A 55,862-nucleotide genomic window follows, 5' to 3' on the forward strand; every position below is an offset into this window, starting at 1 on the left:
GCGCGACGGGGCGGGGTTGTGCTTGGGGGCGCGCGCACCGAACCGGGGGTAGCCGCGGTTGGGGGGGAGGGGGTCGTGGGCGCGCGGCTGGTTGGTGGGGGGGCGGCGCCCCACCTCGGCCAGCGACTCCTCGGAGATCTCCACGAGGGCGCCGCGCCGGGCGACGGCGACCACATCGCCGATGGAGAGGGCGCCGACTCCGAGAACAACAGTTTCGCTCATGTGACCCATTGCATACCCGCCGCCGCGGCACGGACAGCACCTGGCGCGGCTTAGTGTCTCGGATCTGAGACACTGCACGGTATGGCGAACGCCCCCGCGGCGGCCTCGGCCGTCGCCCTGTTGCAGCTGTTGGCCCGGCACGCCGAACCGATGCCGGCCGCCGCGATCGCACGTCAGCTGGGGCTGCCCCGGTCCTCGACCTACCACCTGCTGGCGGTGCTGTCCGATGCCGGCTTCGTGACCCACTTGTCCGACGACCGGCGGTGGGGTCTGGGCGTCGCGGCGTTCGAGTTGGGCACGGCATACGTGCGGCAGGCGCCGCTGCAACGGATCGCCCGGCCGGTGCTCGCCCGGCTCGTCGAGGGCACCACGCACAACGCCCACCTGGCCGTGTTGCACGGCCGCGATGTCTTCTACGTGATCGAGGAGCGCGCCCCGCGACGACCGTCCCTGGTCACCGATGTCGGCGTGCGGCTGCCGGCCGCGGTGACCGCGTCCGGGCTGGCCATGCTGGCTGCGCTGCCCGGCCCGCAGGTGCGTGCGCTCTACCCCGACCGTGGCTCGTTCGTGCAACGCAACGGCCTCGGCCCGACCTCGCTGACGGCGCGGAACTCGGAGCTGGCGCAAGTTCGCCGGCGCGGGTATGCCGTCGAGACCGGCTCCGTGTCAGTGGGTTTCGCGTCAGTGGCGGTTGCCGCACTGGACCACAACGGGGGTCCTGCCGCTGGGATCGCGGTGACTTACCCCGCGGAGGACCCACCCGCCGCCGGCCCGCTGGTCGCGGCCGTGCGGTCGGCCGCCGCCGATCTCAGCCGACGGCTCGGGCACCGCCCACCCCCGCAACCGCGCGCCGCCGAGTGACGGTCTGGTGGCTCGGATGTGGGGTGTTCATGCGGCGGCTCGATCACGGAGCAGCCGGAGCGTCCCACGGGCCGCGCGGGGGCCGGCGCGGGGGGCGCCCCGGGTGGCGGCGCGCGGCCCGGACACCCCCCCCCACAACCCCGGCGCCGGCACCCGCGACCCGGCGTCGTCCGCGACGAGCAGGCCGCCGCCGGGCTCGCGCAGCCGCAGTGGCGTCAGATGCCCGAGGGAGGCCCGGAAGCCGGTCGCCCACAGGATCACGTCGACGTCCTCGTGGCTTCCGTCGGTGAAGTCGACGCCGCGCTCGGTCAGTCGGGCGATCGGCCCGCGGCTCACGAGCGTCCCGCGGGCGATGCCGGCGTCATACTCGGGCCGGCGCAGCAACCCGGTGTGGGAGACCACCGAACCGGCCGGCAGACCGGCCCGCGTCTTGCTCGCGACGCGTCGTTCCACCTCGGCGCCCCAGCGCGGCCCGACGGTCCGGTCGACCCACTGCGGCGGGCGCCGGGTGGACCAGACCGTGGAGACGTCATACCGCTCGAGCAGCAGGAGGAACTGCACGGCCGAGGCGCCGCCGCCGACGACCAGCACCCGCCGGCCGCGGAAGTCCTCCGGTGCCCGGAAGTCCCTCGTGGTCAGCTGCGCGCCGGCGAAGTGACCCGGGTAGCGCGGCACATACGGCCGGTCCCACGTGCCGGTGGCGCTGATCACCGCATCGGCGAGATAGTCCCGACGCCGGCCGTCGTGCGCCGCATGCACCAGCAGCGGACCGTGGCCCGAGTCCTCGACCGCCGTCACCCGCCACGGCCGTTGCACCTGCAGTGCCTCGTGCCGCTCGTACGCGCCGTAATACCGCCTGACCACCTCGCGGGCGGGCTCGGCCGGGTCCGGCTCGCCCAGCGGGAAGTCCGGCAGGTCGTGTATGCCGTGGGCGTCGCCCAGCGTCAGGGCGTCCCACCGGTGGCTCCAGGCGCCGCCGGGTGTGGGGTTGGCGTCGAGCACCTCGAAGTCGGCGCGGGGTTCGAGTCCACCCCTACGAAGGAAGTGTGCCGCCGACAGGCCGGCCTGTCCGGCGCCGACGACCACGACGTCACGTCGCAGGACCGGCACAGTGCAGGGCGTCATACACATTCGAACGGCCCGCGGACAGACAGCATTCCGTGCCCACAGTGGTCGTGACGATCCTGCGAACCGGCGACTGACCCACCCACCGGTCATCGGCCGGTGCAGAACCGACCGAGTGGGTATGTGCCCCAGGTGCCGGCGACCGCGACGCCGTGGTCGCCGCGCCTGACCAGGCACGACACCGGATCGGAGAGACAGATGACTGACCGTCCAAGCACCGGCTCCACCACCGGGTGGGGCGCCCACGCACCCAGCGACCGCGACACCCTGTCGGTGGGCAGCAACGGTCCCCTGCTGCTGCACGACGTGCACTTCCTGGAGCAGATGGCGCACTTCAACCGGGAGAAGGTGCCCGAGCGCCAGCCGCACGCCAAGGGAGCGGGCGCCTTCGGTGTGCTGGAGGTGACCGAGGACGTCTCGGCGTTCACCAAGGCCGCCGTCTTCGCCAAGGGCGCACGCACCGACATGCTGATCCGGTTCTCGACCGTCGCCGGTGAGATGGGCAGCCCCGACACCTGGCGGGACGTGCGCGGCTTCTCGATGAAGTTCTACACCTCGGAGGGCAACTACGACATCGTCGGCAACAACACCCCGGTGTTCTTCCTGCGCGACCCGATGAAGTTCCCGCACTTCATCCGCAGCCAGAAGCGGCTGCCCGACTCCGGGCTGCGCGACAACAACATGCAGTGGGACTTCTGGACGCTCAACCCGCAGTCCGCTCACCAGGTCACCTATGTGATGGGGCAGCGCGGACTGCCGCGCACCTGGCGGCACATGAACGGCTACGGGTCGCACACGTTCATGTGGATCAACGCCGGCGGGGAGAAGTTCTGGGTGAAGTACCACTTCCACACCGACCAGGGCATGGAGTTCTTCAGTAACGACGAGGCCGCCGCCGTCGCCGGTTCGGACGCCGATTTCCATCGGCGCGACCTGTTCGAGGCGATCGCACGCGGTGACCACCCGAGCTGGCGCGTCTCGGTGCAGGTCATGCCGTATGCCGAGGCGGCCGACTACCGGTTCAACCCGTTCGATCTGACCAAGATCTGGTCCCACGCCGACTATCCGCTGATCCCGGTCGGTCGCTTCACACTGAACCGCAATCCGGACAACTTCTTCGGCCAGATCGAGCAGGCCGCGTTCTCGCCCGGCAACCTGGTGCCCGGCATCGGGCTCTCCCCCGACAAGATGCTGCTCGGCCGGGCGTTCGCCTACAACGACGCCCAGCGCAATCGGATCGGCACCAACTTTCACCAGCTGCCGGTCAACCGGCCGCGGACCGAGGTGGACAGTTACCTGTTCGACGGCCAGATGAACTACGACCAGCAGAGCAACGCCGCGGTCTACGCGCCGAACAGCACGGGACACGCTTGGTCGGACACGACCGGCCCCGCGGAGGACGGCTGGGAGACCGACACCGAGATGGTCCGCTCGGCATACCGGCTGCACGCCGAGGACGACGATTTCGGGCAGCCGGGCACGCTGGTGCGCGAGGTGATGGACGATGCCCAGCGCGAGGCGCTGGTCGAGCAGGTCAGTGGCTCGTTGCTCGGCGGGCTGACCGATGAGGTGCTGGATCGGGCGCTGGACTACTGGGCCGGCATCGACGGCGACGTCGGCAAGCGCATCGCCGCGAAGGTCCGCGGCGGCGACGGCGACGCGCCCGTCGAGGGCATGGGCGAGGGCTGAGTGGTCCCGTCGCCGGTCGTCGACCGCGCCGCGTACCGTCGGAACCATGCGTGCGATCACCCTGCCGAGCTTCGGCGACGAGTCCGTGCTGACCCTCTCCGACATACCCGCGCCCACGATCAGTGACGACGAGGTGCTCGTCGACGTGGCCGCTGCCGGCGTGAACAGAGCGGACCTGATGCAACGCCAGGGGCATTACCCGCCGCCCAAGGGTGAGTCCGAGATCCCTGGCCTCGAGGTCAGCGGCACGATCAGCGCCGTCGGCTCCGCGGTCACCGGCTGGTCGGTCGGCGACCGGGTCTGTGCCCTCCTGGCCGGCGGCGGGTATGCCGAGCAGGTCTCCGTGCCGGTCGGGCAGCTGCTGCCCGTCCCGGCGGACCTGGCCCTGGTCGAGGCGGCGGCATTGCCGGAGGTCGTGTGCACGGTGTGGTCCAACGTGTTCATGACCGCGCGCCTGCAACCGGGCGAGCTGTTGCTCGCGCACGGCGGCTCCAGCGGCATCGGGACGATGGCCATCCAGCTGGCCAAGGCGTTCGGCTCCCGGGTCGCGGTCACCGCGGGCTCGGCGCAGAAGCTGCAGCGCTGCGCTGAACTGGGCGCGGACATCCTGATCAACTACCGGGAACAGGACTTCGTCGAGCTCATGTCGGCCGAGGGCGGCGCCGACGTCATCCTCGACGTGGTCGGCGCGAAGTACCTCGCGCGCAACATCGAGGCGCTGGCGCCGGACGGCCGCCTGGACATCATCGGCATGCAGGGCGGCCGCACGGGCGAGCTCGATATCGCCGCCCTGCTGGCCAAGCGCGGATCGGTCATCGCCACCGGTCTGCGTGCGCGCGACCGTGCGGACAAGGCGCGGGTGGTCGCGAGCGTTCGCGAGCACGTCTGGCCCCTGATCGACAGCGGCGCCGTGCGCCCGGTCGTGCAGGAGACCATGCCGCTGGAGCGGGCCGCCGACGCACACCGGGCGCTCGCCGAGTCGCAACACATCGGCAAGCTGCTGCTCACCGCATGATCAGCCACGCAACGACCAGCCGAACCGGCCGCATTTGACAGGATGGACGGTATGACGCCTGACGAGCACAACCAGGACAGCCCGGAGGACCAGCAGCGGATCGTCGTCGTGACGCAGGACGGCATGGGTGTCGCAACGCCACCCAGTGGTGACGAGGCCGATGACGAGCAGACCGCATCGCCCGCGGAGGAGAACCCCGCGGATCTGGTCGAGCAGCCGGCGAAGGTCATGCGCATCGGCTCGATGATCAAGCAGTTGCTCGAAGAGGTCCGCAACGCGCCGTTGGACGAGGCGGGCAGGCGACGCCTGGCCGACATACATCACCGCTCCATCGGTGAGTTGAAGGAAGGCCTGGCGCCGGAGCTGGTCGAGGAGTTGGAGCGCATCGCGCTGCCCTTCACCGACGACGCGCCGAGCGACGCGGAACTGCGGATCGCCCAGGCGCAGCTGGTCGGCTGGCTCGAGGGGCTCTTCCACGGCATACAGACCGCGATCGTGGCGCAACAGATGGCGGCCCAAGCCCAGCTGCAGGCGATGCGGCGCGGCCTACCGCCCGGTCAGGGCACGCACCCGGGCCCCGCCGATGGACCGACGGGGCCAACGGGGCAGTACCTCTGAGCAGCTCCCCGCCGGCGGCACGTGCGCGGTGGGCGCACACGCCGGCCGGGCGGTCGTGGCTGACCGGTGCCGCCGTCTTCGTCGTGGTGCGCGCCATCGGCGCCGGGTGGCTGCAGTATGTCGGCAACCGCAACGGCAAATCCCTGCACGACATGCTCGCGGCCTGGGACGGGCAATGGATGCTGGCGCTCGCACACCACGGCTACAACGACCTGCCAGCGAACCTCACCGACGCTCACGGTGAGCAGACCGCCGACACCGCCTACGCCTTCTTTCCCGGCTACCCGATGTTCGTCCGGGCCGTCGACGCGTTTCCGGGCATCAGCACGTATGCCGCGGCCATCCTGACCAGCCTGGTCGCCGGAGCGGCCGCGACGGTGGCGGCATACCGGATCGGCCGATGGTGCGCACTGCGCCGGTGGCCCGCCGACGAGGCGCGCGGTGACCGGGCCGGGCAGATCATGGCGGTGCTCTTCGCCTCGACCCCGATGAGTGTCGTGCTCACGATGGCCTACACCGAGGCGATCTACTGCGCCTTCGCCGGCTGGGCGCTGTGGATGATCCTCGAAAAGCGTTGGCTGACAGCGGGACTGCTCACCGTGTGCGCGGGTCTGACGCGCACCACCGCGGTCGCGTTGATCGCGGTCCTGGTGATCGCCGCATTCGCGCACCGACGGGACGGCTGGCGGCCGTGGGTGGGCGCGGCGCTCGCACCCCTGGGCTGGCTGGGCTGGATGGTGTTCGTCGGCATCCGTGCCGGCTCACCGATGGGGTGGTTCCGGATCCAGAGCAACGGCTGGGGCACCCGGTTCGACGCCGGCGCTGCCACCGTGCGCTATCTGGTCGACACGTTGTCCACCAACCAGACGGCGGGCGACGTGGTCACGGCGTGGGTGATCGTGGCGACCGCGGTATTGATCGCCCTCGCCTTCGTCACCCGATTGCCTTGGCAGATCAGCGTTTACGGCACGCTGGCCGCAGCCACCGTGCTGCTGTCGACCGGGCTGATGAACTCCCGCGTCCGGCTGCTGCTGCCGGCCTTCGTGGTGCTCGTCCCGATCGCGCTGGCGCTCGCGCAACGGTCCCGCACCACCCAGATCACGGTCGGCGTCGCGACGACCCTGACCAGCGCGTGGTTCGGGGCATACATGCTCGGGATCTATCCCTACGCCATCTGAGCCGCCCTCACACGCGACGGGCGAGGTGCAGCGTGACGTCGGCGTGCACATCGACCGCGTCCGGCAACACGTCGCCAATGGCGGCGAAGGCGGCCGCCCGGTCCTCCTCGCTCAGCACGAGGTATGCCGACACGGTCGACAGGTAGCCGATCCAGTCGGCCCTGGCGAAGGTCAATCGTTGTTCCAGGACGGTCTCGCGCAGGTCAACGAACCGGGCATCACCCACGAGCTCCGTTGCCGGCCAATGCATTCCGTCCGTCGAGGTGTCGACCGGCTTACCCGTGCCGGCTCCGAGTTCCAGGGCTGACCGGATCGGACGCGCGGCATACTCCCGGACGAGGTGCACGATCTCGTCCGGGTACTCCGGTCGGTGCTTCTCGTATGCCGCGGCCGCCCGGCCGAAACTCCGCGACCGTTCCTTCGTCATACCGATGACTGTTCCAGCAGTCCCTCCCCTCGGCGCGCAGCCCCCCGGTGTGGCCGTCAGGTCGGACGGGGGGGGCGTGCCTCCGGCAGCGGCGATTCGTCCTGGTGCGGGTATTCCTCGTCGGGGTCGGCGTCGACCGGCATCGACTGCTCGATCAGATCCGCCTCGTCGGCGTCGGCAGGCGGGTGGTCGCCGGCCCGAGAAGCGCTCCGACGTGCGCGCAGATGCGTGCAGATGGCCCGCATCCGACGTTCCAGGCGCGCGGTTTCGGGGCTCGGGTGGTAGCGGGCCGCGGCGCGTGCGTTGTTGAGGCGGTCCTCGATCCGTGTGAGTTCGGCGACCAGCTCCCGGATCGTCAGCGAGCGCAGGTCCGCTCCGCCGAGCTGACCTTCGCTCGTGGGCGTATTGATGGGTGTGGACATGAGAGCACCTTGCTGCGGAGAACGGCGGTGGCCGGGCGAACTCGGACGACATGAACGAGAGGATGAGATGCGGGCCGTGACGCCCGTGCCGAGTCGCGCCCGGCCACCTGAACTACCCAAGGATCACTGTGTCGTCTCTACTCATTCGCCTCCTTCCGTCGCGGTCCGGGACTGCTCCGACGTGCTCGTCACCAGCTTCTGGCCACTGTCCTGGCCGTGCGCGACACGGATCTGCCGTGGCTTGGCACGCTCGTGCAACGGGATGGTCAGATTGAGCACACCGTTGTCGTAGCTGGCGGCGATCCGTTCGGTGTCGATGTCGTCGCCGAGGGTGATCTGGCGCCGGTAGACACCGGCGAAACGTTCGCTGGTCAGCCATCGCACGTCGTTCTCGGGCGGCGGCGTCCGATGCGCGGTCAGCGTGAGCACCCCTCGGTCGACATTGACGTCGATGCTGCCGGGGTCCATGCCGGGCAGGTCGGCGTGCAGCACGTAGTTCTCGTCCACGCGGTACAGGTCGATCGGCATGAACTGCGGGGACCGGGCCGAGCCGGCACGCATGCCCAGCAGATTGCGGGCGAGAGCATCGAAGTCAGAGAACGAGTCAGAGCGCATAGCAACCTCCCACAAGATCCAAGGTTGCCTACCGATCACCCGGAGGCAACCGACCACGAATTCCTACAGAGCAGAAATTAGCACTCTCTGCCCGAGAGTGCCAGATCAACGAGGGCACTTTTTTCGGGTCGTTTCGGCGTCCTGAACCGACCGGTCGGTCGGCCGGTCAGCCGAGCAGCGAGCCGAGCCGGGGCTCGCCGTGGGCCGCCCGCACGGCGTGCAGCACCCGTTCGGTCGACCGGTCGATGTCGGTCCAGTCGTCCAGCGCCAGCCATTCGTACGACGTAGCCTCGCTGCCCACGTCGACCGCCGGTTCGCTGTCGCACCGCACCCGGAAGAGGACGTCGATGTGCCGCAGCGTCGTCTCGAACGTGGTCGCGACGACGTCACCGGGGTCGATCCGCAGGCCCGTCTCCTCCATCACTTCACGCGTGACGCTCTGGGCCGGGTGTTCGCCCTTCTCCACCAGCCCACCGGGCAGGCTCAGGCCGCGCCGATGACTCTGCCGCAGGGCGAGCAGCCGGCCGTCATACTCGATGAGTGCCACCGCACCGACGGTGAAGGTCGGCGACACAAGCCGCACGAACGGCCAGGACAGCGTCGCCGGCGTCAGGCGGAAGATCCGTAGTGCCAGCCGCCGCAGCGGCCCGACCTCTGTCGACGGCATCAGCCGACCTGCGCGGCAGCGGCGCGGCCCGCCGAGCGACCGGAGAAGATGCACCCGCCGAGGAAGGTGCCCTCCAGCGAGTTGTAGCCGTGCACGCCGCCGCCGCCGAAGCCGGCCGCCTCGCCGGCGGCGAAGAGGCCCTCGATCGGTTCACCGGTGGGACCCAGCACCCGGGACTGCAGGTCGGTCTGCAAGCCTCCCAACGATTTCCGGGTCAGCACGTGCAACTTGACCCCGATCAGTGGACCTGCAGCCGGATCGAGGATCCGGTGCGGTTTGGCGACCCGGATCAGCCGGTCGCCGCGATAGCGCCGCGCGCCGTGTATGGCGGTCAACTGCGCATCCTTGGTGAACGGGTTCGCGACCTCCCGGTCACGCTCGACGATCTGTCGCTGCACCGTCGCAGCATCCAGCAGCGGCTCCGGTGTCAGCGCGTTCATCCGATCGACGAGCGTCGAGATGTCGTCCGCGACAACGAAATCCGTGCCGTTGCGCTTGAACGCCTCGACCGGTCCGGGTGCACCCTTGCGCACTCGGGACGCGAGCAACTTGAGGTCCTTGTTCGTAATGTCGGGGTTCTGCTCGGAGCCGGACAGCGCGAACTCCTTCTCGATGATCTTCTGCGTCACCACGAACCACGAGTGATCGTATGGCGCCAGCTCGGGCCGGGTCCGCAGGTAGCGCAGGGTGCCCAGCGTGTCGAAACCGGGCAGGTACGGGTGCGGCAGTCGCCGCCCCAACGCGTCGAACCACATCGGCGAGGGCCCGGGCAGGATGCGGATCGCGTGCTGCGGCCACACCGGAGCCCAGTTGCGGATGCCCTCGACGTAGTGCCACATCCGATCCCGGTTCACCGTGCGTGCGCCGGCCCGCTCCGCGATGTCGATCATCCGGCCGTCGACGTACGCGGGCACGCCGGTGATCATCTCCCGCGGGGCAGTGCCCAGCCGCTGCGGCCACCAGTTGCGCACCATCTCGTGGTTGCCGCCGATGCCGCCGCTGCTGACGATCACCGCCTGGGCGGTCAGCTCGAAGTCACCGACCTCATCGCGGGACGACTGCTCACCGCGAGCGGCGTTGTCATCTGCGAGGATCCGGCCACGCACCCCGGTGATCGCGGAGCCGGTGCGGACCAGTTCGTCGACCCGGTGACGATGCAGGAAGCGCACCTGACCGGTCTCGGCCGCGGCGAGGGCCGCGGCGACGAAGGGCTGCACCACTCCCGTCCCGGTGCCCCAGGTGATGTGGAACCGCGGCACCGAGTTGCCGTGTCCGTCGGCGCGCCCGTCCCCCCGTTCGGCCCAGCCGACGATCGCCAGCCAGCTCATCCCGCGCTCCTTGAGCCAGGACCGCTTCTCGCCGGCCGCGAACTCGACATACGCCCGCGCCCACGTGCTCGCCCAGCTGTCCTCGTCGTCCAGCCGATCGAAGGCGGCACTGCCCTGCCAGTCCTGCCAGGCGAGCTCGGCCGAGTCCTTGATGCCCATCCGGCGCTGTTCCGGGGAGTCGACGAAGAACAGGCCTCCGAAGGACCACCACGCCTGCCCGCCCAGGTTCGCGGCGTTCTCCTGCTCGACGACGACGACCTTCTTGCCGGCCGTGATCAGTTCGCCCGCCGCGACGAGGCCGGCCAGACCTGCTCCGACGATGATGACGTCAGCGTCCATGGTGCACCTTTCGAAGTCGCGAACCCTCAACCTACTAGCCGGTATCACCGGCCGGCGGCGACGACCCGCGCCCCGGGCCCTCCGCGTGCTGTTGACTGGTCGCATGGCCGCGGACGACTTCGACACCACCGTCGAGCAGCTGTATGGCGGCCCCGCCGAGGAGTTCATCGCCCGACGCGACGCCGCCACCAAGAGCGCACGTACCGCAGGGGACAAGGAATTGGCGAAGCGGATCAAGGCACTGCGCCGGCCGACGACCGCGGCCGAGCTCGTCAATCGGCTGCACCGCGACGACGGCGAGAGCCTGGAGGAGTTGCTCGATCTGGGCGAGAGGCTGCGCGAGGCGCAGTCGGCGCTCGATGCCAAGGCGATGAAATCGCTGAGCGGCGAACGCAATTCGCTGATCACGCGGTTGGTGAAACAGATCACCGACGCGGCGGACGAGCCGGTGTCGACGGCAGTGCGGGAGCAGTTGTCCGACACGTTCACCGCCGCTGTCGCCGACGCGGACGCGGCCCACGCAGTGTCCAGTGGCCGCTTGGTGACCGGTCTGCGATACAGCGGATTCGGTGAGGTGGATCTGCGCGACGCGGTCGCCACGCCACTGCGCAAGCCGGCGGCAGCGCAGTCAACCGACACCGCGGACACCGAGGCAACGGACACCGAGGCAACGGACACCGACGACACGGCTGCCGCGGCGGAGGCGGCCGAGCGCGAGCGCCGGGCCGCGCAGCACGCCCTCTCCGAGGCTCGGGACGCCCTGGCAGCGGCACGGCGCGCGGAACGAGCGGCGCTGGAGTCGGCCGATCTTGCGGACCGCGCACTCGCGGCGGCGCGTCGCACCGCGCAGAGCGCCCGATCTCGCGCGGAAGCGGCGACCGCCGCCCGCACGGACGCCGAGGAGGCGATGTCGACAGCCGAGAAGGCGGCAGCTGCCACCACGAGCGACGAGTGACTACTGGGTGGTGAGCACCTGCTGGCAGTAGGAACGCAGGCTCTCGGAGTCCTTGTTGTATGTCGTGGGGTCGACGGACTTGCCGGCGAAGCGGTTGGCGGCCATCGTCTCCAGGTCGTTCGCGACCGCCTTGACCCGGGAGGTGAAGCCCTTCTGCCCCGCCTTGTCCTCCAACGTGCGCAGCGCCGTGGCGGTGGACTTGAAGTTGCGGGCGGCGGCGTCCAGCTTGCTCTTGGACTGCGAGTCGACCGCGGTGTTCCACTGGCTGATCGCGGCGTTGCTCTTGCTGTTGGCTGTCTTGCATGCGCCGACCGGGTCGGTCTTGACCGCGGGCGTGCTGCTCGTGCTGGCCTTCGCGCTGCCGGATGCGGAGGCCTTGCCCGAGGCGGAGCCACCGGCCGAGGAGCTCGAGCTGCCGAGGGCCGAGCGGCTGGCCGTCGGGGAGCTGCTGGTGCTCGACGCGGTCGATGAAGAGGTGGTCGAGGAGGGGCTGCTCGACGCAGAACCGGCGGCGGAGGCGCCCGTGGAACCGCCACCGGAGCAGGCGCTCAGCGCGACGACACCGCAGGCGACCGCGGCGACCACACTCAGCCGGCGGGCATGGACGTGCGTAGTGCTCATTCGTCCAGAATGCCCGGGGCGCCGTCGACTCGCCAAATCGCGTGACACCCGTCACGCCCCGGCGGACACGGCTCCATGCAGGCCCGTCGTCGGGTGCGCGTCGACCCAGTCGAGCACCTCCTCGGCCACCCACTCGGGGTAGTCCAGCATGGGCGTGTGGCCCTTGTCGGCGCCCTCGACATACGTCCACTGCGGGTGCGCGGCGGCCAGTGCCCGTGCGGTCTTGACGTGCACCAGCCGGTCCTGGGCGCCGTGCAGGAGCAGCACCGGCTGCAGGATCCGGTACATGGTCCGGGTGAACCGGCCGCGCCGGAACAGTTGCCGCAGCACGGATTTGGTCGCCGCGAGGTATTGAGCGTCGGCGTTCTGGATGGTCTGCCGACGCTCGAGGGTGTCGTCGAGGTGCAGCCGGCGCAGCTCGGGGCTGATCCGGTCGAAGTTGCTGGTGACCAACCGCATGGTGAAGTCCACCTGCTCCTCCAACGCGACGCGTTTGCTCTGCCCGGCCAGCACCCGGGGCCCGACGAACGGCAGCGAGCTGATGCCGAACCCGGCCACGACCATCGGGTGTGGTCGAGCCGAAGGTGTCGGCGGTATGGCGGGATCGATCAGCACCGCACCGGCGACCGCGCGCGTGTCCAGTGCCGCCAGTTGTGCGGCGAGCAACCCGCCCATCGAGTTGCCGATCACCACGACCGGGCGATCGGGACTGGTGCTGTGCACGAAGCGTTGCAGCAGCGTCAGGTTGGCCGGCACCGTCGACTGCGCCGGCGTCGCCTGGGTCAGCCCGTGCCCGCCCAGGTCGAGCGCCACCACCCGGCCGCGTTGCGCCAGCAGCGGCATCACGTCGGCCCAGTTGGCCCAGGAGCCGCCGAGGCCGTGGACGAGGACGAAGCGGGGCCCGTCCGCCGGGCCGTGCCCGGTCACGTAGTGGACCCGCACCCCGTCGAGGTCGACATATCGCTCATCGGGGTGGCCCGGTCGCTTCGCAGTCGTCACGGTGGCCAACTTACGAGACGGAAGGTTGGTCCGGTCACCGCCATGTCACTCGTGGCACGCGGGGTCATCGCTCCTCGGGGCGATGACCGGCGCGCAGCACCAACTCCAGCTCGAACCGCCGGTCGGGGTCGTCCAGGTCGTCGGCGAAGACGTCGCGCAACTGGCTGAGCCGGTAGCCGACCGTCTGTGGATGCACGTGCAGTTCCTCGGCGATCCGGCCGCGCTCGCCGCGATGCTTGAGCCAGACGAGCAGTGTCTCGGCCAGGCGTTCGCGCTGCTCGGGCCGCAACTGTGCCATCGGCTCCAGGCATCGCGCGGCGAGGTCGGCCATCACCAGTGGATCGGCCTGCAGGGCGATGGCTGTCAGGTGGTCGTCCACCCAGCGCACGCCCGCATCGTCCTGTGCCAGCGCGGGGATGGTCGCGGCCACGGTCGCCGCCCGGTAGGACTCCTCGGCGCGCTCCCAGGTGCGCGCCGGGCCCACCCACGCCGGGCGGCCGCGCAGCATCGCGGTCAGCGCCTCTCGGTCGGCAGCCGTCTCCGGTGCCCGTAGGAGGATGACGACCTCGCCGGTGCGGCCGCTGATCAGCGCGTCGTCGCCCAGCGCGGCCCGCAGCCCCTCCCCGTGCTCGCTGGGCACGATCAGCGCGACCAGCCGGGCCGGGATGGTCCAGCCGGCCCGACCGGCCAGCCGCCGCGCCTCGACCTCGGGCAGCTTGCCGGCGAGCAGCCGGCGCAGCAGCGACTCGCGGCGCCGGTCGCGCTCACCGAGCTGGCGCGACTGCTCCTCGGTGAACCCCTCGATGCTGGCGGCGGAGATCTCGTCGATGTAGACGAAGATCGATTCGCCCAGTGGCAGCATCAGCCGCGGCTCCAGACCGACCCGGTCGGCGATCGCGGACACCGCGCGGAACGTCACGCGCGCGCCCAGCCGGTATGCCGACAGCAGCGCCTCCAGCGAACGCCCGGTGCGCGCCTCCCCCACCCCGATCTGCCGGTAGACCGAGCGGGTGGCGGGCATCAACGCGGGCTCGTCACGCCCGGGCAGGTCGATGAACAATCTGCCCAGCGCGATCTCCACACCCTGGCGGACCGCGGTGCCGAAATCGCCCTCCAGCGGACGGGAGTATTCGGGCACCTCCTGCGGGATGCGCGAGACGATCTCCTCCACCAGATCCGGCAGGGACCCCTTCAGCAACTCGCTGACATCGCGCGGCAGTGCCGCCCACGGCATCTCGGCGCCGATCAGCGCACTCCCAGCTGGACGTGCCGCGCTCGTCATACCGGCCCCTCCGGACGATTTTTGTGCTGCCGCGATAAATCGACGCTGCCCATTGTAGGCCGGAGGCGGATGAATCAGCGCGGCGAGCCAATTACAGTGGAAGGCATGGGTTTGAAGTCGGTCGCGATGCGCGCTGCCTCCGTGTTCACGCATCCTGCGCCGCCGCACGACTTCCTCGCGTTGATCAATCCACTGTCCTCCGCCCGCCAGCTGCGCGGCGTGGTCACCGCGGTCCGGCCCGAGACCGCGCACTCCACGACGATCGCCTTCCGGCCCGGTGATGGCTGGTCACCGCACGACGCCGGCCAATGGGCCCGCATCGGCGTGGAGATCGACGGTGTCCGGCAGTGGCGGTCCTATTCGCTGTCCGCGCCGGCGGGTGGCGACCCGGAGATCACCGTCACCGCGTGCGGCAAGGTGTCGGCGCACCTGGCGCACGAGACCCGTGTCGGTGACATCTTCTTCCTGGCACCGCCGCAGGGCGAGTTCCTGCTGCCGACCGGTCCGCGTCCGCTGTTGATGCTCACCGGCGGCAGCGGCATCACCCCGGTGATGTCGATGATCCGCACCTTGCTGCCCAAGCGTTCGGACGCCGACGTGGTGCTGATCCACTCCGCACGGGACGCCGAATCCGCCCTGTTCGGTGACGAACTCGCCGAGCTGGCCGAGCGGCACCCCGGCTTTCACGTCGTGCACCGCTACACCAGCGCCGAGGGACGGATCGACCTCGGATCCGTCGCCGACCTCGACGCCCTGTGCCCCGACTGGCGCAGCCGCAAGACCTACGTCTGCGGACCGGCCGCGATGCTCGACGACGCCGAACGACTGTGGCGGGACGCGAACCTTCCGGAGACCTTGACCGTTGAACGCTTCGAGACCGCGAAGCTCACCGACGTCAGCGGCGACGGTGGCACGGTGATCTTCGAGAAGTCCGACCGCGAGGTCCAGGCCGATGCGAGCACCCCTTTGCTCGAGGTCGGCGAGGAGGCCGGCGTGCTGATGCCCAGTGGTTGCCGCATGGGCATCTGCCGCACCTGCCTGACCCCGCTCCTGTCCGGCCGCGTGCGTGACCTGCGCACCGGCGAGATCAACGACACCGAAGGCGACCTCATCCAGACCTGCATCTCGGCTGCCGCCGGGACCTGCCACCTCGACATCTGATCAAGGACCCCAAGATCGTGACGCTCACTCCTGAACTGACCAACGAGACCACCGCGACCCCCACCGCGGTCAAGAAGCGCACCGGCGTCCTGCCGACCACGGGCGCACCCCTGGTCAGGCCGGACGATGCCGCGCACCTGACCGACGAGCAGGTGCACCAGCTCGGAGTCGAGCTGGACGCGATCCGCGACGAGGTGATCGCCCAGCGTGGCGCTTCGGACGCGGCATCCATCCGCCGGGTGATCCGGATCGCCCGCGGCCTGGACGCCGGTGGCCGCATCGCGCTGGCCTTCAGCAAGAGCAAGCTCGGCTGGACGCTCGGCACCGGCGCCATCGCGCTGTGCAAGGTGCTGGAGAACATGGAGATCGGGCACAACGTGCTGCACGGCCAGTGGGACTGGATGCGCGACCCCGACATCCACTCCACCACCTGGGAGTGGGACTTCGTGGCCCCGGCCCGGGGCTGGCAGCACACGCACAACGACATCCACCACACCTGGACCAACGTGCTGGGCAAGGACCGTGACGTCGGCTACAACATCCTGCGGGTCAGCGACGACCAGCCGTGGCAGCCGCGGGACATCTTCAACCCGGTCGTCAACGCCGCCCTCGCGCCGTTGTTCGAGTGGGGCATCGCGTCCTACGACCTCGAGTGGGACATGGTCTCGGCCGGTCTGAAGACCAAGGAGGAGTTCAACTCCGACCTCGCGGCCCTGAAGAAGAAGGCGATCCGCCAGGTCGCCAAGGACTACCTCGCGACGCCGGCGGCCGGGCTGCTGGCCGGCAACTCCTTCAAGCGCGGCCTGGCCGGCACCGTCACCGCCAACGTGGTCCGCAACGTGTGGGCGCACGCGGTGATCTTCTGCGGCCACTTCCCGGACGGGGTGGACGTCTTCACCGAGGAGATGATCGAGGGCGAGACCCGCGGTGACTGGTACATCCGCCAGATGCTCGGGTCGGCCAACCTGTCCGGCTCCAAGCTCTTCCACATCCTGACCGGCAACCTGTCGCACCAGATCGAGCACCACTGCTTCCCGGACCTGCCGTCCAACCGCTACATCGAGGTCGCGCCCAAGCTGCGCGCCGTATGCCGCAAGTACGGCCTGCCCTACACCACCGGCCCGCTGCCCAAGCAGCTCTTCCAGACCTGGAAGAAGATCTGCCAGCTGGCGCTCCCTGACGAAGACCGATGGGAGACCATCAAGGCGGTCTACTCCCCTAACAAGGAGAAGCGGCGCCGGGCTCGTATGGCGCTGCCGAAGCCGGTCCCGCGCACCGCCTGATCCGGCGACTGCCGGCCCTCACCGGACCGCCATACGGCTCGCACAGCGGGGCCACACCGGCGGCCGGTTGAGTGGTCGGCATGAGCACCACGAGCACGTTGCTGCACCACGACGATTCGTCCGGTTTCCTGCGGCGTGCCGGCCGCGCTGTCCTGGGCAGCGCGGCCATTCTCGTCGTGGGCGCCGGCGCGCAGCCGGCGGCGCAAGCAGCAACCGGCTCCGGTGCGGCCTCGGCGGCGCGAGACGGTTTGGCTGCCGGGCACAGCGGGTAGCCGCGCCAGGGTGCGCGCGAGTCTGGAGGCACGCCTGCGAGGGATCCGCCAGGACGTCGACGGAGCCCGGCCAGTGCGCGTCGTCCTCACCCTCGCCGCAGTGCTCGCGCTGCAGGCCGCCGACGGCTCGGCGATCGGCTCGGACGCGACCGCCCTGGAGTCCGGGCTCGGCATCACCGTCACCCAGATCGGCCTGCTGCTGAGTGTCGGGATCATCGTCGGTGCGGTCATGTCCGTGCCGGCCGGTGTGCTGGTCGACCGCTTCAACCGCACCCGCTTGCTCACCTGGGCCGTTGCCGGCTGGGGCGTCGCCATGGCAGCGTCGGCCGCGGCGCCCGGTTACCGATGGCTGCTGGCCGCGCGCCTCGGCCTCGGCGGCGTCGCCGCGGCCGCCGGCCCGGCCGTCGCGTCGTTGATGGGTGACTACGTGCCGGCGAGACATCGCGCCCGGATCTACGCGTACGTGCTGTGCGGCGAACTGATCGGCGCCGGTTTCGGCTTGGTGGTCGCGGGCGAACTCGCGACCATCAACTGGCGGATCCCGTTGGCATCGCTCACTGTTCCGACCATCGTGGTCTGCTGGTTGCTGCACCGGATGCCCGAGCCGGAGAGGGGCGCGCAGGCGGCACCGACCGGGTCCGGCACACCGGACGGACACCTCTCGCTGTGGCAGGCGGTGCGGTACGTGCTGAGCATCCGCACCAACGTCGTGCTGATCGTGGCGTCGGCGCTCGGCTACCTCTTCTTCGCCGGCGTACGTGGTTTCGCCGTGCAGTTCGCCGAGCAGCAGTACTCCCTGCCGCAACCCATCGCGGTCCTGGTCGGGCTCCTCATCGGCGTGGCCGCAGTGCTCGGCCTGGTGCTGGGCGGCCGGTTGGCCGACCACCTGCTGCGCAACGGCCATCCGACGGCCCGCATCGTGGTGCCCGCCTGCAGCGTCTTCGTCGCGACCGCAGCCTTCCTGCCGGGCATCCTGACCCACCGCCTCTGGCTCGCCATGCCGCTGCTGCTGGTGGGCGGCGCCGGCATCGGCGCCTCCACCGCACCGTTGGACGCCGCCCGGCTCGACATCGTCCGGGCGAACACCTGGGGCCGCGCCGAAGCGGTGCGCACGCTACTGCGCGACGCCGCCGAAGGCGGAAGCCCGCTGCTGTTCGGCTTCCTGGCCGGTTCGGTGTTCGCCGGACACCACGGACTGCGGGACGCGTTCGCTCTCACCCTGCTGGCGCTGGTCGGCGAGGGGATCGTCCTGATCACCATCGCCCGCCGGACCTACCAGCGCGACCGCGACGCGGTCTCCTCGACCCGCACCCGGCGATGAGCCGCTGCGCCGATGACCGCGCCCAGCACCGCACCGATCAGACCGGCCACGGCCAACACGATCGCGGTGATGATGGCGGCCGAGCTGCCGCTCCAGGAACCCACGTGGATCCGCGGGAACAGGTCGAACTGGTAGAGCACCGCATACTTCGTGCTGGACGCCTCGACGATCAATGACGCCACCACGGCGGCGATCGCTGCCCAGAACCACACCGACAGCCCCTCCAGCGCTCCGTGCTTGCGCGCCATCGTGCCGCAGACATAGCCGCCGATGAGGCAGACCAGGAAGGCCAGGATCAGCAGGGCGATGGCGCCGCTCCAGGTCACCGACGCCGGCTGGCCGGCGCGAGCGCCGTCCAGGGCCTTCGCGATGGTGTGGCCGGAGCCGGCCCGGGCCACCACGGCGTGCACGACGGACGCGATGACGACGTAACTGCCGACCGCGGCGAGGAACCCGCACAATCCGCTGCCGAACTGCGGTGCACGCGGGGCGATCCGGCGCTTCTCGACGACGACGTCGGATGCCACCGGCCGGACCGCCTCCGCATCACCGGCGTCCCGGACCGCGCGCCGGTCCTCCGGTGCGTCACCGCGTGCGTCATCGCGCACCGCCGGATCGCGTACGTCGTCCGCCGACCGCTCCCGGTCGGCGACATCGTCGTCGTTCTTGTGCAATGGATTGAATCGCATGGTCATCATCTCGATTCCTGATCGGGTGCGCTGTCGGTCGCTGGACACGTGCAGCCGGCACCTGTCGCTACCCCCGCCCGGCATACCCAAACAGCCCGACGGCCGCTGCGCTCCCCCGCCGATACTTCGCGGGGGCCCCGGCTAGGTTGATGCCATGCCTCGTTCGATCCTGCTGGTGCGGCACGGCCAAGCCTCGTTCGGCATGAGCGACTATGACCAGCTCAGCGACGTCGGCCGCACTCAGGCGCGGCTGCTCGGGCAGTTCTTCAGCACCCGGGAGGTCCGGCCCGAACGGATCGTCAGCGGCAGCCTCAACCGGCAACGCCAGACCGCCGCGGGCATCTGCGTCGCCGCCGGGTGGGTCACGCCGACCGACGTGGACGCGGCCTGGAACGAGCTGGATCACGTGGAGGTCATCAACGCGTTCAAGCCGGCATACAAGAACATGCTGGTGCTCAAGGCCGACATGGTGCGCACCCTGCGCCCGCGGGCCGCCTTCGAGGACATGTTCACCCAGGCGATCGCCCGCTGGGCCGGCGGCGAGCACGACGAGGACTACACCGAGAGCTTCGCCGCCTTCGACACCCGGGTGCGCACCGCGATGTCGTCGCTGCTCGACGGCGACGCCGAGTGCACCCTGGTGGTCTCCAGCGTCGGCCTGATCTCCTGGATCATCGCGCGGCTGCTCGTGCGCGAACCCTGGGACCGCGACGTGCGCGACCCGGAACGCCCCGACACCAACGACCTGGCGATCGAAAGCATCTGGCGCGCCACCTCGATGGCCGGCTACAACACCGGCGTCACCCGGCTGCAACTCGACAAGGACGGCCTCCCGCAGCTGCTGACCTACAACGAGATCGGACATCTGCCCGAGGCCAAACTCGTCACCGCCCGCTGAATACCGAGCGGACACATTACGCACTGACCGGACACGAAATCGGGGCCGATTTTCGTGTCCGCTCGGTGTGTTTCGTGTCCGCTCGGCGAAGGGGCGCGTCGGTCAGGGGCGCGTCGGTCAGACGCGCGGGTATTTGCCCGACACGACGTCGCCGACATACCCGTCGTAGTAGGGCACATAGCCGCCGGCGGCGTCGGTCAGCACCAGGACCGGGTCGTCCCCGGGCTCGGTGAATCCCTGGTTGCGCAGCTCGACCTTGCGGCTCTTGAACGTCGAGGTGTGCTCCAGCGAGTCCGTGACGCGGATGAAGAGTGGCACCGCGTATGACGGCAAGGAGCCGGCCAGCCGGGCGGCCCAGGCGCGACCGTCCAGCTCCGCTCCGTCGTGCAGGACCACGGCCGCCATACCGGCCTTGCCGTCGGTGCCGGGCACCTCGACGCCGTAGACGGTGACGTCGTCGACCTCGGCCAGTTCGTCGATGGCGCCCTCCACCTCGGTGGTCGCGACGTTCTCGCCCTTCCACCGGAAGGTGTCGCCGAGCCGGTCGACGAACGCCACATGGGTCAGCCCCTGGTGGCGGACCAGGTCGCCGGTGTTGAACCAGACATCACCGTCCTTGAAGCCGTCCCGCACCAGTTTCGCCTCGGTGGCGTCCTCGTCGGTGTAGCCGTCGAACGGCGCCCGGCCGGTAACCTTCGCCAGCAGCAGCCCGACCTCACCCTTCTTCACCTTGTGCAGCCGGCCCTTGGCATCCCGGGTGGCCGCGCCGGTCTCGGTGTCGTAGGCCACGACCGAGTAGGGCAACGGACAGGTGCCGGCGGTCTGGTCGAGGTTGTAGGCGTTGATGAAGGCGATGTTGCACTCGCTCGCGCCGTAGAACTCGGCGATCCGGGCGATGCCGAAGCGCTCCTGGAACTCCGCCCAGATGTCCGGCCGCAGTCCGTTGCCGACGATGACGCGTATGCCGTGCTCGCGGTCGACCGGCTGCTCCGGCTGGGCGAGCAGATAGCGGCACAACTCGCCGATGTAGACGAACGCCGTGGCGTCATACCGGACGCAATCGTCCCAGAAGTGGCTCGCGGAGAACTTCGGCGGTATGGCGATCGCCGCCCCGCTGACCAGCACCGCGCCGAGCGCGACCGTGACCGCGTTGTTGTGGTAGAGCGGCAGCGGACAGTACATCGTGTCGGTCGCCTTCAGCCGCACGCCGAGCGCGCCCAGGCCGCTGTAGGACTTCAGCCAGCGGAAGTGGCTCATCACCGACGCCTTCGGCATACCTGTGGTGCCAGAGGTGAAGATGTAGAACGCCTTCTCGTGGGCGACGATCTGCTCGCAGACCGCCGGGTTCTCCGCCGACTGCGCCTCGGCCGCCTGGTGCAACTCGGTGAAGGTCAGCGTCTTCTGGGCACTGGCGGCATCGCCTGCCGTCGCCAAGCCGTCGGCACAGTCGTCCTCGACCACGACGACGCGAGCGTCCAGGATGCCGAGGCTGTGCGCGAGGACGTCGGAGCGCTGGTTGTGGTTGAGCAGTCCGGCGATGGCCCCGAGCTTGACCGTCGCGAGCATCACCAGCAGGTTGTCGATCCCGTTGTGCGCCATCAGCCCCACCACGTCGCCGCGCCCGGCGCCGAGCGACTGCAGCACGTGGGCATAGCGGTTGACCAGCGCATTGGCCTCGCCATACGTGAGAGTGCGGATGCCGCCCCGGCCGTCCTCTCCCTTGACGAACGGGCGGTCCGGATGCCGGGCGGCGTTCTTCTGGAAGATCAGGCCAAGGGAGTTCTTGGCGGTCGGCTTGCGCAACAGCAGGCCCGGAGCCTCGCGGGCGAGCAACGGCAGGTCCGGCAGGATGCCGAATGCGCCCTTGCCGAGATCGAGCAGGCTGACGCGCTGACGGGTCTGTGGGCTCACTGGAACGACTCCTTGCTGCTGACTCCGAGGCTCCGGGCAACCCAGCTTACCCACGAGTAACCAGTTGGTGAGGGGTTCGGGAACCGTCAATGAATTGTGCTCGCCCCATCCGGCGTGGCACAGTGTGCGGACCATGAAGAGCTGAATCCGTCATCGCTCGCGTCCGCGGCGGCACCTGCCCGGCGAGCACACCCACATCTGGTGGAACGGATGCTTCATGTCATTGCAGATCACTGATCTCGTCTTCTCGTATGCCGACCGCCGCGTCCTGGACGGTGTGAGCCTGTCCGTCGCACCCGGGTCGACCGTCGGCCTGGTCGGCGAGAACGGCTCCGGCAAGTCCACCCTGCTGCAAGTCGTCGCCGGAGCGCGCGATGCCGACGGCGGCGACGTGCACCGGCCCGCGGACTGCGGCTACTTCAGCCAGGACACCGGGCTGGACCCCTCGGCCACCCTCTCCGAGGTGTTGTATGACGCCCTGGCGCCGTTGCACGAGGCCGTCGAGCGCCTGGAGTCGCTCGCGGCGCGATTGGAGCACCAGCCCGAGCTCGCCGACGACTACGCACGACTGCTGGACTGGGCCACGCTGCACGACGCCTGGGACGCGGACCGCCGTGCCGAGGTCGCGGCGCACCGGCTGGGACTCGGCGCACTGGAGCCGACCCGGACGGTCGCGTCCATGTCCGGCGGCGAACGCTCCCGGTTGGCCCTCGCGGCGCTGCTGACCCGCCGGCCCGAGGTCTTGCTGCTCGACGAGCCGACCAACCACCTGGACGACGAAGCGCTGGATTTCCTGGAACAACAGCTGAATTCGATGACGGGTGCCACCCTGGTCGCTTCGCACGACAGGGTCTTCCTGGATCACGTGTGCACTGCGATCGTCGATCTCGACCCGTCGTATTTCGGCACCGACGGCCGGGGTGGCCGCCTCTTCTCCGGCAACTTCACCGACTACCTGACGGCCAAACACGCTGCCCGGGATCGGTGGCAGGAGGAGTTCGAAGCGCAGCAGGAGGAGCTCAACGGCCTGCGTGCGGCCGCGCGGACGACCAACACCGATATCGCCCACAACCGCGGTCCGCGGGACAACGACAAGTTCATCTACGGCTTCAAGGGCCAGCGCGTCCAGGCGACGGTGAGCCGCCGACGCCGCAACGCCGAGCAGCGCATCGAGTTGCTGGAGCGTGAGCGGATCCCGAAACCGCCTGCGGCGATGCGGTTCTCGGGATCGTTCGACCGCGAGCCGATCGCGGCGGTGTCGCTGCGCAACGTGCGAGTGGCCGGCCGGCTGCGGTGCGACCGGATGGACGTGGCACCGGGAGACCACCTGCTGGTCACGGGCGCGAACGGCGCCGGGAAGTCGACCCTGCTGGATGTGATCGCCGGGCGCCGCTCCCCCGACTCCGGACAGATCGACGTGCATGCGCGGCAGGCGGGACTGCTCACCCAGGATGTCAGCCTGCCTGACCGATCGAAGTCGGCGAGTGCGCTCTTCACCGGCCTGTCGATCTCGTTGTCGTCCTTGGGGTTGCTGCATCCGCGCGACCACGGGCGACCGATCGGTGAGCTGAGCCTGGGCCAGCAACGTCGGGTGGAACTGGCGCTCTTGCTCGCCCAGCAGCCGGACCTGCTGCTGCTCGACGAACCGACCAATCACCTGTCGCTGACCTTGGTCGACGAACTCGAGGAGGCGCTCGACGTCAGCCCGGTCACCGTCATACTCGCCAGCCACGACCGCTGGATCCGGCGACGCTGGACCGGCGACGCCATACAGCTGCAGCCGGCGTGAAGGGCAGTAGGTTGGCGACATGGCAGCCAAGGGCAGCACACCCGCGACCGAGGTCGAGGCCGGCGAGCACACGGTGCGCATCTCCCACCCGGATCGCGTCTACTTCCCCGAGCGCGGTGAGACGAAGCTGGATCTCGCGCGCTACTACCTGGCCGTCGGTGACGGCATCGTGCGTGCGCTGCGCGACCGGCCCACCATGCTGCACCGTTATCCGACCGGGGTGACCGGCGAGAAGGTGCACCAGAAGCGGGTGCCCCGTGGTGCGCCGGACTGGTTGGAAACAGTGAACATTCACTTCCCGCGCTGGAACCGCACCGCCGACGAGCTGTGCGTCACCGAGATCGGCGCGGTGATCTGGGCCGTGCAGATGTCGACCGTGGAGTTCCACCCTTGGAACTCGCGGCGGTTCGACGTCGAACGGCCCGACGAATGGCGCATCGACCTGGATCCGATGCCAGACGCGGGCCTGGATCGGGTGCGGCGCACGGCACACGTTGCGCACGAACTGCTCGACGAACTCGGCATCACCGGCTACCCGAAGACCTCCGGCGGGTCCGGCCTGCACGTCTACGTCCGCATCGAGCCCGAGTGGGGCTTCCAGGACGTCCGGCGGGCGGCGCTCGCCTTCGCCCGCGAGGTCGAACGCCGCGCACCCGAGGATGTGACCACTACCTGGTGGCGCAAGGACCGCGACCCGAGGTTGGTCTTCGTCGACTACAACCAGAACACTCGCGATCACACCATCGCCGCCGCCTACTCGGTGCGCGGCAATGCGGCGGGCACCGTCTCGACACCGTTCACCTGGGACGAACTCGACGACATCGAGCCGCAGGACTGCACCATCGCCACCGTGCCGCAGCGGTATGCCGAGCGCGGCGACCTCACCGCCGGCATCGACGACGAGGCGTTCCGGCTCGACACGCTGCTGGAGTGGGCCGACCGCGACGAGCGCGAGGGCGCCGAGCAGCCGCCGGAGCCCGAGTAGCCGCCCGTGCCGCCGGCAGGGCACGAGCCGCCGCGTCAGCCGGCGAGGCTGGGAACCTCTGCCACCACTGGAGATTCGTCGATACCGCCACGCCCCAGCGTTGCCCGGAGCACCGACAGGTGTGCTTCGAGCGGTCGCCGCGTGCGACGCATCCGCCATACGCCCAACAGGTCGTCACGAGCCGTGCTGGCGAGGCGGACGCGGCTGTCGGGATCGTCATACCAGTCGACGGGCACCTCGTGGATCCGCAGCCGGGCTCGCTCAGCGAGGACGAGCAGCTCGGTGTCGAAGAACCACGTCTCGTCCTCCACGAGCGGCAACAGCTGCTGCGCGACGTCCTGGCGGATGGCCTTGAATCCGCACTGCGCGTCGGTGAATCGGACTCCTAGCGACCGCTGCAGGATGAAGTTGTAGGCGCGGGAGTTGAATTCGCGCTTGACGCCTCGCACGACGTTCGCACCCCGAGCGAGCCGTGACCCGATGGCCAGGTCCGAGTGACCGGACATCAGCGGCGCGACCAGCGGGAACAAGGCGCTGAGGTCGGTGGACAGATCCACATCCGTGTAGGCCAGGACCAGCGCATCCGATGACAGCCAGGCATCCTTGAGCGCCAGACCCCGTCCCTTGCGGCTGACGACCAGCACGCGCACTTCCCTCAGCTCCGCGGCAAGCCGCCGGGCGATCGGCAACGTGCCGTCGGTCGAGCCGCTGTCAGCGACCGTGATGCGGAACGGATACGGGAACTGCTCGAGCAACAGCGCCCGGACGGCGTGGACGCTCGCTGCCAGCACGTGCTGCTCGTTGTGCACCGGTATGACGACATCGAGGACGATCGGGCTGGGGCCCGACCCGGCCGGCGGACCACTCTGTGCGTGAAGGGTTTCCATCAGATACCTGCCTTGTTCAGTTGCTCGCGGACGACGAACCGGTCGGCTGGGTGAGGTCGTAGAAGGTCGATCCCCCGATCGTCACCTTCGGATAGTGCGACTCCACCCAGGAGGTGATCTGCTGTGCCACATCAGAACCGCCCTGCTGCCCACCGCCGCCGACACCACCGGCCAGGAAGTAGTGGATCCGTCCCGCCGCCACGTAGCCCTGGAACTGCGCCAGCGTGGGTGATGGGTCACTGCCGTTGAAACCACCGATCGGCATCACCGGCTCCCCGGTCGCCAGCTGTAGGCCGGCGGCGTTGTTGCTGCCGATGGCCGCGGCGACCCAGGTGTACCTGCCGGCATCCGCCTGCAGCGCGGTGACGACCGCAGTGCCCGGGGTGCTTGCGTCGAGGAGTCCGCCCATTCCGCCTGCACCCGCACGCCTGGTCTGCGCCGGGGCAGCAGCCTGTCCGGGCGCCGCTCCGGTCGTGCCGTTCCGGCCCGCGAGACCACCCGGCACGCCGCCGGCCGTGGGCGCAGCCGGACCTCCGCCCATGCCACCGACGCTGGGTCCTGCTGTGGGGATCGATCCGGTGTGTGCGGAGGTCACCGTGCTCCAGCTGTATGCCGCGGGCCCGGCCAACCCGGCGGCGATCGCGCCGGCCAGCACCAGGGGAATCACCTTGTGATGCAACCAGTTCAGGGCCAGCAGCAGGAAGGCGGACGACATACCTACCGCCAGGATCGACACCCGCAGCCAGTCACCGTAGGCCGACACCCGGGTGAGCAGGATGAACGACCCGGTGGCAGCGGCGGCCGCCGCCGTCGCAAGGGTGATCGACCCGACCGCCTGGTGCCGGCACTCCCAGGCTTCCCGCGCGCCCATGCCGACGACGGCGGCGATCGCCGGTGCCAGAGCGACCGTGTAGTACTGATGGAAGATGCCCGCCATGAACGAGAAGGTCAGCCCGGTGACCAGCAGCCAGCCACCCCAGACGAGGTATGCCGCCCGGCGTGCGTCGGTCCGTGGCCGCCTGCCCCGCAGGGCGATCCCGGCGCCGAGCAGGATCAGGGCTGCCGGAAGCAGCCACGAGACCTGACTGCCGACCTCCGATCCGAACATCCGGGTGATGCCCGTGTCGCCCCACATTCCGCCGCCGGCACCGCCCGGGCCACCGCCACCGACCGAACCGGTCTCGTTGCCACTCAAGCGACCGAACCCGTTGTAGCCGAACGTGAGGTCCCAGAACGAATTCGTCTGGCTGCCACCGATGTACGGCCGCGCTCCGGCCGGGACCAGTTGCACCACCAGCACCCACCACCCGGCAGCCGCGATCATCGCGCCGAGGCCGGCAACGAGGCCGAGCAGTCGACGTGTCAGGCCGGCACGAGCGGCGACGAGATGCGCGATCGCGAAGAACGGTATGACGAGGAAGACCTGGAACGTCTTGGTGAGGAAGCCGAAGCCGAGGAACACCCCGACCAGTGCCATCCACCGGATCGAGCCCTGCTCGATCGCCCGCAACGTAGCCCAGGCACCGAGCGTCATCAGCAGGACCAGCAGAGCGTCGGGATTGTTGAACCGGAACATCAACGCTGCCACCGGAGTCAGCGCGAGCACGGCACCGGAGAGAAGCCCGGCCGCCGGGCCGAAGTGTCGCCGCACCATCGAATAGACCAGTCCGACCGTCGCGACACCCATTAGCACTTCCGGCATCAGGATGGCGAACGAATTCAGGCCGAAGACTCTGATCGAGAGCGCCATCACCCACAGCGCCGCGGGTGGCTTGTCCACGGTGATCGAGTTCGCTGCGTCCGACGACCCGAAGAAGAAGGCCTCCCAGTCGACCGAACCTGCCTGCGCCGCAGCGGAATAGAACGAGTTCGCCCACCCGCTCGCGGTCAGATTGAAGAAGTACAGCACCGCCGTCGCGACCAGAAGCACGATCATCGACGGACGGGCCCAGGACGGGTCCTCCTCGTGTCCGCGCCACATCCGGGAGAGGCGGTCCGAGGCCACGACGGCACCGGCATCGGCCGGTGCGCCGTTGCGGACTGCCTGATCTGAGGTCCGCAGTGGTGCGGTCACTGAATTCATGACGAGAACCGTGGCGCCGCTGCTTGTGGCACTGCTGTGGCGCCAACCTGGGCCCGCCGTGAACGATCAGCAGACCTGGTGCGCTTTGCCAGCGCGCCGAGCGCCATTTCAAAGCAGGACCACAGCCGGCACCGCGACGTTGATCCGCGACAACCGATCCGAAGCTTGGAAGGACGCCGTTCATGACCCAAGAGACTCCCGGACGACCGACGCCGCCGCCGGGCCAGCAACAGCCGCCGGCAAGTGCCCCCGCGCTGCGCCGGCCGCGCTGGTCGGGCAAGAAGACGGCCGTCGTCGCGGCGATGGCGATCGGCCTGTCCTCGGCCGGGGCGATCACCGCGGCAGCCGCCGTGCCGGCCGGCACCGGCGGCGGTCGACCGGGTGGCGGCCTGGGCAACTTCCGCCACGTCGAGGGCGGTGGCACGGCAGGAGAGCCGCGCATCGCACAACAGCCGGGCACCGGCGGCCAGGGCGAGACACCGCCCGGCCCGGACGGCGGCAGCCAGGGCGGCGGCGCCCCCGGTCAACGCGCCGCGGGCTCCGGGAGCTGACTCAGACCGACACCAGGGCCGCCATCGCGTCGAGCCGCTCCCGCGCCAGCTCACCCATGCTGCGCTCCTCACCGTCGGCGATCCACTGCTGGAACGCCAGATGGAAGATCGTCACGCCGGCTTCGGCGGCGAGTGTCGCGGTCGGTTCGCCGATCCCGCGATCTCGCATCAGTTCACCGAGCCGCGTCTTCAAGCTGGCCAGCTTGCCGAGTTCACGCTCCTGCAACGCGGGTTCACCGCCGATGATCGCGGCACGCGTCCGGGCGAACGTCCGGCGCTCGAGCGGGAAGAACTCACCCGCCGCCTCCAGCGCACGCCGGACGAGTTCATACGCAGGGGTGCCCGCCGGCGCCGCCTCGATGGGGTCGGTGAACAGCTGCAGGAAGTCCTCCTGCCCGGCGAAGAGCACCTCGCGCTTGTCGGCGAAGTGACGGAAGAACGTCCGCTCGGTGAGTTCGGCCGCTGCGGCGATCTCGGCGACGGTGGTCTGCTCGAACCCGCGCTCGGCGAACAATCGCAGGGCGACCGACTGCAGTCGTTCCCGTGCCCCGGGTTGCCATCGCGCCATATCCGCAGGTTACCGATGACAGTTACTGACATCAAGGTGTGCGTCGCTGATGTCAGTTCATGACATCACGTCGATGTCAGCTGCTTCTCCCAGAAAGGACACAGCCATGCGCGTATTTGTCACCGGAGCCTCGGGCTGGATCGGCTCGGCCACCGTCGATGACCTGCTGCAGGCAGGACATGAGGTGACCGGCTTGGCCCGCTCCGACACCTCCGCCGCAGCGCTGCACGCGAAAGGCGTGACGGTGTTGCGCGGCGATCTGGACGACCTGGATTCGCTGCGCCGCGGAGCGCAGGCAGCGGACGGCGTCATACACCTTGCCAACAAACATGATTGGGCCAATCCGGCGAGCTCCGCCGCTGCCGAGCGGACGGCCGTGGAGACGATCGGTGAGGTGCTGGTCGACAGCGATCGACCGTTCGTCTTCGCGTCGGGCGTGGCCGGTCTGGTTCAAGGTCGGCCGGCCACTGAGGACGACCCCAGCCCGCATGTCGGTCCGCACTCCCTGCGTGGCGGGGCCGAGAACCGGGCCTTCGAGTTCGTCGACCAGGGCGTGCGCGCCGTGGCGGCCCGGTTCGCGCCCACCGTGCACGGCGCCGGGGACCACGGCTTCATCGCCCACCTGGTCGCCACAGCCCGCGACCGCGGGGTGTCCGGGTATGTCGGCGACGGGACCAATCGATGGGCGGCGGTGCACCGTTCAGATGCCGCGCGACTCGTGCGGCTCGGTCTGGAGGGCGCCGCGGCCGGGGCGCGGCTGCACGCCACGGCGGAGGTGGGCGTGCCCCTGAAGGACGTCGCCGAAGCGATCGGCGCCGGGCTCGGATTGCCGGTCGTGTCGGTCGATCCGCACGACGCGCCGGCGCACTTCGGCTTCCTCGGCCGGTTCGTCGGCGCGGACGGCGCCACCAGCTCCGAGCTGACCCAGTCGCTGCTGGGGTGGGTCCCCACCGGCCCGACGTTGCTGGAGGACATCAAGGCCGGCGCCTACTTCGAGGTGTGAGCCGCGGCGGACCTACAACGCGGCGACGGCGTCGGCGATCGGCGTGCCGCCGTTGTTGAACCGCACCATCGCCCCGATGGTGTTGTCCGCCGGGATCAGGGCGGCCACCACGGCCGCGACGTCGGCCCGTGAGACGGCACCGGCCGCCAGCGCGTCCTGACCCCCGACCTCGATGCGTCCGGTCGGCTCGTCGTCGGTGAGCCGGCTGGGCGCAGCGATGGTCCACCGCAGGCCCGTGCCGCGCAGATATTCGTCGGCCGCGGCCTTGGCCTCGGCATACGCGAAGAACGAATCGTCCTCGGGGACACCGTGATCCGGCGAGGCACCGAAGTACGAAACCATGACGTAGCGCTCGATGCCGAGCTCTGCCGTGGCGTTCATGCTGCGGATCGCAGCGTCGCGGTCGACCGCATAGGTGCGCGCCGGGTTGCCGCCGCCGGCGCCCGCCGACCAGACGACGGTGTCGACACCCTTCAGCAGGTCGCCCAGCGCGGCGACGTCGAGTTGCTCCACGTCGGCCACGAGGGGCGTCGCGCCGGTCGAGGCGACCTCGGGTGCGTGGTCCTCGTTGCGGAACAGCGATCGCACCTGGTGACCCTCGCGGACCAGCTGCCGCGCCAGCAGCATCGCGACCTTGCCGTGCCCGCCGATGATGGCGACCGAACTCATCTCAGACCTCACTTCTTCCTGGTGCCCAGCGCCTGGAGCTTCTCGACGATCTTCGGTGTGGCCGGCCGGCCCTTGCCGACCTGACGGCCGGCCGCGTTCATGGCTCGATCGTAGATCGGTCGCGCGTAGCGCTTGGCGGCATACGCGATGTGACCGTCACGGTCGGTCAGGATGATGTGCTTGCAGGCCTTCATGCCGGCGAAGGCGACCGCCGCCACCTGGTCCGCCGACCGCGGCGCCTTGGTGATCATGTCGGTGCCGCTGGCCTCCATGTCCACGTCCTTGCCGTGGAACGACTCGGCCAGGTTGGTGCGAAAGAACGACGGGCAGATGACCGACACACCGATGCCCCACGGCGCCAGCTCCGACCGCAACGTCTCGCTGATCGCGACCACACCCGCCTTGACCGCGTTGTATGACGCCATCGCGGGCGCGTGGACCAGCCCGGCGAGCGACGCGGTGTTGACGATCTGTCCGCTGCTCTGCTGCTTCATCATCGGCACGAAGGTGTGACATCCGCGGGCGACACCGAGCAGGTTGATGTCGGTGATGCGCCGCCACTCCTCCATGTCGGCAACGTCGATCCGACCGCCGGCCGCGATGCCGGCATTGTTGACCAGCAGGTCCAGTCCGCCGTAGGTCGACTCCACGAAGGCGCGGGCCGCGTCCCAGTCCTCGTCACGGCTGACGTCGAGCCGCACGTAGTCGACGCCCTCGGGCAGCGAGCCCTCCGGTGCACTCTGGTGCACGTCGCCGACCAGGACGCGGGCACCGTCGGCGACCAACAGCCGGACCAGGGCCTGCCCGAGACCGGAGCAGCCGCCGGTGACCAGGCAGCGGGCGGCGGCATACGAGCGGGCGGGCCGTCGGGTGCGAGCAGCGAAAGGAGTGCGCATGCCACCCACCCTAGACATGCTTACCGACAAGTAACCACAGCGTCATTCCAGCAACGCCCGGATGTCGTCGGGCGTGATGGCGCCCCCGACACCGCCGTCGCCGTCCACGACCTTCTCGAAGAGCGCGCGCTTGCGCTCCTGCAGCGCGACGACCTTCTCCTCGATGGTGCCGGCGCTGACCAGCCGGTAGACCATGACCGGTCTGTCCTGCCCGATGCGGTGCACGCGGTCGATGGCCTGCGCCTCGGTCGCGGGGTTCCACCACGGGTCGAGCACGAAGACGTAGTCGGCCTCGGTGAGGGTCAGGCCGACACCGCCGGCCTTCAACGAGATCAGGAAGACCGGGTCGTCGCCGTTCTTGAAGTCGTCGATGACCTGCTGCCGCTTGCGGGTGCGACCGTCCAGGTAGGAACTGGCGAGGCCGGCCTTGTCGAGGGCGTCGCGCGCCAATCGCAGGAACGTGGTGAACTGACTGAAGACCAGTGCGCGGTGGCCTTCCGCTGCGAGCTCGCCGATCTGCTCGACCAGCAGGGCCAGTTTCGCGGACATCTCGCTCTCGGTGCTGGGCACCTCGTCGACCAGTCTCGGATCGAGGGCCAGCTGCCGCAGCCGGGTCAGCGCGGCCAGGATCGCCACGCGGTTGCCCTCCGGGTCCTCCAGCAGCCCGAGCACCCGCTGCCGCTCACGTTGCAGGTGCCGCTCGTAGGTCTGGCGGTGTTTGGCGGTCAGCTCCACCCCGAGCAGCTGCACCTGCTTGGGTGGCAGATCGCCGGCCACCTGCTCCTTGGTGCGACGCAGCATGAGCGGCCGGACGCGACGGCGCAGTTGGTCGAGCAGCTCCGGAGACTCGCCCCGCTCGATCGGCTTGCGGTAGCGCTGCTTGAACAGGTCGGGGCGCGGATAGAGCCCGGGCGCTGCGAGCGCCAGCATCGACCACAGGTCCATCAGCGAGTTCTCCAGCGGAGTGCCGGTGATCGCGAGGGTGAACGGCGCACCGATCCGCTTGGCCGCCTGGAAGGTCTTGGACGTGTGGTTCTTGACCCACTGGGCCTCGTCGAGCACCAAACCGTTCCAGCGGGTCTGGGCGAACTGGTCGGCGTCCAGCCGCAGCACCGCGTATGACGTCACCACCACATGGGCGCCCGCGATGGCCTCGGCGACGGTGCTGCCGCGGCGCTTGCCGGTCTCGCTGAGGGCGACCACGCGCAGGTCCGGCACGAATCGGGCCGCCTCGCTCACCCAGGTGCCGACCACCGAACTCGGTGCGACGACGAGCACCGGCACGTCCAGCTCGCCTTCCTCCCGGGCTCGCGCGAGCAGCGCCAACGTCTGCAGCGTCTTGCCCAGACCCATGTCGTCGGCCAGCACGCCGCCCAGCGCGCAGTCCCACAGCGCGGCCAGCCAGGTGAATCCGTCCAGCTGATAGGAGCGCAACGTCGCCTGCAGCGACCGCGGAATGCTCGGGGCGGTGAACCGGTCGAGGTCACGCACCCGCTCCAGCTGGCGGGTCCATCGCTCGCTCTGCTGATCGATGACGCCCAGCTGCTCGAGCTCCTCCCACAAGCCGACGTGGAATCTGTTGAGCGCGAAACCCTCGCGCTGCTTGTCGGACAGCTCTCGCGCCTCGGCGATCAGCCGCTCGAGCTGCAGCAGCTCGGGCCGGTCGAGACTGAACCAGGTGCCGGACGCCAGCAGCATGGCCTGGTCGCCCCGCGCCAGCGCGGCGAACAGCTCGGCGAAGGGCACCTCCTCACCGTCGATGGTGACGGTCACGTGCAGGTCGAGCCAGTCGGTGTCCTCGGAGTCCGAGGCGCCGATGCGGATCACCGGCGCCACGGTGCTCTCCTCGAACGACGGCAGCTCGCCGTCGATGACCAGGTCGAGGTCGTCAAACTCCTCCAACTCGGTCAGGCTCTCCGCGAACCGCACCGCCGGCCACCCGCGCAGCAGGCTGCGTCCCACGGGCCACCAGCCGAGCCCGCCGACCAGCTCCATCAGCTCGTGGTCGCGCAGCGTCTCCTCGAGCCGGGCCACCAGCGCGTGCTCGCCGGCGCGGTCGCGGGTGCAGTCGTAGCTGTCGAGGGCGACCGGCTTGGCGTGCTTGCCGGCGTAGAGCATCTCGGCCGAGACCTGGATGGCCTGCGGCTCCGGCGCGCTGAGGGTGAGCCGCAACCGGATCGGCTCCGGCACCGGCAATCCGTCGCCGGCCACCAGGTGCAGCTGGCGGGTCAGCCGCGGATAGTAGAGGTCGCGGAACTCCTCCGCGTCCTCCGCCGGCACGTCCACCGGCCCGTCGAGCAGCAACGCCCGTGACGCCGAGCTCAGCGGGCCGTCGAGTGCTGCCAGCACGATGCTGCCGTCGTGGCCGACGCGGGCGATGCCGTGGCCCGGGTCGCCCAGGACGACGATCTCGCCGGTCTGCTCGCCCAGGCCCACGACACTCGCCGACCCGCGCAAGGAGCCATCGTCGCGAGCGCCGAAATCGGCGGCGACCCGGACCGGATCGGGCACGAAGCGGACCTCACCGTGGCCGTTGTATGCCGGCAGCAGCTCCACTCCCGCGGCGAGGCACTCGCGCAGCGCGGGCCATACCCCGGCATTGCTCTCATCCAGCTGGACCAGTGGGGCGCCCAGCGACCAGGCGTGCCGGCGGCCGGCGGTGACGTCGCGCAGCGCGGTGACCGCGTCGGCCTGTGCGAGATGGAAGCGTCGGCGGATGCGGTTGAGTCCGACCTCGTCCCAGGAAGCCTGCTTGGACCACCGCTCGGCCTTGGTGCGGTGGGCCAGGCTCAGCGCGATGCGGGTGACGCGCCGCCGGCCGCGCAGCTCATGACCGGCCGACACCCGCAGCGCGAGGCGCACGCCGTCGTCGTGCTGATCGATGCGCGGCTCCTCCAGCTGCTCCTGGACGAACTTGCGCCACGCGGGCAGTTGCGGCGCGCCACCCCCCAGGTGGTCGCGTGCCGTCAGCAGCGTCGCCGCGACGTGCTTGCACTCGGTCGCCACCGGACAGGAACACCGCGAGTGCCATTCGGGCACCCCCTCGAAGTCCTGCATCCGGGTGATCATCACCGTGTAGGGCCGGTCCCGGTTGCCCTCGACGGTGGCCAGCAGCAGCCTGCCCTGATCGCCGGTGTTGATCGACTGCACCCGTTCGGAGTCGACATACAGCTCCGCGCGGTCCAGGGTCAGCTCGCCCATCCGCTCGGCGAGTTGATCGGGTGTCACCCGTTGCACCCACTCGGCGCCGCGCAGGTGCACCGAGGACTCGTACCTCGTCATCGGTGCACCTCCCCGAGCCCGAGTGCCGCCCTTCGGTCGGGCAGCTGCACCGAGAAGTCGTCCCTCGTCATCGGTGCACCTGCCCGAGCCCGAGTGCCGCCCTTCGGTCGGGCAGCTGGAGTGCGGCCGGCTTGTTCACGCTCCGACGGTAGCCCTCGGGGATGACAATCGCGGTCGGCGCCCGGCGCCACGTGGATGACGAGGGCCGCGCGTCGGGGTTGTGGACGAGCCGTCGGACAGGTCACAAGATGATGTGGATTCGACCGGTAATTCGAGACGACCCTTCACGCGACCGGGTCGACGACGGATACTCGACCCATGCGCAGGGCACAGAACGTCATCGGACTGTGCCTGGCGTTCCTCGTCCTGCTGGGCGTGTTCGGCCTGTGGTTGTGGGGCAAACCGCGCACGACCGTCGCCATACCGCCGACGTCCGCGGCTCCCGCCCAGGTGGTGCGCACCTTCGCCCACGCGCTGAACGAACGGGACTATTCCACCGCCAAGGCCATGGTCGTGGGCGACAAGGAGGGCGTCGACGCGGCGTGGTGGGATCTGCATGGTCCGCGGGTCGAGGAGCTGCGGATCATCAGCACCGGCCCGGTCACGACCGGGCGCAAGTGCGACAGCGACACCGCTGGCGGCTGGAAGCAGTGCGTCGTGGTCGACACCACGTCGACGTTCCGGCACGTCAAGGGCCTGACCAAGGGCAACAAGCCCACCCATGAGCCGTGGACCTACTACCTGGTCCGCAACGGCAGCTCCCAGCACTGGCGGATCCTGGACTGGGCGAAGGGCTGAGCCGGCCGGGCGTGCCGTGGCTCGTACCTTTCCCGACCCTGGGGAGACTTCGGTACACCCCGCGGCCCCAGACCCGGACCTTTCCCGACCCTGGGGAGAGTTTGGTACGCCCCGCGGCCCAGACCCGGACCTTTCCCGACCCTGGGGAGACTTCGGTACACCCGGGAGCGCGACGAAGCGGTCACCCGGCTACTCCTTCGGCACACCTTCGGCCAGGTCGCGCAGCCAGGCCGCCGCATTGCCGTCGCTGGGCGCGCGCCAGTCACCGCGCGGCGACAGCGCACCCCCGGCCACGACCTTCGGACCGTTGGGCAGCGCCGACCGCTTGAACTGGCTGAACGCGAAGAACCGCCGGACGAAAAGCTCCAGCCACGAGCGGATCTCCGGCAGCTCGTATGCCGTCCGCCGCTCCGGCGGGTAGCCCGGGGGCCAGTCACCGGCCGCCGCATCGTGCCACGCGTGCCACGACAGGAACGCGATGCGGGTGGGCCGCATGCCGTGCCGCAGCGTGTGGAACAGGTTGAAGTCCTGCAGGGCGTAGGGGCCGATCGCGTCCTCGGTGGACTGCGGCTTCTCGTCGGCGCCGGCCGGCACCAGCTCGGGACTGATCTCCGCGTCCAGGATGGTCTGCAGCGTCACGGCCGCGGACTCGTCGAAGTGCCCGGCGCCGATCACCCAACGGATCAGATGCTGGATCATCGTCTTGGGGATGCCGGCGTTGACGTTGTAGTGCGACATCTGGTCGCCGACGCCATACGTGCACCAGCCGAGCGCCAGCTCGGACAGGTCGCCGGTGCCGAGGACGATGCCGCCGTCCTTGTTCGCGATGCGGAAGAGGTAGTCGTAGCGCAGCCCGGCCTGGACGTTCTCGAAGGTGATGTCGTAGACGGGCGCGCCGTCACCGGCCGGGTGGCCCAGGTCGCGCAGCATCTGGGTGGCGGCCGGCCGGATGTCGAGCTCCTCGAAGGTCACCCCCATCGCGTGCGCCAGCTCGGTCGCGGCCGACTTGCTGGCACTGCCGGTGGCGAAGCCGGGCATGGTGTAGGCGAGTATGTCGCTGCGCGGACGCCCCAGTTCGTCCATCGCACGGGCCGCCACCAGCAGCGCATGCGTGGAGTCCAGACCGCCGGAGACGCCGATGACGATCTTCGGGCCGCCGATGGCGGCGAGCCGCTGTTTCAGCGCGGTGACCTGGATCGTGTAGGCCTCGTAGCAGTCCTGCGCCAGCGTCGCCGGGTCGTCGGGCACGAACGGGAAGCGTTGCAGCGTCCGCCGTAGGCCGATGTCCTCCCGCGGCGGGTCGAGCCGGAAGCCGATCCGCCGGAACTCCCCGGACTCCCGGAAGGTCCGCGCGTTGTCGGCGATGGAGCCGTCGCGCAGCCGCTCCTGGCGGATGCGGTCCAGATCCACGTCGGCGACGGTCCGGGTCGCCGACTGCGGGAAGCGCTCCCCCTGGCCGAGCAGCGCACCGCACTCGTGGATCATCGTCATCCCGTCCCAGGACAGGTCGGTGGTGGACTCGCCGACACCCGAGGCGGCATACACGTATGCCGCCAGGCATCTCGCGCTCTGCGCCATCGCCAGGGCCCGCCGGTCCGCGGCACGTCCGACGGTGATCGGGCTGCCGGAGATGTTCACCAGCACGTTGGCGCCGGCCAGGGCGGCGACCGACGACGGCGGGATCGGCACCCACATGTCTTCGCAGACCTCGACGTGCACGGTCAGCGACGGCACGTCCTCGGCGCTGAAGATCAGGTCCGGCCCGAAGGGCACGCAGGCACCGCCGGCCGCGTCACCGAGCCTGATCGACGCACCACGCTGGTCGTCACCCGGCGCGAAGTAGCGCTTGTCGTAGAACTCCCGGTAGTTGGGCAGGTAGCTCTTCGGCGCGACGCCCAGGACGGCTCCCCGATGGATCACCACCGCGCAGTTGTAGAGGCGCAATCCCTTGCGCAATGGTGCACCGACGACCACGACCGGCAGCACGTCCGCCGTCGCTTCCGCGATGTCACCGATCGCACGCTCGACCGCATCGAGCACCGCGTCCTGCATCACCAGGTCGTCGATCGCGTAGCCGGTCAGGCTCATCTCGGGAAACACCGCCACCGCAACGGAGTCGGTGTCGCACGCGCGGATCTGGTCGATGATCATCGCGGCGTTGGCCTCTGGATCGGCGATCGCGGTCGGGACGGTGCACGCCGCGATGCGCGCGAAGCCCTGGTCGTATGCCGAATAGAAGTTCATGACTGCAGTGTGCCAAGTCACCCCGGTGCGGCGCCGCTGGCCCGACCACGCGCTGCCATCCTTGACGCCATGCGTCTCCCCGGCTGGCTCCGCGTCGCGTTCGCCATGTTCGTCGTCGGCTGGGGCGCCAACCAGTTCACCCCGCTGCTGCTGGTCTATCGCGCCACCGATCACTACTCGCAGACGCTGGTCACCGCGATGTTCGCGGCATACGTCCTCGGCCTGGTGCCGGCGCTGCTGATCTCCGCCGAACTCGGCGGCCGTTTCGGGCACCGCCGGGTGATGCGTCCGGTGATGGTGCTGACCGCGCTGTCCTCGCTGCTGCTGGCGGTCGGCGAGTCTGCCCCGGTGCCACTGTTCATCGGCCGCGTCCTGTACGGCGTGTGCACCGGCGCCGCGATGGCACACGGCACCACCTGGGTGAAGGAACTGTCCACCGACGCACCCGTCGGGACGGGCGCGCGTCGCGCGGCCATCGCCCTGTCCGCCGGGTTCGGCGGCGGCGCCTTCCTCGTCGGCTTCATGGCGCAATGGCTGCCGGCGCCGAAGGTGCTGCCGTATGCCGTGCACATCGCGCTGACCATGGTCGCGGCCGTGCTGGTCTGGAACGCCCCCCAGGTGCGCGGGCGCCGAGGAGCCGCGCAAGGCAGCGCCGTCGCGGCCCCGGGCGGCGACGTGCGGCACTACGCGCTCAGCCGGCACTTCTGGGCCCGCATCGGACCGATGGCGCCGTGGGTGTTCGCCTGCCCGGCGATCAGCATGGTCATCCTGCCGACGTTGATCGCCCGGCAGATCGCGGGCGCGCCGCTGGCCTTCACCGGCACCGTCTGCGGCCTGACGCTGGGCACCGGGGTCCTGGTCCAGCAGCCAGCCCGCCGGCTCGAGTCGCGTCGGCCCGGCCAGGTCACCGTGCTGGGGATGCTCGCCACGGTCGCCGGCGTCCTGCTCACCGCGCTCGTCGTAACATACCCCTCGGTGGCGCTGGTGGTCATGGCCTCGGTGGTGCTCGGCGCGGGGTACGGGATGAACCTGGTCGGTGGCCTGACCCGCGTCGAACGATCCTCTCCCGCAACGGAGTTGGCGATGACCAACGCCGTCTTCTACTCGCTCACGTATGTCGGTTTCTGCGTGCCGACGGCCGTCGCGGTGCTGGTCGACCGCTGGCCGGAGCGGGACGTGGTCCTGGGCCTGTGCCTGCTCGCCGTCGCCAGCCTCGTCGCCGGAGTGCTCGCCCGCACAGCCGCCCGCGCAACCGCTGTCTCCGGTCCACCGCACTAGGCTCCCACCATGCGGGAGGAAACGCTGATCGACCCGGAGGGCCTGCTCGTCATACCCGAAGAGCACTGTGGGACGGGCGTACTCACCGTCGGCGGCTCGAGTGGCCGCATCGACGCCGAACGCGCCCGGGTGCTGGCCGCACATGGTGCGCTGGCGATGTCGATCCGCTGGTTCGGCGGGCCCGGCCAGCCGGCCGGCCCTCGGCTCGTGCCGCTGGAGACCTTCTCCCGCGCGCTGGACCGGATCGCCGGCGCGTGTGACCGGCTGGTCGTCTCCGGGATGTCCTTCGGTGCCGAGGCGGCCCTGCTCATCGCGTCGTATGACGAAAGGGTCGACGCCTGCATCGGATTCGCTCCGAGCCCGGTGGCGTGGAGCTTCGTCGATCCGGACGGCTCGCAGCTGTCGCACTGGACCCGTGACGGTCGCCCGGTGCCTGCGGTGCCGTTCGACACCACCTGGCGGCCCGACGCCGATCCGCCGGCATACGTCGGCATGTACCGCCGGAGCCTGGCGGCTGCCGACCCGGAAGCCGTTGCGGCAGCGCAGATCCCGGTCGAGCGGATCGGTGAACTGCTACTCGTCGCCGGCGGTGACGACCAGGTCTGGCCGTCGATGGACTTCGCCGCGCGCATCGCCGCCCGGCGGACGCACCATGCGCTGGCCACCACGTCCGTCACGCTGGAGACGGCCGGTCACCGCACCCTGCTCCCCGGCGAATCACCGGTGGTGGCAGGGCAATCCATGCGTCGCGGCGGCACCGAGGGCACCAACCGGGAGCTCGGCCGGTTGGCGTGGCCGGAGGTGCGTCGCATGTTGTGGTTGACGCCCTAGCGGCGGTTCTGGAAGGCCGGTGTCTCGCGCGTGAGCCCGGCGGCGCGCGCGATCCGGAAGTTGTTGCCCAGCAACAGTTTCGTCTGCTCCCACCGCTCCCTCGCGAAGGTATGGCGCGGGGAGGACCGCCACCTGCGGTCGAACAGCCGCTTCGCGGCGACCAGCGCGTCCGGCGACCGCTGCGCGAGTGCCTCGGCGAGAGCACGCGCGGCGTCATACGGCTGCGGGTCGACCTGACCGACCAGCCCGATGCGGGCGGCATCCTCGCCGGTGATGATCTCGGCGGTCATGGTGAGCCGCTTCGCGGTCTCGATGCCGACCAGTTCGGACAGCGTGCGCACACCGCTCATGTCTGGGATCAAGCCCCATTTTCCTTCCAGCACAGACCATTTGGCGTCGGGGGCGGTGACCCGCAGGTCGGCGCCGAGAGCGATCTGCAGCCCCCCGCCGTAGCAGTGCCCGTGCACGGCAGCGATCACCGGCACCGGCACACGGCGCCAGGCCCAGCACGCCTCCTGGAAGACGTTCGTGCCCCGCCAGGGCCGCGGCAGCATGCCCAGCGGAAGCTGTTTCGGGTCGCGGGTGACCGCCTTGAAGTCCAGTCCGGCACAGAACGAGTCACCGGCACCGGACAACACGACCGCGCGGATCTGCTTGTCCCGGCGTAGTTCCCGCGCCGCCGCGGCGAGGTCGTGCAGCATCGGCAGGGTCAGGCCGTTGAGCTTGTCCGGGCGGTCCAGTCGCACGTCGGCGATGCCGTCGGCCACCGTCACGTCGATGGTGCTACTCATGAGTAGAGAGCCTAGTGCGGCACTCTTTGCCCCGCGGCCAGACGTGCCAGTTGCGCCGCCTGCCACCGGTGCGCGCCCGCCTCGTAGGCGATGATCGTCACGAACGGCGCCGCCATGATCAGCAGCAGGCAGATCGAGATGGGCGCCCCGACCGCGGACAGGACGATCGCGCCGGCCAGCAGACCGACGGTGAGCGCCAGGTTGATCAGGTGCAGCGGGTCGAAGCGGCCGATCAGCACGTCGTGCAACGTGTAGATCGTCGCGAGGTAGAGCGCCACCGGGAACGCCAGCAGCGTGACGGCGGCAGTCTCGGTCAGCGCGGATCCGCCGTCCAGGTAGAGGCCGAGGATGTGCAGCCCGGCGCCGGCGCCGGCGACCCCGACGAACGCGAGGATGTGGCCGTAGCCGAAGAAGTAGCCGTAGGTCGGCCGATACTGCAGGCAGACCCCGAACGGCATCATGAAGTAGACCCACCACATGCCGAAGGTCAGCCCGATGCCGGTGATGACCACAGCGACAGCGTTCCAGCTCCACGCCTCACCGGCCGCCCCTCCCAGCAGACCCTGCGAGGAGCCGATGGTGCCCACGATCCCCTCACCGAGGGTGATGATCGCGAAGGCGCTGTACCGGTCGGCGATGTGGTCCGGGTGCCACGGGGTGCCGTTGGCGCCGCCCTGCGCGAGGACCGGGATCAGCAGCTCGCACGCCCCGAGGAGGACGCCGATCACCACGGTGACCGCGAGCGTCATCGGGACGAATCCGAAGACCACCCAGCCGGCCTGCACCACCAGCATCCACCGGATGTTGCGCAGCGCGACCAGCCGGTAGCGCCCGGATTGCCGTGAGGCCCGCCACCACTGTGCGGCGAGTGGGACGCGCATCACGATGTACCCGATGACCATCAGCCGGGTGTCGACGTGGTGACCGGCATCGACGGAGTGGAACATCGGCGGCAGGCCGAGCGCGAAGACCACCACGCCGACCATGGTCAGCATCGTCAGGGTCCGGTAGAGCCAGTCATCGGTGTCGAACGACGACGCGAACCAACTGAAGCTGATCCACGCCACGCAGATGGCGAACATCGCGAAGAGGAAGGCGAAAACCCCCTTGGCGATATGTCCCTCCGCCGCCATGTCGGCCAGTTGCGCCGCCGACATACCCACGGCCACCACGAAGATGAGGTCGAAGAGCAACTCCAGCGGCGTGGACGCCCGCTCGCCCTCGCGCGGGTCCCGGCCGCGCATCGGGACCAGCCGTCGGCGGAACTCCGATGGTGACGGTGCGCTGCTGACGTCCTCGGTCCGGTCGGCGCTCATGACCGACATCCTCCCAACCGGGCCGCTTCCGCGGTGGTCAGGCGCCGGCGTCGATCGCGACCGGCTGGCCGTTCTCCCAGGCGTATGGCGTCATCTCGGTCAGTCCCGGCGAATACGCGTGGATGGTGACCGCATAGCCATCGCCGACATTGGTCAGGTTGTGCGCGGTGCGCGGGCCGATCGACTTCTCGTCACCCTCGGACAGTTCCGACCAGTGCTCGGTGCCGCCCTTCCACTGCCGGTCGATGAGCTCACCCTCCACGACGACCATCGCACCGGCGGCGACGCCATGGTCGTGCCACCCGGTCGACGCCCCGGGCGGCCAGGTCATCACCCAGACCTCGAGGTGGGGTGTCTTGGTCAGCTGGTGTCGTTGCCGCTCGGCACCGGTGCGCTCGATCGTGCTGGTCACTCCGGCTTCGTGCGCGAAAAGCTTTGCCATGCGGACCAGTTGGTCACTGGTGAAATCCCGGACGCCGGGTGAAGCAGTTGTCATCGAAGTCTCCGTGGAAAAGGGAAGGTCGCGCCGCCGTGGGGCGCTGGTGGTCTGCGGCGAGCTGAACGACGGTCGGCTCAGGAGCGGCAGACATGCCACGGCGTCATACGTCGCCGGTCGGCGATGCGCATGAGCGGCGTGACGTGCGAAGACATGCCATCAGCAGAACATGGGACGGACCGGTTTGCCAAACGCGATCTCGGTCGTCTCGATCTACGAGATTGGCATCTTGTGATGTGGCCGTCCGGTTCGTCGGCCGCGGAAGGATCCGCGGCGTCCGCTCGTTGGCACTGAGGAGGGCGGCCGATCCGCTGCGGACCGAGACCGCGGCCGACACCGAATGTCGGCAGCCTTCACCGAGGACCGACCAAGGAGCACCGCAATGGCAACCAAGACCCTCACGACCGACACCTTCACCGACGAGGTGCAGTCCGACGGCATCGTGCTGGTGGACTTCTGGGCCGACTGGTGCGGCCCGTGCAAGATGTTTGCGCCGATCTTCGAGGATGCTTCGAAGGAGCACCCGGACATCACCTTCGGCAAGGTCGACACGGACGCGGAACCGGCGCTGAGCCAGGCCCTGCAGATCACCTCGATCCCGACGCTGATGATCTTCCGCGACGGCATCCGTGTCTTCGCGCAGGCCGGCGCCCTGCCCGGACCGGAACTCAACTCGCTGATCGACCAGGCCCGCAAGCTGCCGATGGACGAGGTGCGTGCGCAGATCGCCGAGGAAGAGGCCAAGCAGGCCAACCCCGACCAGGAGTAGCCGGCGCAGTCGGCGTCAGCTCTCCGGACCGCCGGGGTTGCAGCCGGCGTCATACATTCGCTGCGCCGAGACGACGGGGCGCCAGGGCTCGAGGTTCCAACTGGGCTTGTTCGGGCGGGCGAGTCGGGCGAAGACCCAGTGACAGTTGAATTGCGCTCGCATCCCTGGGCTTCCGGCGTCGGGAGCCTTCCGCAGCACTTCCCGCCAGGCCTCCTGCTCCGCATCCTCGCCCTGGGCGACCCGCCCGTGCGGTGTCGGATGGACCTGCAGACTCGCCCCGCTCGGCAGACGTACCCACACCACCCGGCCGATGTATGGCGGAGGCGTGGCGTTGTTCGAACTCGGCCGCGGCGCAACGCTTTGCGTCGTGCTGGCGCCAGCGGACCGGGACATCGTCACCGACGCCGCGGCGGAGGACGGCGCCGGACCGCTCCCGGTGGCGCTCGTGCCACACGAGGCGACGGCGCCGAGCAGCAACAGCGTCATACCGACGCGAACCAGGGACATGCCGGCATTCTCACCGACTGACGCTCGAAACAGCGAGTGACGCCGCTGCAACGGCGTCAGTCACGACCAACGGCGTCAGTCGCCGAGCTCGTCAATCGCCTGCACCAGGCGCGGACAGCACCCGCAGCGATCCGTGCTGCGACACCTCGGTGAAGCCGTCGGAGAGCGCCGCTTGCACGACGCGCCAGGGCGCCTGGCCGCCGTCGGCGGGATCGGGAAAGACGTCGTGCACCAGCAGCAGGCCGCCGGGCGTCAGGTGACGCGCGAAGGCCCGGTAGTCGTGCTGTGCGGTCCGCTCGGTGTGGTTGCCGTCCAGGAACAGTAGTTCGATCGGCGAATTCCACCACTGGGCAACGACTTCGGTGCGGGCGACGACCGCGGAGCACACGTCGGCGAGCGCGTCGAGCACCGGTCGGAAGTGCGGCAGCGTGTCGAGCAGGCCGCTGCGCGGGTCCACCAGGGTGGTGTCGTGCCATTCCCAGCCCGGCTGGTTCTCCTCGGATCCGTGGTGGTGGTCCACGGTGACCAGCCGGGCGTCGCGGGACCGTGCTGCGGCGCCGAGCAGCAGCGTCGACTTGCCGCAATAGGTGCCGATCTCCAGCCAGCTGCCGGAGCGGGCGTGCAACGCGGCGTGGTACAGCGCCTCGCCCTCGTCGACCGGCAGGAATCCGGTGGTGGCGGCGACGGTCGCGGCGAGCTCAGTGGGCACCGGCATCAGCCGACCGCCTCGTCACTGGGCAGCGGTGCCGGCGTGACGGACTCGTCACCCGGCCAGCCGGCGTCCCGCCACAGCCCGGCGCCACCGGTCGTCCGGGTGACCGCGTCGGCGGCCAGCAGCACGGCCGCCGCCGTCCAGGACGTCTGCTCCCGGGGCCAGAGCACCATGTCGGGCAGGTTCCGGCCGGTCCAGTAGCCGCCGGTCTCCCGGTCGCGCAGACCCTGCAGGTCGGCGAGCACGGCCAGCGCACGGTCGGTGTCCCCCATCGCGTCGAGCGCGGCGACCAGCTCCGCCGACTCGGCGGAGGTCACCCACGGCTGGTCGCTGACGCATCGCGCGCCGTGACCCGGCCGGACGAAATCGGCCCAGCCCGCGTCGATGCGGGCGATCGCCGCCGGTCCGCGCACCGCACCGGCGAGCACCGGGTAGTACCAGTCCATCGAGAACCGCGACCGGTCGGCGAAGGACTCCGGGCGCTCGCGCAGCGCCTCGGCGAGCCGATTGCCGGCCCACCGCCAGCGGGGCCGGTCGTGACCGAGAGTCGCGGCGATGAGGCAGGCGCACTCGATCGACTGCAGCGCGCTCGCGCTGCCGGTCAGCAGCGCGAAGTCGGCCACCCCGCCGTCGGTGCCGACCGCCCAGCCCAGCTGCCCGCCGGGGTGCTGCGCCCGGATCACGAAGTTGATCGCGGCCTCCACCGTCGGCCACAGCCGCGCGAGGCCGTCGGTGCGGCCGGTGACCAGGTAGTAGTGCCACACGCCGACCGCGAAGTACGCGCACTGGTTGGTGTCGGAGCCGGCGTCCTCGATGCCGCCGTCACGCAGCACCATCGGCCACGAGCCGTCCTTGCGCTGGGTGGCCGCCGACCACTCCAGGGCGCGCCAGGCCGCGGACCAGTGCCCGGCCACGGTCAGCCCCATCGCCGCCTCGACGTGGTCCCAGGGATCCAGGTGGCTGCCGTCATACCAGAAGATCGCGCCACTGGAGCGCTGCTGCCGCAGCACGAATTGCGCTGTGGCAGCACACTCTTCGGCGGTCAGCACGCCGGGGACGGCCAGCGCGCCGAGCCGTCGCATCACCGTCACGCCTGCTCCGGCTTCCGCAGGTAGGCCACGAAGCTCTTGCCCGCGAACGGATTGAGGGCGTTCTCGGCGGCCCGTGTCACGAACGGCGCCTTCATCATGTCCCACACCAGCAGCCGGTGATAGGCCTTGACCGCCGGGTTGGTGTCGTTGTCCGGGCCGACGGCGCACTTCAGCCACCAGTAGGGCGCGTGCAGCGCGTGCGCGTGATGTTGTTTGTATGGCGCGAGGCCCGCCCGCCGCAGTTTGGCGACGAGTTCGGAGGCGCGGTAGATGCGGATGTGCCCGCCCTCCACCTCGTGGTAGGAGTCCGACAGCTTCCAGCAGATCTTCTCCGGCCAGCTGCGGGGCACCGAGACGGCCACCAGCCCACCGGGCTTGACCACCCGGAAGATCTCCGCCATGACCTGCTCGTCCTCGTGCACGTGCTCGAGGATCTCCGAGGCGATGACCCGGTCGAAGGTGTTGTCCTCGAACGGCATCGAGCGCGCGTCACCGTGCAGGACCGTGCCGGACGCACCCTCGGGCACCTCGCCCTCCAGCTCCATCGCGCCGAACATCGTCTTGATGTCGGCCAGGTCCGACTCGGACTGGTCGAACGCGGTCACCACGGCACCGCGGCGCAGCACCTCGAAGGAGTGTCGACCCTGTCCGGCGCCGACGTCGAGCACGCTCATCCCCGGAGAGACCGGGAAGGCGGAGTCGAAGTCCATCGTGATCATCGTGGTGGCTCCTCGTAGTTCCGCGCCTCGGATGGCGCGACTTCCGCGGGCGTCGTGCGCCCGCTCGCGGCGATCACCTCGGCGTAGACCTCAGCCGTGGCCCGGGCGACCGCGCGCCAACTGTAAGTCTCGACCGCCCGGGTCCGGCCGGCCGCTCCCATCCGGGCGGCTTCCGCCGGTGAGTCGAGCACCTGCTCGATCGCCGCCGCCAGCGCCGCCGGATCCCCGGCCGGCACCAGGCGGCCGACCCCGTCGGCCAACAGGTCGGGCAGCGCTCCCACGCCGGACGCCACCACCGGCGTGCCGCACGCCATCGCCTCGACGGCCGGGATCGAGAAGCCTTCGTAGCGCGAGGGGATGACCTGCAGCGAGGCCGACGCGACGAGTTGCGCCAGCTCCTCGTCGGTCAATCCACTGCGGAACGTCACCCGGTCGACCAGCCCGGCGTCGGCGAGCCGTTTGCCGGTCGCCTCGGACGGTGTGCCGACCACGACGAGTTCGCTCCACGCATCGTGCGGCAGCGCGGCCAGTGCATCGACGAGCACCGGCATACCCTTCAACGGCACGTCGGCGCTGACGATCGCCACGATGCGCCCGGGCACCCGCGGTGTCTCGCGCGGGCGGAAGCGGTCGACGTCGACACCGACCGGGACGACGCGCATCCGGTCGCGCGGCACCCCGAAGTCGGCCGCGATATCCCGGGCGGACACCCGCGACACCGTCAGGATGTGCTCGCTGCGCCGCGCCACGCGGCGCTGCATCTGCACGAAGCCGTACCACCGGCGTTTGGTGATCCGGTCCCAGCCGGTCGCCGCGTCCAGCTCCAGGCGCCGGTCACGGCTGATCGGGTGGTGGATCGTCGTCAGCAACGGAAGGCCGCGGCGCTCGAGTGCCAACAGCCCGGGTGCGAGCGTCTGGTTGTCGTGCAGGATGTCGAAGTCGTCGACCCGGCCGCGCAGCAGCCGCGACAGGCGCATGCCGAATGTCCGCGGCTCCGGGAAGCCGGCGGTGCACATCGTCGCGAACTCGAGAACGTCCACCGCAGAATGGAATTCGCGCAGCGCCGGCCGCCGGAACGGGTCATCCGCGCGGTAGAGGTCAAGGCTGGGCACCGGTGTCAGCCGCACGCCGTCGTCGAGCTTCGGGTAGGGCGGGCCGCTGAAGACCTCGACGTCGTGACCGAGCGCGACGAGCTCACGGGACAGGTTGCGCACGTAGACGCCCTGGCCACCCGAGTGCTGCTTGCTGCGGTATGACGCGAGCGCGATCCTCATGCGTGATGTGCCGTCATCAGGCGACGCTCCCGACGGCGGCACCGGCACGGTGCACGTCGTCGTTCGGCGAACGCCGCTCACCGGGTCGCACGAACGTCATGTCGTCGGTCACGTCGGCCCGCCGGGCGTCCCGCCGGTCGGCGAAGTAGTTCTGCCGCAGGAACCACGGTTTGCGGTCGCCCTGCTTGGGCAACGTCGCGATGGACCGCTGGATGTAACCGGCCGCCAGGTCCAGTGCCGGCGACGTCGGCATCTCGCGCTCGACGGTCGGGTAGCCGTAGGCGTGCCCCTGCTGCCGGACGTGATTGACGAACCGGCAGAAGAACTTCGCCGACAGGTCGGCGCGCAACGTCCAGGAGGCGTTCGTGTAACCGATGCAGATCGCCGCGTTGGGCACGCCTTCCAACATCAGCCCCTGGTAGATGTAGCGGCTGCCTGGGTCGCACTCCTGCCCGTCGACCCGCACCGTCGCACCGCCGGCGAGCTGCACGTTGAGCCCGGTCGCGGTCACGATGACGTCGGCGGGGATGCTGCGGCCCGAGCCGGTGCGGATGCCGTCGGTCTCGATGCGCTCGACCGTGTCGGTGACGACCTCCACGTCGTGCTGCCGGATCGCCGTGAAGAGGTCGGAGTCGGGCACGACGCACAAGCGTTCGTCCCACGGGTTGTAGCGGGGGGTGAAGGCGGCCATGTCGACGCCGCTGTCCTTGAGCTGGCGCGCGACACCGCCGCGCAGCACCTTGGTCGCCAGGCCGGGGGCCCGGCGGCAGAACTCGTAGAACCCCACCGAGGTGGCGGCGTTCTTCAGCCGCGTGGCGGCATACGCCTGCTTGCCGGGCAGCAGCTTGCGCAGCGTGTGGGCGAACGCGTCCCGGGACGGGAGGCTGATGACGTAGGTGGGCGAACGCTGCAGCATCGTGACGGCCGCGCCCTTCCGGGCGAGGGCCGGCACGAGAGTCATCGCGGTCGCCCCCGAGCCGATGACGGTGACCCGCTTGCCCTCGACGTCCAGGCCGTCGGCCGGCCAGAACTGCGGGTGGATGACCTCGCCGGGGAAGTCCTCGATGCCGGGGAAGTCCGGCCGGTAACCCTGTTCGTAGTTGTAGTAGCCGGAGCAGAGGTAGAAGAAGTCGGCGGTGACCTCGCGCTCGCCGTCGGGGGTGGTGACGGTGACCGTCCAGCGGGTGTCCTGGCTCGACCAGTCGGCGGCGGTGACCCTGGTGGAGTAGACGATCCGCTCGTCGATGCCGTACTTGGCCGCGGTGTTCTTCAGATAGGCCAGGATGTCGGCGCCGTCGGCGATCGACTTCTCACCGGTCCACGGCTCGAACGGGAAGCCGAGGGTGAACATGTCCGAGTCGGAGCGGATCCCGGGATAGCGGAACAGGTCCCACGTGCCGCCGAGGCTCTCGCGGGCTTCCAGGATCGCGTAGTCGGTGCCGGGACACATGGTCTGGATGCGGTAACCGGCGTCGATGCCGGACAGGCCCGCCCCCACCACCAGCACGTCGTAGTGATCCTGCAAGGGCATCGCATCTCCTCGGCTCGCCGATCGGGGGTCGTCCGGGGACCAAAGTTACCCGCCGGTCACCTGGCACGCCAGATCGCCCACCGGTGACGCCCCCGCCCGCTGCTCAGTCCGCGACGACCACCACGTGCAGGTGACGCGGACCGTGGACTCCCTCGATCCGGTTCAGCTCGATGTCGCTGGTGGCGCTCGGGCCGCTGATCCAGGTCAGCGCCCGGTGGGCGTCGATCGCCGGCCGCAGCAGCCGTATGGCGCCCGGGACGTCCGCGGTCACCTGGCTCTCGGACACGACGCACACGTGCACGTCCGGCACGAGCGTCAGCGCGCGCCGGCCCTGGTCGGCCGTGTGGTCGAGCACGATGGTGCCGGTCTCGGCGATCGCCACCGCTGCGGCGGTGAGGACGGCGTCGCACCGGTCGAGGTCGGCGGTGTCGAGTCCGTCGTCGGCGACCACCTCGGCATCGACGTCGCGCAGCCAGTCCTGGTCCAGTCCGGGCGGTATGACGACCCGCTCGGCGTCATTCGTGCGCAGCGCCGCGGCGACGTGCGCGGCGATGTCCTCCGGGGTGCACCGCTGCACGACGGCGCGATAGTCCGCGGTCACCTCCACGAAGCGCTGCACCATCGCCTCGTGCTGCTCCGGGCCGGCGGGCGACCGGGGCGCGATACGACCGGGATCGGGTGGGGTGTCGGCCTGCCGCGCGCCGGTCTCGTCGAGCGCGTGCCGGATCCGGCCGAGGATCTCCTCGCGTGCGCCTGTCATGTCGACTCCTCGTCGTGGGTGCGTCGCCACCAGGAGCGGAACGACTCCTTCGCGGGGACGGGTGCGTTGCGCGCCTGCGTCCAGGCGGATGCCGGCCAGGGCAACTGGCTGATGGAGGTCTTCTTGCCGAGCAGCCGGCCGGCCGCGGCGGCACCGGCCTGCACGCCCTCCAACCGCTTGTGGCTGCCGAAGATCCAGGATGCTGCACGCATCCCGGCCGCTTCGGCGGAGGGCACACCGCCGCGGTGCTCGTCGACGACCTGGCTGCGCAGCTCGACGAGCATCCGCGGTATGTCGATCCGCACCGGGCACGCCTCGAAGCAGGCGCCGCACAGGCTCGAGGCATAGGGCAGCGACTGGTCGATCTCGCTCGTGGTCCCGCGCAGTTGCGGGGTCAGGACGGCGCCGATCGGGCCGGGATAGACCGACCCGTAGGCGTGCCCGCCGGCGCGTTCGTAGACGGGGCAGACGTTCAGGCACGCCGAGCAGCGGATGCAGCGCAGCGCCTGGCGGCCGAGTTCGTCCTCCAGGACGTGGGTGCGGCCGTTGTCGAGCAGCACCACGTGCACGTTCTGCGGGCCGTCCTCGGGCGTCGCGCCGGTCCACATCGTCGTGTAGGGGTTCATCCGCTCGCCCGTGCTGGACCGGGGCAGCAATTGCATGAAGGTGCCGAGGTCGTCCCAGGTCGGCACGACCTTCTCGATGCCGACCACGCTGATCAGCGTCTCTGGCAGGGTCAGGCACATCCGGCCGTTGCCTTCGGACTCCAGCACGACGAGGGTCCCGGTGTCGGCGACGGCGAAGTTCGCGCCGGAGATTGCCACCTTCGCGCGCAGGAACTTCTCCCGCAGGTGCTTGCGGGCGGCCTCGGCGAGCTGGGCCGGCTCGTCGGTCATGTCGTCCGGCGCGGGCCGCCCGACCTTGCCCATCTCTCGGGCGAAGATCTCGCGGATCTGACTGCGGTTGCGGTGGATCGCCGGCACCAGGATGTGCGACGGACGGTCGTGACCGAGTTGCACGATCAGCTCGGCGAGGTCGGTCTCCCACGCGTCGATGCCGGCGGCCTCGAGCGCCTCGTTGAGCTCGATCTCCTGGGTGGCCATCGACTTGACCTTGACGACCTCACCCCCACCCCACGAAGTTTCTCCCCCGCTGCGCTCCTCCGAATACTTCGCGGGGGCCCCGAGGGATTCCTGGACAAGTTCGACAACGATGGAGCACGCCTCGTCGGCATCGCGCGCCCAGTGCACGGTGGCGCCGGCAGCCTGCAGGTTGCGCTCCAGCTCCTCCAGGTGGTGGTCCAGGTTGTTCAGCGCGGCGTCCTTGCTGCGGGCGCCGTCGACCCGCAGCTCCTCCCAGTTGTCGACCTCGCCGACGACCTGCGCCCGCTTGTCGCGGATGGTGTGCGTCGCCATCTGCAGGTTGTGCCGCAGCACCGGATTGCGCAGCTCGGGAGCCGCGAGCTTCGGGAACTTCGGCATACCGAGGTATGTCGGGGTGGTCGTGCCGACGGGGTTACTCATGCCGGGTCCTCCTCGGTCGATGCCAGGATCTGCGCCAGGTGCAAGGAGCGGACGCCCGAGCGACTGCGGTCGAGCAGTCCGCCGATGTGGGCGAGACAGGAGTTGTCCCCTGCGACGACGACTTCGGCGCCGGTCTCGCGGATGTGCCGTGCCTTGTCGGAGCCCATCGCCACGGAGATGTCTGCGTTCTTCATCGCGAACGTCCCTCCGAATCCACAGCATTCGTTGGCGCCGGGCAGTTCGACGAGGTCGATGCCGCGGACCGCCCGCAGCAACTGGAGCGGCCGGTCCCCCACGTGCAGCATGCGCAGTGAGTGACAGGTCGGGTGGTAGGTGACGCGGTGCGGGAAATAGGCCCCGACGTCGGTCACACCGAGCACGTCGACGAGGTATTCGGACAACTCGTGGACCCGGGGTGCGAACTGCTCCACCTCGCGGGCGAGTCCCTCGTCACCGCACCGCCGGGCGATCCACGCGTGCTGCTCGCGGACCGACCCGGTGCAGGACCCCGACGGCGCCACGACCGCGTCATACGACCCGAACACCTCGAGGAAGGATCGGACCAGCGGCAGCGCCTCGTCGACATACCCGGTGTTGGTGAACATCTGGCCGCAGCAGGTCTGCTCGACCGGGAAGTCCACCGTGACACCGAGGCGTTCCAGCAGCGTCACCGTCGCGCGCGGCGTCTCCGGCCAGACCGTGTCGTTGAAACAGGTGGCGAAGAGCGCGACGCGCGGTGCTGAGGTCATGGCAGCATCCATGCAAGCACGGTCGACTGAAGGCCGACCAGCAGGCAGACGATCACCAGCAGGCCGATCGACCACAGGATGACCTTGCGGAGGATGTCCGACTCGCGGCCGACCAGGCCCACGGCGACGGCGGCGATGGTGAGGTTCTGCGGGCTGATCATCTTGCCGACCACACCACCGGCGGAGTTGCCGGCGACCAGCAGCGTCGGGTCGATGCCGGCCTTGTGACCCGCGGTCTGCTGCAGCGTCGCGAACAGCGCGTTGGAGCTGGTGTCCGAGCCGGTGACCGCGGTGCCGAGCCATCCCAGGATCGGTGACAGGAAGGCGAACGCGGCTCCCGTTCCGGCGATCCAGGTGCCGATGGTGACCGTCTGCCCGGACAGGTTCATCACGTAGGCCAGGCCGAGCACGGAGGCGACGGTCAGGAAGGCGAAGCGCAGCTTTGCCCCGGTCTCGACGAATTCGCGGCCCCATTGCGCCGGGCTCACCTTGTAGACCAGCGCGACGACGACCGAGCAGATCAGCAGCAGCGAGCCGGGCGAGGAGAGCCAGGGCAGGGTGTAGACGGTGGTCTTGCTGACGGCGCCGGACGCGCTGAGCACGTGACCGTCCAGGCCGGGCCACTCGATCTTGACGTCGGTGTCGGCCAGGAAGTTCTTGATCGGGTCGATCAGCTTCGCGGCGGCGAAGACCGCGATGACCAACAGGTAGGGCAGCAGCGCCATACCGATGCGACTCGGAGTGAGATCGCCGGCTCGCTGATCCATCTCCTCGGCCGAGGTGAAGGCGATGTCGTCCTCCGCGACGCCTGTCCCCGCATCACCGGATCCGGCTCCGACAGTGGCGAATTCGAGCTTGCGCGCCTCGGCGATCGACTCGTTGGCCTCCTCGCGTCCCTGCGGCTGCCAGAAGCGCAGCATGACGACGGCGGCGGCGAGACCGACGAGGGAGGCGATGACGTCGGTCAGCTCGACGGAGATGTATGACGCCGAGACCCATTGCGCCACAGCGAATGCCGCGCCGACCACGAGTGCGATCGGCCAGGTCTGCCGGACGCCGCGGCGGCCGTCGACCAGGAAGACCAGCATGAGCGGGACGACCAGCGCCAGCACCGGGGTCTGGTGGCCGACGTACGCGCCGACGACGTTGTAGTCGATGTGGGTCAGGTTGCCGGCGGTGATGATCGGGATGCCGATCGCACCGAACGCGACGGGCGCGGTGTTGGCCAGCAGGGCGACCGCTGCGGCACGCAGCGGCGAGAAGCCGACCGCGATCAGCATGACGCCGGTGATCGCGACGGGTGCGCCGAAGCCGGCGAGCGCCTCGAGCAGCGCGCCGAAGCAGAACGCGATGATGATCGCCTGCACCCGCGGGTCGTTCGAGACGAGGTGGAACGCCGCGCGCAGGTCCTCGAAGCGGCCGCTGACGACGGTGATCTGGTAGAGCACGATCGCGCTGAAGACGATCCACATGATCGGCACCAGGCCGTATGCCGCACCCTCCGACCCGGACAGCAACGCCAGCGAGACCGGCATCTTGAAGGCCGCGACGGCGACGATCAACGCGATGACCAGGCCGGTCAGGCCGGCCCAATGCGCCTTCCAGCGCAGCAGTCCCAGCGTCAGGAAGATGCTCAGCAGTGGTAGGGCGGCGATCACCGCGGACAGCCACAGGCTGTCCGCGACCGGGGTGACGGGTGGTTGGTAGGTCGGCATGTGCGAGCTCCAGATAGGGGACCGGTGCAGGGGACGTAATGGTCAGACCATTAATGTGACGCAGAACATACCAGGCGAACCGCCGCTGCGTAACCCCCTTCCGACACGTCGTAGGCTCACCGTCGTGTCCGATGACGTCACGCCGAAGAAGGCCTGGGAGCTGGTCGTCGACTGGGTCGAGCAACGCATCCTGAGCGGTGAGTACACCGTCGGGTCGCACCTGCCGGCCGAACGTGAACTCGCCCAACGGGTGGGAGTGAGCCGGGCGGCTGTGCGGGAGGCGGTACGCACCTTGCAGGCCTCCGGGGTGGTGCGCTCCTCGGTGGGCGCGGGCGCGGCGGGCGGCACGACGATCACCGGGGCGCCGCACCAGGCGCTGACCCGGCTGCTGCGCCTGCACGTCGCGCTCGCCAACTTCCCCACCCCGGACGTGACCGTGGTGCGCGTCGCACTCGAACGACTCTCGACCGGCCTGGCCAGCCGGCGAGCGACCGCCGACGATCTGGCCCGGATGCGCGACCTGCTCGAGGCCATGGACGACGACACCCTCACCATGGCCGAGTTCAACAACCACGACACCGGCCTGCACGTCGCGATCGCCGAGGCGGCGGGCAACCGGCTGGCCAGCGACCTGACGATCGCGATCCGCGAGTCGATGCGACTGCCGATCCTCTCCGGCCTCGCGGCCCTGGAGCGCTGGGAGGATGCGCGCGCCGTCCTGCGGACACAGCACCATGCGATCGTCGACGCCATCGCCGCGCAGGACGCGCCGCAAGCCGTCGCGTGCGTGGAGGAGCACATCCGGTCGGCATACGCCCGCATGACGAGCCTGCACCCGTGACGCCGCCGGTGTATGACGTCGTGGTCGTCGGCGCCGGACCGGCCGGCAGCCGTGCGGCGCAGACGGCCGCCGAGTCCGGCGCCTCGACCCTGCTGGTGGACCGGGCGACGTTCCCCCGCTACAAGACCTGCGGGGGCGGCCTGATCGGCCCGACGCTGGCGTCGCTGCCGGCCGGGTTCGAGGTGCCGGTGCAACAACGGATCACGCGGGCCTCGTTCACGATGCGCGGGAGGTCGGTTTTCGAGAAGTCCACCGGCGACCGCATCCTCAGCCTGGTCGACCGCACGGAGTTCGACGCCGCACTGCTCGAGGCCGCGCGCGCCGCCGGCGCCGAGCTGCGCACCGGCGTGACCGTCACAGCCGTGCGGCAGAGCGGTGACCTGGTCACCCTGTCGACCTCGGCCGGCGCGATCGAGGCTCGTGCCGTCGTCGGCGCGGACGGATCGGCGAGCCGGATCGGCCGGTACGTCGGGGTCGAACTGCGCCAGGTCGACCTGGGCCTGGAGGTCGAACTCGCCCCGGACGCCGCCGCACGCCGCGCCTGGGCCGGCCGCGTCCACCTGGACTGGGGTCCGGTGCCGGGGTCCTACGCGTGGGTCTTCCCCAAACGGGATGTGCTCACCGTCGGGGTCATCATGGCGAAGGGCTCACCCGCCGAGACCAAGCAGTATCTCGCCGACTTCGTTGACCAGCAGGGGTTTTCCGCGTTGCCGGTCGTCCGGGACTCCGGTCACCTGACCCGCTGCCGGGCCGCCGGCTCACCGCTCGGGCGCGGCCGGGTGCTGGTCGCCGGGGACGCGGCCGGACTGCTCGAGCCCTGGACTCGCGAGGGCATCTCGTACGCCGTCCGCTCCGGCGTGCTCGCCGGTGCGGCCGCGGCCCGGGTGGGCACGGGCACGGCTGCACCGGAGGCGGGTCTGGCGTCATACGCACGAGGGATCGCGGACGGACTGGGTGCCGAGATGGCCGTCGGCGAGCGCACATTGCGCGCCTTCGAGCGGCATCCCCGCGCCTTCCACACGCTGCTGCGGACGGCGCCCGGCTGGCGCGTCTTCACCCGCATCACGCGCGGCGAGACGACGCTGGCCCGGGTGGCCCGGCACCGGGTCGTGCGGGCGGGGCTCACCGCGATGAACCGCTGGTGAGGTCGCCGGATGTCGCATGACGGCCGACTCGGGGTATGAGGGTGCGGTGAACGACTTCGAGCAGGCGCGTCAGGAAACCGTCCGGTACCACGAGGAGCTGTATGCGGCAACGGATCTCGGCGAGTCCGGGACCTGGCTGGCCGAGCCGGATCCGTTGTTGT

The 55,862-nt window shown here is 70.0% G+C and carries 53 protein-coding genes and 1 pseudogene (1 of these 54 running past the window's edge); 22 read left to right on the forward strand and 32 right to left on the reverse strand.

Going from position 1 to position 55,862, the window contains the following annotated elements; genetic code table 11:
* Positions 1–222, reverse strand: a pseudogene (locus ACTHL4_RS01590) (histidine ammonia-lyase); the annotation flags it as partial.
* 81 nt (positions 223–303) lie between these two features.
* On the opposite strand from ACTHL4_RS01590, the gene ACTHL4_RS01595 reads away from it, so the two are divergent.
* Complete coding sequence (locus ACTHL4_RS01595; protein ID WP_440280977.1) at positions 304–1,083, forward strand: IclR family transcriptional regulator; 780 nt, start codon at positions 304–306, stop codon at positions 1,081–1,083.
* A 27-nt stretch (positions 1,084–1,110) separates the two neighbouring features.
* On the opposite strand, the gene ACTHL4_RS01600 is transcribed toward ACTHL4_RS01595, so the two are convergent.
* A complete protein-coding gene (locus ACTHL4_RS01600) occupies positions 1,111–2,208 on the reverse strand; it encodes a flavin-containing monooxygenase (protein ID WP_440280978.1) in 1,098 nt (365 codons plus the stop codon).
* Positions 2,209–2,406: 198 nt separating this feature from the next.
* On the opposite strand from ACTHL4_RS01600, the gene ACTHL4_RS01605 reads away from it, so the two are divergent.
* From ACTHL4_RS01605 to ACTHL4_RS01620, 4 genes are all read left to right on the forward strand, one after another.
* A complete protein-coding gene (locus ACTHL4_RS01605; protein ID WP_440280979.1) occupies positions 2,407–3,897 on the forward strand; it encodes a catalase in 1,491 nt (496 codons plus the stop codon).
* A 46-nt stretch (positions 3,898–3,943) separates the two neighbouring features.
* A complete protein-coding gene (locus ACTHL4_RS01610; protein ID WP_440280980.1) occupies positions 3,944–4,912 on the forward strand; it encodes an NAD(P)H-quinone oxidoreductase in 969 nt (322 codons plus the stop codon).
* Between the two features lie 51 nt (positions 4,913–4,963).
* Positions 4,964–5,530 (forward strand): bacterial proteasome activator family protein, encoded by a 567-nt coding sequence (locus tag ACTHL4_RS01615; RefSeq protein WP_440280981.1) that lies wholly within the window; start codon positions 4,964–4,966, stop codon positions 5,528–5,530.
* An 83-nt stretch (positions 5,531–5,613) separates the two neighbouring features.
* Positions 5,614–6,708 (forward strand): hypothetical protein, encoded by a 1,095-nt coding sequence (locus tag ACTHL4_RS01620; RefSeq protein WP_440280982.1) that lies wholly within the window; start codon positions 5,614–5,616, stop codon positions 6,706–6,708.
* A gap of 7 nt (positions 6,709–6,715) precedes the next feature.
* Here ACTHL4_RS01620 and ACTHL4_RS01625 read toward each other — a convergent pair whose 3' ends face one another.
* The 5 genes from ACTHL4_RS01625 to ACTHL4_RS01645 form a co-directional block, all read right to left on the reverse strand.
* Entirely contained in the window at positions 6,716–7,135 is a 420-nt protein-coding gene (locus tag ACTHL4_RS01625; protein ID WP_440280983.1) for a hypothetical protein, read from the reverse strand.
* A 56-nt stretch (positions 7,136–7,191) separates the two neighbouring features.
* Positions 7,192–7,557: a hypothetical protein gene (locus ACTHL4_RS01630; protein WP_440280984.1), complete on the reverse strand. Its 366-nt coding sequence runs from the start codon at positions 7,555–7,557 to the stop codon at positions 7,192–7,194.
* 141 nt (positions 7,558–7,698) lie between these two features.
* Positions 7,699–8,172, reverse strand: a complete 474-nt coding sequence (locus ACTHL4_RS01635; RefSeq protein ID WP_440280985.1) for an Hsp20/alpha crystallin family protein — start codon at positions 8,170–8,172, stop codon at positions 7,699–7,701.
* A gap of 166 nt (positions 8,173–8,338) precedes the next feature.
* Complete coding sequence (locus tag ACTHL4_RS01640) at positions 8,339–8,839, reverse strand: NUDIX hydrolase (protein WP_440280986.1); 501 nt, start codon at positions 8,837–8,839, stop codon at positions 8,339–8,341.
* Positions 8,839–10,506, reverse strand: a complete 1,668-nt coding sequence (locus ACTHL4_RS01645; RefSeq protein ID WP_440280987.1) for an FAD-binding dehydrogenase — start codon at positions 10,504–10,506, stop codon at positions 8,839–8,841. The genes ACTHL4_RS01640 and ACTHL4_RS01645 overlap by 1 nt, the downstream gene beginning before the upstream one ends.
* A 103-nt stretch (positions 10,507–10,609) precedes the next feature.
* Between ACTHL4_RS01645 and ACTHL4_RS01650 the strand changes: the two genes are divergently transcribed.
* Positions 10,610–11,461: a hypothetical protein gene (locus ACTHL4_RS01650; protein ID WP_440280988.1), complete on the forward strand. Its 852-nt coding sequence runs from the start codon at positions 10,610–10,612 to the stop codon at positions 11,459–11,461.
* Here the strand turns inward: ACTHL4_RS01650 and ACTHL4_RS01655 are convergent, their stop codons facing one another.
* From ACTHL4_RS01655 to ACTHL4_RS01665, 3 genes are all read right to left on the reverse strand, one after another.
* Positions 11,462–12,082 carry a hypothetical protein gene (locus ACTHL4_RS01655; protein ID WP_440280989.1) on the reverse strand — a complete coding sequence of 207 codons (621 nt, stop codon included), beginning with the start codon at positions 12,080–12,082 and terminating at the stop codon, positions 11,462–11,464.
* Positions 12,083–12,133: 51 nt separating this feature from the next.
* On the reverse strand, positions 12,134–13,081 hold the full coding sequence (locus ACTHL4_RS01660) for an alpha/beta fold hydrolase (RefSeq protein WP_440280990.1): 948 nt from the start codon (positions 13,079–13,081) through the stop codon (positions 12,134–12,136).
* 64 nt (positions 13,082–13,145) lie between these two features.
* On the reverse strand, positions 13,146–14,363 hold the full coding sequence (locus tag ACTHL4_RS01665) for a PucR family transcriptional regulator (RefSeq protein ID WP_440280991.1): 1,218 nt from the start codon (positions 14,361–14,363) through the stop codon (positions 13,146–13,148).
* Between the two features lie 105 nt (positions 14,364–14,468).
* Between ACTHL4_RS01665 and ACTHL4_RS01670 the strand changes: the two genes are divergently transcribed.
* The 4 genes from ACTHL4_RS01670 to ACTHL4_RS01685 all read left to right on the forward strand — a co-directional run bounded on the left by ACTHL4_RS01670 (position 14,469) and on the right by ACTHL4_RS01685 (position 18,400).
* Positions 14,469–15,524 (forward strand): ferredoxin reductase, encoded by a 1,056-nt coding sequence (locus tag ACTHL4_RS01670; protein WP_440280992.1) that lies wholly within the window; start codon positions 14,469–14,471, stop codon positions 15,522–15,524.
* Positions 15,525–15,538: 14 nt separating this feature from the next.
* On the forward strand, positions 15,539–16,807 hold the full coding sequence (locus ACTHL4_RS01675) for a fatty acid desaturase family protein (protein WP_440281100.1): 1,269 nt from the start codon (positions 15,539–15,541) through the stop codon (positions 16,805–16,807).
* Positions 16,808–16,887: 80 nt separating this feature from the next.
* Positions 16,888–17,079 (forward strand): hypothetical protein, encoded by a 192-nt coding sequence (locus tag ACTHL4_RS01680; protein ID WP_440280993.1) that lies wholly within the window; start codon positions 16,888–16,890, stop codon positions 17,077–17,079.
* A 73-nt stretch (positions 17,080–17,152) separates the two neighbouring features.
* Entirely contained in the window at positions 17,153–18,400 is a 1,248-nt protein-coding gene (locus ACTHL4_RS01685; RefSeq protein ID WP_440280994.1) for an MFS transporter, read from the forward strand.
* Here the strand turns inward: ACTHL4_RS01685 and ACTHL4_RS01690 are convergent.
* On the reverse strand, positions 18,352–19,098 hold the full coding sequence (locus tag ACTHL4_RS01690) for a hypothetical protein (protein WP_440280995.1): 747 nt from the start codon (positions 19,096–19,098) through the stop codon (positions 18,352–18,354). The genes ACTHL4_RS01685 and ACTHL4_RS01690 overlap by 49 nt on opposite strands.
* Positions 19,099–19,243: 145 nt before the next feature.
* Here ACTHL4_RS01690 and ACTHL4_RS01695 point away from each other — a divergent pair, with 145 nt between their 5' ends.
* Positions 19,244–19,987, forward strand: coding sequence for a histidine phosphatase family protein (locus ACTHL4_RS01695; protein WP_440280996.1), 744 nt, complete (start codon positions 19,244–19,246; stop codon positions 19,985–19,987).
* A gap of 117 nt (positions 19,988–20,104) precedes the next feature.
* On the opposite strand, the gene ACTHL4_RS01700 is transcribed toward ACTHL4_RS01695, so the two are convergent.
* The gene (locus tag ACTHL4_RS01700; protein ID WP_440280997.1) at positions 20,105–21,898 is read right to left on the reverse strand and encodes a long-chain-acyl-CoA synthetase; all 1,794 of its coding nucleotides are present in this window, start codon (positions 21,896–21,898) and stop codon (positions 20,105–20,107) included.
* 217 nt (positions 21,899–22,115) lie between these two features.
* On the opposite strand from ACTHL4_RS01700, the gene ACTHL4_RS01705 reads away from it, so the two are divergent.
* Together ACTHL4_RS01705 and ligD are read left to right on the forward strand one after the other, a co-directional pair.
* Positions 22,116–23,687, forward strand: coding sequence for an ABC-F family ATP-binding cassette domain-containing protein (locus tag ACTHL4_RS01705; protein WP_440280998.1), 1,572 nt, complete (start codon positions 22,116–22,118; stop codon positions 23,685–23,687).
* Positions 23,688–23,706: 19 nt separating this feature from the next.
* A complete protein-coding gene (ligD, locus tag ACTHL4_RS01710; RefSeq protein ID WP_440280999.1) occupies positions 23,707–24,672 on the forward strand; it encodes a non-homologous end-joining DNA ligase in 966 nt (321 codons plus the stop codon).
* A gap of 35 nt (positions 24,673–24,707) precedes the next feature.
* Here ligD and ACTHL4_RS01715 read toward each other — a convergent pair whose 3' ends face one another.
* Together ACTHL4_RS01715 and ACTHL4_RS01720 are read right to left on the reverse strand one after the other, a co-directional pair.
* Positions 24,708–25,559 (reverse strand): dolichyl-phosphate beta-glucosyltransferase, encoded by an 852-nt coding sequence (locus tag ACTHL4_RS01715; RefSeq protein WP_440281000.1) that lies wholly within the window; start codon positions 25,557–25,559, stop codon positions 24,708–24,710.
* A 16-nt stretch (positions 25,560–25,575) separates the two neighbouring features.
* On the reverse strand, positions 25,576–27,642 hold the full coding sequence (locus tag ACTHL4_RS01720) for an ArnT family glycosyltransferase (protein ID WP_440281001.1): 2,067 nt from the start codon (positions 27,640–27,642) through the stop codon (positions 25,576–25,578).
* Positions 27,643–27,824: 182 nt separating this feature from the next.
* Between ACTHL4_RS01720 and ACTHL4_RS01725 the strand changes: the two genes are divergently transcribed.
* Positions 27,825–28,193, forward strand: a complete 369-nt coding sequence (locus ACTHL4_RS01725) for a hypothetical protein (protein ID WP_440281002.1) — start codon at positions 27,825–27,827, stop codon at positions 28,191–28,193.
* A gap of 1 nt (position 28,194) precedes the next feature.
* Here the strand turns inward: ACTHL4_RS01725 and ACTHL4_RS01730 are convergent, their stop codons facing one another.
* Positions 28,195–28,761, reverse strand: coding sequence for a TetR family transcriptional regulator (locus tag ACTHL4_RS01730; RefSeq protein WP_440281003.1), 567 nt, complete (start codon positions 28,759–28,761; stop codon positions 28,195–28,197).
* Between the two features lie 106 nt (positions 28,762–28,867).
* Between ACTHL4_RS01730 and ACTHL4_RS01735 the strand changes: the two genes are divergently transcribed.
* Complete coding sequence (locus tag ACTHL4_RS01735; protein ID WP_440281004.1) at positions 28,868–29,764, forward strand: SDR family oxidoreductase; 897 nt, start codon at positions 28,868–28,870, stop codon at positions 29,762–29,764.
* Between the two features lie 12 nt (positions 29,765–29,776).
* On the opposite strand, the gene ACTHL4_RS01740 is transcribed toward ACTHL4_RS01735, so the two are convergent.
* Genes ACTHL4_RS01740 through ACTHL4_RS01750 form a run of 3 tightly spaced genes read right to left on the reverse strand, consistent with a single transcriptional unit; the run spans position 29,777 to position 34,611 of the window.
* Positions 29,777–30,433, reverse strand: a complete 657-nt coding sequence (locus tag ACTHL4_RS01740) for an NAD(P)-dependent oxidoreductase (protein WP_440281005.1) — start codon at positions 30,431–30,433, stop codon at positions 29,777–29,779.
* Between the two features lie 8 nt (positions 30,434–30,441).
* Positions 30,442–31,329 carry an SDR family NAD(P)-dependent oxidoreductase gene (locus tag ACTHL4_RS01745; RefSeq protein WP_440281006.1) on the reverse strand — a complete coding sequence of 296 codons (888 nt, stop codon included), beginning with the start codon at positions 31,327–31,329 and terminating at the stop codon, positions 30,442–30,444.
* Positions 31,330–31,371: 42 nt separating this feature from the next.
* Positions 31,372–34,611, reverse strand: coding sequence for a DEAD/DEAH box helicase (locus tag ACTHL4_RS01750; RefSeq protein ID WP_440281007.1), 3,240 nt, complete (start codon positions 34,609–34,611; stop codon positions 31,372–31,374).
* Positions 34,612–34,929: 318 nt separating this feature from the next.
* Here ACTHL4_RS01750 and ACTHL4_RS01755 point away from each other — a divergent pair, with 318 nt between their 5' ends.
* The gene (locus ACTHL4_RS01755; protein ID WP_440281008.1) at positions 34,930–35,409 is read left to right on the forward strand and encodes a hypothetical protein; all 480 of its coding nucleotides are present in this window, start codon (positions 34,930–34,932) and stop codon (positions 35,407–35,409) included.
* Between the two features lie 189 nt (positions 35,410–35,598).
* Here ACTHL4_RS01755 and ACTHL4_RS01760 read toward each other — a convergent pair whose 3' ends face one another.
* The gene (locus tag ACTHL4_RS01760; protein WP_440281009.1) at positions 35,599–37,653 is read right to left on the reverse strand and encodes an NAD(+) synthase; all 2,055 of its coding nucleotides are present in this window, start codon (positions 37,651–37,653) and stop codon (positions 35,599–35,601) included.
* A gap of 69 nt (positions 37,654–37,722) precedes the next feature.
* On the opposite strand from ACTHL4_RS01760, the gene ACTHL4_RS01765 reads away from it, so the two are divergent.
* Together ACTHL4_RS01765 and ACTHL4_RS01770 are read left to right on the forward strand one after the other, a co-directional pair.
* Positions 37,723–38,931 carry an MFS transporter gene (locus ACTHL4_RS01765; protein WP_440281010.1) on the forward strand — a complete coding sequence of 403 codons (1,209 nt, stop codon included), beginning with the start codon at positions 37,723–37,725 and terminating at the stop codon, positions 38,929–38,931.
* A 9-nt stretch (positions 38,932–38,940) separates the two neighbouring features.
* Complete coding sequence (locus ACTHL4_RS01770; RefSeq protein ID WP_440281011.1) at positions 38,941–39,762, forward strand: acyl-CoA thioester hydrolase/BAAT C-terminal domain-containing protein; 822 nt, start codon at positions 38,941–38,943, stop codon at positions 39,760–39,762.
* Here ACTHL4_RS01770 and ACTHL4_RS01775 read toward each other — a convergent pair.
* Genes ACTHL4_RS01775 through ACTHL4_RS01785 form a run of 3 tightly spaced genes read right to left on the reverse strand, consistent with a single transcriptional unit; the run spans position 39,759 to position 42,365 of the window.
* Positions 39,759–40,553 (reverse strand): crotonase/enoyl-CoA hydratase family protein, encoded by a 795-nt coding sequence (locus tag ACTHL4_RS01775; RefSeq protein WP_440281012.1) that lies wholly within the window; start codon positions 40,551–40,553, stop codon positions 39,759–39,761. The genes ACTHL4_RS01770 and ACTHL4_RS01775 overlap by 4 nt on opposite strands.
* A gap of 11 nt (positions 40,554–40,564) precedes the next feature.
* Entirely contained in the window at positions 40,565–41,869 is a 1,305-nt protein-coding gene (locus tag ACTHL4_RS01780; protein ID WP_440281013.1) for a low temperature requirement protein A, read from the reverse strand.
* A gap of 37 nt (positions 41,870–41,906) precedes the next feature.
* Positions 41,907–42,365 carry a cysteine dioxygenase gene (locus ACTHL4_RS01785; RefSeq protein WP_440281014.1) on the reverse strand — a complete coding sequence of 153 codons (459 nt, stop codon included), beginning with the start codon at positions 42,363–42,365 and terminating at the stop codon, positions 41,907–41,909.
* 382 nt (positions 42,366–42,747) lie between these two features.
* On the opposite strand from ACTHL4_RS01785, the gene trxA reads away from it, so the two are divergent.
* Positions 42,748–43,134, forward strand: coding sequence for a thioredoxin (trxA, locus tag ACTHL4_RS01790; RefSeq protein ID WP_440281015.1), 387 nt, complete (start codon positions 42,748–42,750; stop codon positions 43,132–43,134).
* A 15-nt stretch (positions 43,135–43,149) separates the two neighbouring features.
* Here the strand turns inward: trxA and ACTHL4_RS01795 are convergent, their stop codons facing one another.
* From ACTHL4_RS01795 to ACTHL4_RS01840, 10 genes are all read right to left on the reverse strand, one after another.
* The gene (locus ACTHL4_RS01795; RefSeq protein ID WP_440281016.1) at positions 43,150–43,641 is read right to left on the reverse strand and encodes a DUF2599 domain-containing protein; all 492 of its coding nucleotides are present in this window, start codon (positions 43,639–43,641) and stop codon (positions 43,150–43,152) included.
* A 91-nt stretch (positions 43,642–43,732) separates the two neighbouring features.
* Positions 43,733–44,356 carry a class I SAM-dependent methyltransferase gene (locus ACTHL4_RS01800; protein ID WP_440281017.1) on the reverse strand — a complete coding sequence of 208 codons (624 nt, stop codon included), beginning with the start codon at positions 44,354–44,356 and terminating at the stop codon, positions 43,733–43,735.
* Positions 44,356–45,435 (reverse strand): prenyltransferase, encoded by a 1,080-nt coding sequence (locus ACTHL4_RS01805; protein ID WP_440281101.1) that lies wholly within the window; start codon positions 45,433–45,435, stop codon positions 44,356–44,358. The genes ACTHL4_RS01800 and ACTHL4_RS01805 overlap by 1 nt, the downstream gene beginning before the upstream one ends.
* A 5-nt stretch (positions 45,436–45,440) precedes the next feature.
* On the reverse strand, positions 45,441–46,163 hold the full coding sequence (locus ACTHL4_RS01810; RefSeq protein WP_440281018.1) for a class I SAM-dependent methyltransferase: 723 nt from the start codon (positions 46,161–46,163) through the stop codon (positions 45,441–45,443).
* Positions 46,160–47,437: a glycosyltransferase family 4 protein gene (locus ACTHL4_RS01815; protein ID WP_440281019.1), complete on the reverse strand. Its 1,278-nt coding sequence runs from the start codon at positions 47,435–47,437 to the stop codon at positions 46,160–46,162. The genes ACTHL4_RS01810 and ACTHL4_RS01815 overlap by 4 nt, the downstream gene beginning before the upstream one ends.
* Before the next feature lie 16 nt (positions 47,438–47,453).
* Entirely contained in the window at positions 47,454–48,968 is a 1,515-nt protein-coding gene (locus ACTHL4_RS01820; RefSeq protein ID WP_440281020.1) for a flavin-containing monooxygenase, read from the reverse strand.
* Positions 48,969–49,071: 103 nt separating this feature from the next.
* Entirely contained in the window at positions 49,072–49,728 is a 657-nt protein-coding gene (locus tag ACTHL4_RS01825) for a LutC/YkgG family protein (protein WP_440281021.1), read from the reverse strand.
* The gene (locus tag ACTHL4_RS01830) at positions 49,725–51,251 is read right to left on the reverse strand and encodes a lactate utilization protein B (protein WP_440281022.1); all 1,527 of its coding nucleotides are present in this window, start codon (positions 51,249–51,251) and stop codon (positions 49,725–49,727) included. Before ACTHL4_RS01830 ends, ACTHL4_RS01825 begins: the two co-directional genes overlap by 4 nt.
* On the reverse strand, positions 51,248–52,000 hold the full coding sequence (locus ACTHL4_RS01835) for a (Fe-S)-binding protein (RefSeq protein ID WP_440281023.1): 753 nt from the start codon (positions 51,998–52,000) through the stop codon (positions 51,248–51,250). Before ACTHL4_RS01835 ends, ACTHL4_RS01830 begins: the two co-directional genes overlap by 4 nt.
* The gene (locus ACTHL4_RS01840; protein WP_440281024.1) at positions 51,997–53,715 is read right to left on the reverse strand and encodes an L-lactate permease; all 1,719 of its coding nucleotides are present in this window, start codon (positions 53,713–53,715) and stop codon (positions 51,997–51,999) included. Before ACTHL4_RS01840 ends, ACTHL4_RS01835 begins: the two co-directional genes overlap by 4 nt.
* A 124-nt stretch (positions 53,716–53,839) precedes the next feature.
* On the opposite strand from ACTHL4_RS01840, the gene ACTHL4_RS01845 reads away from it, so the two are divergent.
* The 3 genes in view from ACTHL4_RS01845 to ACTHL4_RS01855 are tightly spaced (at most 16 nt apart) and all read left to right on the forward strand, a layout consistent with a single transcriptional unit that may run on beyond the window.
* A complete protein-coding gene (locus ACTHL4_RS01845) occupies positions 53,840–54,556 on the forward strand; it encodes a FadR/GntR family transcriptional regulator (RefSeq protein ID WP_440281025.1) in 717 nt (238 codons plus the stop codon).
* Positions 54,553–55,701, forward strand: a complete 1,149-nt coding sequence (locus ACTHL4_RS01850; protein ID WP_440281026.1) for a geranylgeranyl reductase family protein — start codon at positions 54,553–54,555, stop codon at positions 55,699–55,701. The genes ACTHL4_RS01845 and ACTHL4_RS01850 overlap by 4 nt, the downstream gene beginning before the upstream one ends.
* Before the next feature lie 16 nt (positions 55,702–55,717).
* Positions 55,718–55,862, forward strand: the start of a protein-coding gene (locus ACTHL4_RS01855; RefSeq protein ID WP_440281027.1) for a class I SAM-dependent methyltransferase. The gene runs 578 nt beyond the window's last position; only the first 145 of its 723 coding nucleotides appear in the window; the start codon lies at positions 55,718–55,720; its stop codon lies off the right edge, out of view.

The organism is Flexivirga sp. (assembly GCF_051955415.1).
Lineage (GTDB): Bacteria > Actinomycetota > Actinomycetes > Actinomycetales > Dermatophilaceae > Flexivirga.

Coding starts and splice junctions, on each gene's coding strand:
- ACTHL4_RS01595 (WP_440280977.1), top strand. CDS start 304: ATGGCGAACGCCCCCGCGGCGGCCTCGGCCGTCGCCCTGTTGCAGCTG.
- ACTHL4_RS01600 (WP_440280978.1), bottom strand. CDS start 2,208: ATGACGCCCTGCACTGTGCCGGTCCTGCGACGTGACGTCGTGGTCGTC.
- ACTHL4_RS01605 (WP_440280979.1), top strand. CDS start 2,407: ATGACTGACCGTCCAAGCACCGGCTCCACCACCGGGTGGGGCGCCCAC.
- ACTHL4_RS01610 (WP_440280980.1), top strand. CDS start 3,944: ATGCGTGCGATCACCCTGCCGAGCTTCGGCGACGAGTCCGTGCTGACC.
- ACTHL4_RS01615 (WP_440280981.1), top strand. CDS start 4,964: ATGACGCCTGACGAGCACAACCAGGACAGCCCGGAGGACCAGCAGCGG.
- ACTHL4_RS01625 (WP_440280983.1), bottom strand. CDS start 7,135: ATGACGAAGGAACGGTCGCGGAGTTTCGGCCGGGCGGCCGCGGCATAC.
- ACTHL4_RS01630 (WP_440280984.1), bottom strand. CDS start 7,557: ATGTCCACACCCATCAATACGCCCACGAGCGAAGGTCAGCTCGGCGGA.
- ACTHL4_RS01635 (WP_440280985.1), bottom strand. CDS start 8,172: ATGCGCTCTGACTCGTTCTCTGACTTCGATGCTCTCGCCCGCAATCTG.
- ACTHL4_RS01640 (WP_440280986.1), bottom strand. CDS start 8,839: ATGCCGTCGACAGAGGTCGGGCCGCTGCGGCGGCTGGCACTACGGATC.
- ACTHL4_RS01645 (WP_440280987.1), bottom strand. CDS start 10,506: ATGGACGCTGACGTCATCATCGTCGGAGCAGGTCTGGCCGGCCTCGTC.
- ACTHL4_RS01650 (WP_440280988.1), top strand. CDS start 10,610: ATGGCCGCGGACGACTTCGACACCACCGTCGAGCAGCTGTATGGCGGC.
- ACTHL4_RS01655 (WP_440280989.1), bottom strand. CDS start 12,082: ATGAGCACTACGCACGTCCATGCCCGCCGGCTGAGTGTGGTCGCCGCG.
- ACTHL4_RS01665 (WP_440280991.1), bottom strand. CDS start 14,363: ATGACGAGCGCGGCACGTCCAGCTGGGAGTGCGCTGATCGGCGCCGAG.
- ACTHL4_RS01670 (WP_440280992.1), top strand. CDS start 14,469: ATGGGTTTGAAGTCGGTCGCGATGCGCGCTGCCTCCGTGTTCACGCAT.
- ACTHL4_RS01680 (WP_440280993.1), top strand. CDS start 16,888: ATGAGCACCACGAGCACGTTGCTGCACCACGACGATTCGTCCGGTTTC.
- ACTHL4_RS01690 (WP_440280995.1), bottom strand. CDS start 19,098: ATGATGACCATGCGATTCAATCCATTGCACAAGAACGACGACGATGTC.
- ACTHL4_RS01695 (WP_440280996.1), top strand. CDS start 19,244: ATGCCTCGTTCGATCCTGCTGGTGCGGCACGGCCAAGCCTCGTTCGGC.
- ACTHL4_RS01705 (WP_440280998.1), top strand. CDS start 22,116: ATGTCATTGCAGATCACTGATCTCGTCTTCTCGTATGCCGACCGCCGC.
- ligD (WP_440280999.1), top strand. CDS start 23,707: ATGGCAGCCAAGGGCAGCACACCCGCGACCGAGGTCGAGGCCGGCGAG.
- ACTHL4_RS01715 (WP_440281000.1), bottom strand. CDS start 25,559: ATGGAAACCCTTCACGCACAGAGTGGTCCGCCGGCCGGGTCGGGCCCC.
- ACTHL4_RS01720 (WP_440281001.1), bottom strand. CDS start 27,642: ATGAATTCAGTGACCGCACCACTGCGGACCTCAGATCAGGCAGTCCGC.
- ACTHL4_RS01725 (WP_440281002.1), top strand. CDS start 27,825: ATGACCCAAGAGACTCCCGGACGACCGACGCCGCCGCCGGGCCAGCAA.
- ACTHL4_RS01730 (WP_440281003.1), bottom strand. CDS start 28,761: ATGGCGCGATGGCAACCCGGGGCACGGGAACGACTGCAGTCGGTCGCC.
- ACTHL4_RS01735 (WP_440281004.1), top strand. CDS start 28,868: ATGCGCGTATTTGTCACCGGAGCCTCGGGCTGGATCGGCTCGGCCACC.
- ACTHL4_RS01740 (WP_440281005.1), bottom strand. CDS start 30,433: ATGAGTTCGGTCGCCATCATCGGCGGGCACGGCAAGGTCGCGATGCTG.
- ACTHL4_RS01745 (WP_440281006.1), bottom strand. CDS start 31,329: ATGCGCACTCCTTTCGCTGCTCGCACCCGACGGCCCGCCCGCTCGTAT.
- ACTHL4_RS01750 (WP_440281007.1), bottom strand. CDS start 34,611: ATGACGAGGTACGAGTCCTCGGTGCACCTGCGCGGCGCCGAGTGGGTG.
- ACTHL4_RS01755 (WP_440281008.1), top strand. CDS start 34,930: ATGCGCAGGGCACAGAACGTCATCGGACTGTGCCTGGCGTTCCTCGTC.
- ACTHL4_RS01760 (WP_440281009.1), bottom strand. CDS start 37,653: ATGAACTTCTATTCGGCATACGACCAGGGCTTCGCGCGCATCGCGGCG.
- ACTHL4_RS01765 (WP_440281010.1), top strand. CDS start 37,723: ATGCGTCTCCCCGGCTGGCTCCGCGTCGCGTTCGCCATGTTCGTCGTC.
- ACTHL4_RS01770 (WP_440281011.1), top strand. CDS start 38,941: ATGCGGGAGGAAACGCTGATCGACCCGGAGGGCCTGCTCGTCATACCC.
- ACTHL4_RS01775 (WP_440281012.1), bottom strand. CDS start 40,553: ATGAGTAGCACCATCGACGTGACGGTGGCCGACGGCATCGCCGACGTG.
- ACTHL4_RS01780 (WP_440281013.1), bottom strand. CDS start 41,869: ATGAGCGCCGACCGGACCGAGGACGTCAGCAGCGCACCGTCACCATCG.
- ACTHL4_RS01785 (WP_440281014.1), bottom strand. CDS start 42,365: ATGACAACTGCTTCACCCGGCGTCCGGGATTTCACCAGTGACCAACTG.
- trxA (WP_440281015.1), top strand. CDS start 42,748: ATGGCAACCAAGACCCTCACGACCGACACCTTCACCGACGAGGTGCAG.
- ACTHL4_RS01795 (WP_440281016.1), bottom strand. CDS start 43,641: ATGTCCCTGGTTCGCGTCGGTATGACGCTGTTGCTGCTCGGCGCCGTC.
- ACTHL4_RS01800 (WP_440281017.1), bottom strand. CDS start 44,356: ATGCCGGTGCCCACTGAGCTCGCCGCGACCGTCGCCGCCACCACCGGA.
- ACTHL4_RS01805 (WP_440281101.1), bottom strand. CDS start 45,435: ATGCGACGGCTCGGCGCGCTGGCCGTCCCCGGCGTGCTGACCGCCGAA.
- ACTHL4_RS01810 (WP_440281018.1), bottom strand. CDS start 46,163: ATGATCACGATGGACTTCGACTCCGCCTTCCCGGTCTCTCCGGGGATG.
- ACTHL4_RS01815 (WP_440281019.1), bottom strand. CDS start 47,437: ATGAGGATCGCGCTCGCGTCATACCGCAGCAAGCAGCACTCGGGTGGC.
- ACTHL4_RS01820 (WP_440281020.1), bottom strand. CDS start 48,968: ATGCCCTTGCAGGATCACTACGACGTGCTGGTGGTGGGGGCGGGCCTG.
- ACTHL4_RS01825 (WP_440281021.1), bottom strand. CDS start 49,728: ATGACAGGCGCACGCGAGGAGATCCTCGGCCGGATCCGGCACGCGCTC.
- ACTHL4_RS01830 (WP_440281022.1), bottom strand. CDS start 51,251: ATGAGTAACCCCGTCGGCACGACCACCCCGACATACCTCGGTATGCCG.
- ACTHL4_RS01835 (WP_440281023.1), bottom strand. CDS start 52,000: ATGACCTCAGCACCGCGCGTCGCGCTCTTCGCCACCTGTTTCAACGAC.
- ACTHL4_RS01840 (WP_440281024.1), bottom strand. CDS start 53,715: ATGCCGACCTACCAACCACCCGTCACCCCGGTCGCGGACAGCCTGTGG.